The 57,671-nt window shown below is 37.0% G+C and carries 47 protein-coding genes, 1 tRNA gene, 1 pseudogene and 1 other annotated feature (2 of these 50 running past the window's edge); of the genes and pseudogenes, 26 read left to right on the plus strand and 23 right to left on the minus strand.

Going from position 1 to position 57,671, the window contains the following annotated elements; translation table 11 throughout:
- The 10 genes from dxs to ACYIAL_RS01785 all read right to left on the minus strand — a co-directional run.
- Positions 1-1,150: the 5' portion of a 1-deoxy-D-xylulose-5-phosphate synthase gene (gene dxs, locus ACYIAL_RS01740; RefSeq protein WP_483750806.1), read on the minus strand. 707 nt of this gene lie to the left of the window's left edge; the window shows 1,150 of its 1,857 coding nt (coding positions 1-1,150); its start codon is at positions 1,148-1,150; its stop codon lies beyond the left edge, outside the window.
- 27 nt (positions 1,151-1,177) lie between these two features.
- Entirely contained in the window at positions 1,178-2,047 is an 870-nt protein-coding gene (gene ispA, locus ACYIAL_RS01745) for a (2E,6E)-farnesyl diphosphate synthase (protein ID WP_483750807.1), read from the minus strand.
- Positions 2,040-2,285: an exodeoxyribonuclease VII small subunit gene (xseB, locus tag ACYIAL_RS01750; RefSeq protein ID WP_085247520.1), complete on the minus strand. Its 246-nt coding sequence runs from the start codon at positions 2,283-2,285 to the stop codon at positions 2,040-2,042. Before xseB ends, ispA begins: the two co-directional genes overlap by 8 nt.
- Before the next feature lie 124 nt (positions 2,286-2,409).
- Positions 2,410-3,732, minus strand: coding sequence for a DNA recombination protein RmuC (gene rmuC, locus ACYIAL_RS01755; protein WP_483750835.1), 1,323 nt, complete (start codon positions 3,730-3,732; stop codon positions 2,410-2,412).
- 41 nt (positions 3,733-3,773) lie between these two features.
- Positions 3,774-4,748 (minus strand): elongation factor P--(R)-beta-lysine ligase, encoded by a 975-nt coding sequence (epmA, locus tag ACYIAL_RS01760; protein WP_483750808.1) that lies wholly within the window; start codon positions 4,746-4,748, stop codon positions 3,774-3,776.
- Between the two features lie 64 nt (positions 4,749-4,812).
- Positions 4,813-7,173: a glucans biosynthesis glucosyltransferase MdoH gene (gene mdoH / locus ACYIAL_RS01765; protein WP_483750809.1), complete on the minus strand. Its 2,361-nt coding sequence runs from the start codon at positions 7,171-7,173 to the stop codon at positions 4,813-4,815.
- Positions 7,174-7,197: 24 nt separating this feature from the next.
- Positions 7,198-8,700, minus strand: a complete 1,503-nt coding sequence (locus tag ACYIAL_RS01770; protein ID WP_483748249.1) for a glucan biosynthesis protein G — start codon at positions 8,698-8,700, stop codon at positions 7,198-7,200.
- A gap of 74 nt (positions 8,701-8,774) precedes the next feature.
- A complete protein-coding gene (locus ACYIAL_RS01775; protein WP_483748250.1) occupies positions 8,775-9,437 on the minus strand; it encodes a hypothetical protein in 663 nt (220 codons plus the stop codon).
- Positions 9,438-9,641: 204 nt separating this feature from the next.
- Positions 9,642-9,881: a YecH family metal-binding protein gene (locus ACYIAL_RS01780; RefSeq protein WP_483748251.1), complete on the minus strand. Its 240-nt coding sequence runs from the start codon at positions 9,879-9,881 to the stop codon at positions 9,642-9,644.
- 201 nt (positions 9,882-10,082) lie between these two features.
- Positions 10,083-12,026 carry an exoribonuclease II gene (locus tag ACYIAL_RS01785; protein ID WP_483750810.1) on the minus strand — a complete coding sequence of 648 codons (1,944 nt, stop codon included), beginning with the start codon at positions 12,024-12,026 and terminating at the stop codon, positions 10,083-10,085.
- Positions 12,027-12,162: 136 nt separating this feature from the next.
- On the opposite strand from ACYIAL_RS01785, the gene ACYIAL_RS01790 reads away from it, so the two are divergent.
- Entirely contained in the window at positions 12,163-12,912 is a 750-nt protein-coding gene (locus ACYIAL_RS01790) for an alpha/beta fold hydrolase (protein ID WP_483750811.1), read from the plus strand.
- Positions 12,913-12,939: 27 nt separating this feature from the next.
- Here the strand turns inward: ACYIAL_RS01790 and ACYIAL_RS01795 are convergent, their stop codons facing one another.
- The 4 genes from ACYIAL_RS01795 to ACYIAL_RS01810 are packed head-to-tail and all read right to left on the minus strand — an operon-like array spanning position 12,940 to position 14,713.
- The gene (locus ACYIAL_RS01795) at positions 12,940-13,263 is read right to left on the minus strand and encodes a prepilin-type N-terminal cleavage/methylation domain-containing protein (RefSeq protein WP_483750812.1); all 324 of its coding nucleotides are present in this window, start codon (positions 13,261-13,263) and stop codon (positions 12,940-12,942) included.
- Entirely contained in the window at positions 13,256-13,696 is a 441-nt protein-coding gene (locus tag ACYIAL_RS01800) for a DUF2509 family protein (RefSeq protein WP_174796174.1), read from the minus strand. Before ACYIAL_RS01800 ends, ACYIAL_RS01795 begins: the two co-directional genes overlap by 8 nt.
- A complete protein-coding gene (locus ACYIAL_RS01805) occupies positions 13,680-14,243 on the minus strand; it encodes a prepilin peptidase-dependent protein (protein ID WP_483750813.1) in 564 nt (187 codons plus the stop codon). Before ACYIAL_RS01805 ends, ACYIAL_RS01800 begins: the two co-directional genes overlap by 17 nt.
- Positions 14,237-14,713 carry a prepilin-type N-terminal cleavage/methylation domain-containing protein gene (locus ACYIAL_RS01810; protein ID WP_174796176.1) on the minus strand — a complete coding sequence of 159 codons (477 nt, stop codon included), beginning with the start codon at positions 14,711-14,713 and terminating at the stop codon, positions 14,237-14,239. The genes ACYIAL_RS01805 and ACYIAL_RS01810 overlap by 7 nt, the downstream gene beginning before the upstream one ends.
- Before the next feature lie 359 nt (positions 14,714-15,072).
- On the opposite strand from ACYIAL_RS01810, the gene dapD reads away from it, so the two are divergent.
- From dapD to yqfB, 8 genes are all read left to right on the plus strand, one after another.
- Complete coding sequence (dapD, locus tag ACYIAL_RS01815; protein WP_174796177.1) at positions 15,073-15,897, plus strand: 2,3,4,5-tetrahydropyridine-2,6-dicarboxylate N-succinyltransferase; 825 nt, start codon at positions 15,073-15,075, stop codon at positions 15,895-15,897.
- Positions 15,898-16,010: 113 nt separating this feature from the next.
- On the plus strand, positions 16,011-16,502 hold the full coding sequence (locus ACYIAL_RS01820) for a YajQ family cyclic di-GMP-binding protein (RefSeq protein ID WP_483748257.1): 492 nt from the start codon (positions 16,011-16,013) through the stop codon (positions 16,500-16,502).
- Positions 16,503-16,703: 201 nt separating this feature from the next.
- Positions 16,704-19,052, plus strand: a complete 2,349-nt coding sequence (gene bglX / locus ACYIAL_RS01825) for a beta-glucosidase BglX (RefSeq protein WP_483750814.1) — start codon at positions 16,704-16,706, stop codon at positions 19,050-19,052.
- A 53-nt stretch (positions 19,053-19,105) separates the two neighbouring features.
- Entirely contained in the window at positions 19,106-20,806 is a 1,701-nt protein-coding gene (locus tag ACYIAL_RS01830; protein WP_174796180.1) for a sensor histidine kinase, read from the plus strand.
- Entirely contained in the window at positions 20,800-21,519 is a 720-nt protein-coding gene (gene btsR, locus ACYIAL_RS01835; protein WP_174796181.1) for a two-component system response regulator BtsR, read from the plus strand. Before ACYIAL_RS01830 ends, btsR begins: the two co-directional genes overlap by 7 nt.
- 314 nt (positions 21,520-21,833) lie before the next feature.
- Positions 21,834-23,981: a carbon starvation CstA family protein gene (locus ACYIAL_RS01840; protein WP_483750815.1), complete on the plus strand. Its 2,148-nt coding sequence runs from the start codon at positions 21,834-21,836 to the stop codon at positions 23,979-23,981.
- A 261-nt stretch (positions 23,982-24,242) separates the two neighbouring features.
- Positions 24,243-25,910: a bifunctional metallophosphatase/5'-nucleotidase gene (locus ACYIAL_RS01845; RefSeq protein ID WP_483750816.1), complete on the plus strand. Its 1,668-nt coding sequence runs from the start codon at positions 24,243-24,245 to the stop codon at positions 25,908-25,910.
- A gap of 77 nt (positions 25,911-25,987) precedes the next feature.
- Positions 25,988-26,299 (plus strand): N(4)-acetylcytidine aminohydrolase, encoded by a 312-nt coding sequence (gene yqfB / locus ACYIAL_RS01850; protein ID WP_483750836.1) that lies wholly within the window; start codon positions 25,988-25,990, stop codon positions 26,297-26,299.
- Positions 26,300-26,371: 72 nt separating this feature from the next.
- Here the strand turns inward: yqfB and ACYIAL_RS01855 are convergent, their stop codons facing one another.
- Together ACYIAL_RS01855 and ACYIAL_RS01860 are read right to left on the minus strand one after the other, a co-directional pair.
- Positions 26,372-26,836 carry an NfeD family protein gene (locus ACYIAL_RS01855; RefSeq protein WP_483750817.1) on the minus strand — a complete coding sequence of 155 codons (465 nt, stop codon included), beginning with the start codon at positions 26,834-26,836 and terminating at the stop codon, positions 26,372-26,374.
- Between the two features lie 107 nt (positions 26,837-26,943).
- A complete protein-coding gene (locus ACYIAL_RS01860) occupies positions 26,944-27,852 on the minus strand; it encodes an SPFH domain-containing protein (protein ID WP_065638123.1) in 909 nt (302 codons plus the stop codon).
- 371 nt (positions 27,853-28,223) lie between these two features.
- On the opposite strand from ACYIAL_RS01860, the gene ACYIAL_RS01865 reads away from it, so the two are divergent.
- The 12 genes from ACYIAL_RS01865 to truB all read left to right on the plus strand — a co-directional run bounded on the left by ACYIAL_RS01865 (position 28,224) and on the right by truB (position 42,624).
- The gene (locus tag ACYIAL_RS01865; protein WP_174796185.1) at positions 28,224-29,159 is read left to right on the plus strand and encodes a hypothetical protein; all 936 of its coding nucleotides are present in this window, start codon (positions 28,224-28,226) and stop codon (positions 29,157-29,159) included.
- A 209-nt stretch (positions 29,160-29,368) separates the two neighbouring features.
- Positions 29,369-29,455 (plus strand) — a sequence feature (Trp leader region).
- 57 nt (positions 29,456-29,512) lie between these two features.
- Complete coding sequence (locus tag ACYIAL_RS01870) at positions 29,513-31,075, plus strand: anthranilate synthase component 1 (RefSeq protein WP_483750818.1); 1,563 nt, start codon at positions 29,513-29,515, stop codon at positions 31,073-31,075.
- A complete protein-coding gene (gene trpD, locus ACYIAL_RS01875) occupies positions 31,075-32,706 on the plus strand; it encodes a bifunctional anthranilate synthase glutamate amidotransferase component TrpG/anthranilate phosphoribosyltransferase TrpD (protein WP_483750819.1) in 1,632 nt (543 codons plus the stop codon). The genes ACYIAL_RS01870 and trpD overlap by 1 nt, the downstream gene beginning before the upstream one ends.
- Positions 32,707-32,721: 15 nt before the next feature.
- Positions 32,722-34,104 carry a bifunctional indole-3-glycerol-phosphate synthase TrpC/phosphoribosylanthranilate isomerase TrpF gene (trpCF, locus tag ACYIAL_RS01880; RefSeq protein WP_483750820.1) on the plus strand — a complete coding sequence of 461 codons (1,383 nt, stop codon included), beginning with the start codon at positions 32,722-32,724 and terminating at the stop codon, positions 34,102-34,104.
- A 27-nt stretch (positions 34,105-34,131) separates the two neighbouring features.
- Positions 34,132-35,325, plus strand: coding sequence for a tryptophan synthase subunit beta (gene trpB / locus ACYIAL_RS01885; protein ID WP_085247493.1), 1,194 nt, complete (start codon positions 34,132-34,134; stop codon positions 35,323-35,325).
- On the plus strand, positions 35,322-36,128 hold the full coding sequence (gene trpA, locus ACYIAL_RS01890; protein ID WP_483748265.1) for a tryptophan synthase subunit alpha: 807 nt from the start codon (positions 35,322-35,324) through the stop codon (positions 36,126-36,128). Before trpB ends, trpA begins: the two co-directional genes overlap by 4 nt.
- A 207-nt stretch (positions 36,129-36,335) precedes the next feature.
- Positions 36,336-36,412 (plus strand) — tRNA-Met (locus ACYIAL_RS01895).
- Positions 36,413-36,603: 191 nt separating this feature from the next.
- A complete protein-coding gene (gene rimP / locus ACYIAL_RS01900; RefSeq protein ID WP_174796190.1) occupies positions 36,604-37,065 on the plus strand; it encodes a ribosome maturation factor RimP in 462 nt (153 codons plus the stop codon).
- Between the two features lie 16 nt (positions 37,066-37,081).
- Positions 37,082-38,557 carry a transcription termination factor NusA gene (gene nusA, locus ACYIAL_RS01905; RefSeq protein WP_174796191.1) on the plus strand — a complete coding sequence of 492 codons (1,476 nt, stop codon included), beginning with the start codon at positions 37,082-37,084 and terminating at the stop codon, positions 38,555-38,557.
- Between the two features lie 17 nt (positions 38,558-38,574).
- Positions 38,575-41,211, plus strand: coding sequence for a translation initiation factor IF-2 (gene infB, locus ACYIAL_RS01910; RefSeq protein WP_483750821.1), 2,637 nt, complete (start codon positions 38,575-38,577; stop codon positions 41,209-41,211).
- 65 nt (positions 41,212-41,276) lie between these two features.
- Complete coding sequence (gene rbfA / locus ACYIAL_RS01915) at positions 41,277-41,654, plus strand: 30S ribosome-binding factor RbfA (protein WP_065586528.1); 378 nt, start codon at positions 41,277-41,279, stop codon at positions 41,652-41,654.
- A gap of 67 nt (positions 41,655-41,721) precedes the next feature.
- A complete protein-coding gene (gene truB / locus ACYIAL_RS01920) occupies positions 41,722-42,624 on the plus strand; it encodes a tRNA pseudouridine(55) synthase TruB (RefSeq protein ID WP_483750822.1) in 903 nt (300 codons plus the stop codon).
- Positions 42,625-43,686: 1,062 nt separating this feature from the next.
- Here truB and ACYIAL_RS01925 read toward each other — a convergent pair.
- The 5 genes from ACYIAL_RS01925 to glmU form a co-directional block, all read right to left on the minus strand.
- Positions 43,687-44,238, minus strand: a complete 552-nt coding sequence (locus ACYIAL_RS01925; RefSeq protein WP_483750823.1) for an MltR family transcriptional regulator — start codon at positions 44,236-44,238, stop codon at positions 43,687-43,689.
- A 6-nt stretch (positions 44,239-44,244) separates the two neighbouring features.
- Positions 44,245-45,408: a mannitol-1-phosphate 5-dehydrogenase gene (locus ACYIAL_RS01930; protein WP_174796195.1), complete on the minus strand. Its 1,164-nt coding sequence runs from the start codon at positions 45,406-45,408 to the stop codon at positions 44,245-44,247.
- 74 nt (positions 45,409-45,482) lie between these two features.
- Complete coding sequence (locus ACYIAL_RS01935) at positions 45,483-47,360, minus strand: PTS mannitol transporter subunit IICBA (protein ID WP_483750837.1); 1,878 nt, start codon at positions 47,358-47,360, stop codon at positions 45,483-45,485.
- A gap of 395 nt (positions 47,361-47,755) precedes the next feature.
- Positions 47,756-49,588 carry a glutamine--fructose-6-phosphate transaminase (isomerizing) gene (gene glmS / locus ACYIAL_RS01940; RefSeq protein WP_483750824.1) on the minus strand — a complete coding sequence of 611 codons (1,833 nt, stop codon included), beginning with the start codon at positions 49,586-49,588 and terminating at the stop codon, positions 47,756-47,758.
- Between the two features lie 3 nt (positions 49,589-49,591).
- Positions 49,592-50,977: a bifunctional UDP-N-acetylglucosamine diphosphorylase/glucosamine-1-phosphate N-acetyltransferase GlmU gene (glmU, locus tag ACYIAL_RS01945; RefSeq protein ID WP_174796197.1), complete on the minus strand. Its 1,386-nt coding sequence runs from the start codon at positions 50,975-50,977 to the stop codon at positions 49,592-49,594.
- Positions 50,978-51,129: 152 nt separating this feature from the next.
- Here glmU and hemG point away from each other — a divergent pair, with 152 nt between their 5' ends.
- From hemG to ACYIAL_RS01965, 4 genes are all read left to right on the plus strand, one after another.
- On the plus strand, positions 51,130-51,651 hold the full coding sequence (gene hemG, locus ACYIAL_RS01950; protein WP_483750838.1) for a menaquinone-dependent protoporphyrinogen IX dehydrogenase: 522 nt from the start codon (positions 51,130-51,132) through the stop codon (positions 51,649-51,651).
- A gap of 165 nt (positions 51,652-51,816) precedes the next feature.
- Positions 51,817-53,643, plus strand: a complete 1,827-nt coding sequence (typA, locus tag ACYIAL_RS01955) for a ribosome-dependent GTPase TypA (RefSeq protein ID WP_174796198.1) — start codon at positions 51,817-51,819, stop codon at positions 53,641-53,643.
- Positions 53,644-53,948: 305 nt separating this feature from the next.
- Positions 53,949-54,203, plus strand: a complete 255-nt coding sequence (locus tag ACYIAL_RS01960) for a type II toxin-antitoxin system prevent-host-death family antitoxin (RefSeq protein WP_174796199.1) — start codon at positions 53,949-53,951, stop codon at positions 54,201-54,203.
- Positions 54,196-54,450 carry a Txe/YoeB family addiction module toxin gene (locus ACYIAL_RS01965; RefSeq protein WP_174796200.1) on the plus strand — a complete coding sequence of 85 codons (255 nt, stop codon included), beginning with the start codon at positions 54,196-54,198 and terminating at the stop codon, positions 54,448-54,450. Before ACYIAL_RS01960 ends, ACYIAL_RS01965 begins: the two co-directional genes overlap by 8 nt.
- Before the next feature lie 45 nt (positions 54,451-54,495).
- Here ACYIAL_RS01965 and ACYIAL_RS01970 read toward each other — a convergent pair.
- Positions 54,496-54,885, minus strand: a pseudogene (locus ACYIAL_RS01970) (RnfABCDGE type electron transport complex subunit B); the annotation flags it as partial.
- A 26-nt stretch (positions 54,886-54,911) separates the two neighbouring features.
- Positions 54,912-56,624: a formate--tetrahydrofolate ligase gene (locus tag ACYIAL_RS01975; protein ID WP_483750825.1), complete on the minus strand. Its 1,713-nt coding sequence runs from the start codon at positions 56,622-56,624 to the stop codon at positions 54,912-54,914.
- A gap of 140 nt (positions 56,625-56,764) precedes the next feature.
- Here ACYIAL_RS01975 and sohB point away from each other — a divergent pair, with 140 nt between their 5' ends.
- Positions 56,765-57,671, plus strand: partial view of a protease SohB gene (gene sohB / locus ACYIAL_RS01980; RefSeq protein WP_483750826.1) — the 5' portion only. 203 nt of this gene lie beyond the right edge of the window; only the first 907 of its 1,110 coding nucleotides appear in the window; the start codon lies at positions 56,765-56,767; the stop codon falls past the right edge of the window.

Here is a 57,671-nt window from a genome sequence, read left to right on the forward strand (position 1 = left end):
TTAAGTCACTAATTGCAAACCCAGCGGCTAGGGTAACAGCATGTTGTTCGGCTATTGCAACATCAAAAAATTGGTCAGGATAACAATTGGCAAATTTTGTCATGCCCGAACCTTCACTCATTGCTGGTGTTATTGCCATTAAACGTTTATCATTTTGCGCCATTTCGCATAGCCAATCGCCAAAAACTTGCGAATATGTTGGGATTGCTTTTGTGGCGATAGGTAAGATGCCTTCATTAGGATTAAATTTTGGTACGCCGTGCCATAAAGTCGGATCTTTTTCAGCTGGCGCATAACCTTTGCCTTTTTGTGTAATCACATGGAGCAGTTGTGGGCCTTTTAGTTGGCGAACTTTTTGTAAAGTTGTCACTAGACCATCAACATCATGCCCGTCAACAGGACCTATATAATTAAAACCTAGTTCTTCAAATAAGACGGCTGGTGTGATTAATCCTTTTAAGTGTTCTTCCGTCTTTTTAATCAGTTCTTTTAATGGCGGAATATTTGCTAATACACGTTTGCCACTTTCCCGAAAAGAGGTATAGGCTCTACTTGATAAGATTTGAGTAAGATGTTGGTTTAGTGCGCCAGTATTTGCTGAAATCGACATATCATTGTCGTTAACAATCACTAGCATATCAGGCTTAACATGACCAGCATGATTCATCGCTTCAAATGCCATACCTGCTGTTAAAGCGCCATCGCCAATAATGGCAGCCACTTTTTTACCCGATTGTTTTTTTTGTTCGCTAATTGCAATTCCAAGCGCCGCACTAATCGAGGTCGAAGAATGTCCAGTGGTTAGTACATCATATTCGCTCTCATTACGATGAGGAAATGGATGAAGTCCACCTTTTTGGCGTATAGTAAGCATTTGGTCTCGGCGACCAGTCAAAATTTTGTGAGGATAAGCTTGATGACCAACATCCCAAATAATTTTATCAAAAGGTGTATGATAGACATAATGCAGTGCTGTGGTTAATTCAACCACACCTAGCCCCGATGCTAAATGACCACTCGATTGACTAACACATGCTAGTAAATATTGCCTAAGCTCGCGACAAATCGCCGATAACTGTGACTGAGGAAAACCTCTTAGATCCTCGGGCGAATCTATCTGTTTTAACAATGGGTAATTATCTAAATTCATTATGTAATGCTATATTTTAGTTAGTTGTTAACTATTACGATTAATAATAAAACCAGCAAGATCCTGCAATGGCTGGCTATTATAAGGTATTGGCTTTAGACTATCGATAGCTTGCTGATAAAGTTGCTCAGTGAGTTTTATTGCGTTATCAAGTCCAATTAATGCAGGGTATGTGCTTTTTTCATGAGCCAGATCTGAACCTTGCGGTTTACCCATAATAGATTGCTCACCAATGATGTCTAAAATATCATCTTGAATTTGAAACGCCAGTCCAATTGCTTCGGCATAGTGATCGAGTGTTATAAGGTATGGTTTTGCTATATCATCACAAGCAAAAGCACCTAAACGAATAGCTGCTTTGATTAAAGCGCCAGTTTTATAACAGTGGATTTTTTGCAAATGTTCAAGGTTAATTGACTGATGTGTGGCTTGTAAATCGAGCGATTGACCAAGGCACATACCGGTAACACCACTGGCATGGGCAAGCTCAGCTATCATTTTGATTTTAGCATCTGCATCGATTAACTCACTGCCTGCTAATAATGAAAAAGCTAAGCTTTGCAAGGCATCACCAGCCAATATTGCTTGTGCTTCACCAAATTGGATATGGCAGGTTGGTTTGCCTCGGCGTAAATCGTCATTATCCATGGCGGGTAGGTCGTCATGAATCAATGAATAGGTATGAATTAATTCAATGGCGGCAGCCGCTTCGTCTAATTTAGAAAGCGGGCAATTGAACAGTTGGCCTGTTAAATAGACTAAAATAGGTCGAATCCGTTTGCCACCAGCCAGCAAGCTGTAACGCATTGCTTGTTGAAGTGTGGATGGCTCAATTTGTGAAATACAGGTAGTTAAAAACGAGTCAATTCGTTCTTGTAATGGTTTTAAACTATTCATTATTATCATTTGAGAACTCTGACAGTTCGGCATCACTATTTTCAGATAATAAAATCTGAATGCGTTGCTCGGCTTGCTGTAACTGTTTTTGTCCTGCTTTTGCTAATTTAATTCCTTTTTCGAACTCAGTTAGCGCTTCATCTAATGGTAAATCGCCGTTTTCTAGTTGAGATACAATGGTTTCGAGCTGTTTAAGTGTCTGTTCGAAACTTACTTCTTTGTCTTGTTTTTTTGCCATTTTCAATTCCTCTTTACGTGTGATGAGTATACACTTATTTCAAATAATCGTGAATCACGGCGTTTGCTTATTTATCACAGCGCAAGCGATATTAATGCTTGTTAACCTTTGATTTAACGATTAGCTAATTTGTTGATTTGCTCTCATCTTCGTAATTCGATTCTTCCATTGCTAATAAGGTAATATTTGGATTAATCGGTTTTTTAACTTCAATACCCATTTCACGGAATCGTTCAATTTGCCCAATTACGTTTCCACGACCTTTTGATAATTTGTTCATGGAATTTTGATAAGTCTGTTGTGCTTTGTCTAAACAACTGCCTAGGTTTTCCATATCTTCAACAAAGCCGCGCATTTTGTCGTACAGTTTACTTGCTCTATCAGCAATCAGCTCTGCATTACGATTCTGATATTCAAATCGCCATAAATTATGAATAGTTCGTAACGCCACTAACAATGTGGTTGGGCTGACTATCATAATATTATTTTTTAAAGCATCATTGATTAATGCAGGATCATTATCAATTGCGCTTAAAAATGCGGGCTCGACAGGGATAAACATCAAAATATAATCTAATGAATTAATGCCAATGAGTTTATGATAATCTTTTTGGCTCAGTTGCTTTAAGTGGTTACGAACAGCTGCTAAATGTTCGGTCATCGCTTTCGCTTTAATTGTTTCGTCATCACTATTAAAATGACGCTCATAGGCAACTAATGTTACTTTTGAATCAATAACCACGTCCCCGCCTTGCGGTAAGTGAACAATAACATCGGGTTGTAATCGTTGATTACTGTCGTTAGTTAAATTGACTTGAGTTTCATATTCATAACCTGAACGTAATCCTGAATTATCCAGAATTTGGCTTAGGATAAATTCGCCCCAGTTCCCTTGGGTTTTGTTATTGCCCTTTAGCGCATTGGTTAAGTTGGTTGCTTCTTTGCTCATTTGCTGATTTAGTTGTTGCAAGCTACGAATTTCATGCGTGAGTGTATGGCGTTCTTTAGCCTCTTGACCAAAACTATCTTGTACTTGTTTTTTGAAACCTTCTAGCTGTTCTTTGAGCGGCGAAAGTAAAAAATCAAGGCTTTGTTTATTTTGTTGCTCAATCTTTTTGCCACTTTGTTCAAAAATACGATTGGCAAGGTTTTCAAATTGAGTCGTGAGCCGTTGTTCACTTTGTTCTAATATCGTTTGTCGTTCTTGGGTGGCACTTAATGTTTCTTCTAAACGCGTTTTGAGTTCACTAATTTTGACATTTTGCGCTAGATTTTGTTGTCGATACTGATCTAATTGATGCTCCAGCTGTCTTACTTGAATTGTTAAAGATTGGTTTTCTTCCTTTTTTTGGATTAGTTGCAGATCAAATAGTTGATGTAAATTGTTAATTGTTAGTTGAGATTTTATCGTTAACACTAATAAAATGACAGCGACGATACCCATCATAATGGCAATCCATGCCGTTGATCCTAAAGCATTGAACATAATTAAGCCCTTTCAAAAGTAAATGACATCACGTCATCCAAACTATCGCAGCTTAAGGCAAGCATAATTAAACGATCTAACCCTATAGCAACCCCCGCACAGTCTGGAAGACCCGCTTCCATGGCGGCGAGTAACTCAATGTCAATATTTTGTGCAGGTAAGTTTTGATTTGTGCGATCTAAATTATTTTGCTCAAAACGCATACGTTGTTCATGTGGATTAGTCAGTTCTTTAAAACCATTCGCAAGCTCAACGCCTTTGTAATAGAACTCAAAACGGCTCGCTACCCGATGATCTTCTGGACTAATAGCTGCTAATGCGGCTTGTGATGCTGGAAAGTTGAATACTGCAATAGGTTTATCTTGCCCAATATGCGGTTCAACACCAAAAGTGAACAAGCATTGGAGTAATCCATCTTTATCATAATTGTCACTATTAAGCCCAATATCAAGTTGGTTTGCGGCATTAACTAAGGTTGCGTGATCAGCTTCTAAAGGGTCAATATTAAGATGACGTTGAAATACCTTTTGATAAGAGATACGTTCAGCTGGTTCACAATCTAAAATAGTTTGCAATAAGTCATCGACTTCATTGATCATTTGCATCATATCAAATTGGATGCGATACCATTCGAGCATGGTAAATTCAGGGTTATGATAACGACTAACTTCTTCATGATTACGAAAACATTTGCACATTTGATAAATTGGACCACTACCAGCGGCTAGTAAGCGCTTCATGTGATATTCAGGGCTCGTAATTAATGACATTTGTCGCCCTTGTTGCCCTTCAAGCTCCCCTGGTTTTAAGAATTTAGTGTGAAAAGAGCTTAAATGCACGTCTGTTACTGCATATTGGCTTAAGGTCGGTGTTTCAACCTCTAAAATACAGCGATCAGCAAAAAATTGGCGTACTTGAGAAACAATTTTTGCGCGCTTAAGTAAATTATTGATAGATGCAGAAGGTTGCCAAGTCATAAAAATATCCATGGGTTTTTGATTAGTTACTAAAAGAAGTGAAGTAGGGCAAAAGCCCTATTTCTTATTGTTGGCGTTCATTTTGCCATAATGAGAACAAATTGTCGTATTTTTCTTGTTGCTGCCAAATATGACGATGTAATGCGGAAAGAATAATAGGATCTTCTAAAATTGCTAACTGTTTTTCTTTACTCATTTTTTCTAAATCTATGTGTTGATACTGCGCAATAAGCTCACGGCGTTTTTGTTGGTTTTTATTATTAAATCGATGTCGTGACGTCGATAAAGCGCAAGCTAGCGCATTATAGATAGGATCGACCAACGCCATAACAAAGCCATTTTCAATAAATGCCGCTTCAGTTTTAACTAAATATTCACCTGTAAGTGTGATTGCTTTTGCAGGGTGGGTTTCTTCTGGTGTTAAAAATAACCCTGCTTTTTTTGCTTTCATACCAATGCTAGAAAGTCCCGATACCCTAATTACTAAAGGCGAAATGGTTAAAGGTATTAATATTGCGATATACCAATAAGTAAATTGTGGATTCAGCCAGATTATTATCCCTAGCCATACAATGCCTAATAGCGACAGTGGCCAACAAAAATAAAATGATTCACCCCATGTTAACGCATCGTCACTTCGGGAAGGTGATTTCCATTGAATTTTGCTACCCATCCATGCTCTAAGTACAAATTTACTATGGAAGATCATGCGTATTGGCGCAAGGATCATCGACCAAACCATTTCAATTAGTATTGATAAGGTTAATTTAAATATACCGCCAACATCTTTTGCACCTGTTCTGGTTATAATTATACCATAGCTGAAGAATTTAGGGGCAAACAGCAAAAACATTGTGGTTGATAATAGCTGAATTGCTAATTGCTCATCCCACCTTGGCCAAGTTGGATAAAATTGGTTAGGTTGGAAGAAGTATTGGGGTTCAGAAATATTAAACACCAATAATAATAGTGTTGAAAATATTAAAAACACCAGCCACAATAATGAAGAGATATAAGCCATACCACTAGTTGCAAACATGATGCGGTGTGTTAATTTAATACCGCTTTTGAAAATTAACCTTAGGTTAATTAAGTTGCCCATACACCAGCGATTGTCACGTTTTAGATCTTCTATCATATTACCGGGTAGCTCTTCATAACTGCCGTTCATATTATAAGCAATCCAAACACCATAGCCGGCACGACGCATAAGTGTTGCTTCAACCAGATCATGCGATAAGATATGAATTGGTCCTTTACGTTTTTGAAGTGGCGATAATATGCAATGTTCTATAAAAGGTTTTAAGCGAATCATGGCATTGTGTCCCCAATATTGTGCTTCGCTTAGTTGCCAAAAATGTGTGCCAGAACAGAAGATATCGCTATAAATTTGGTTAGCAAATTGTTGAATACGTCCGTAAAGCGTAGTCATTCTGACGGATTTTGGCGGGGATTGTAAAATGCCTGCTTTAGGGGTCATTTCCATCATGGCGATCATTTTTAAAATACAGTCACCAGTCATAATGCTGTCGGCATCAAGGATCATCATGTATTCGTATTGGTTGCCCCAACGACGGCAAAAATCGTCAATGTTACCGCTTTTACGTTTTACTCGACGTTTGCGGTGGCGATAAAAAATATTGCAGCCATTATTTTGTTTTACTGCATTAAATTCAGCCCAAGCTTTAAGTTCGTTAACATATAGATCGGGATCGTTAGTATCACTTAAGATAAAAAAATCACAGCAAGCTGCATGACCTGTTTCAACTAAGGATTGATAAGTTGCTTGTAACCCAGCAAATACACGAGCGACATCTTCATTACAAATTGGCATAACAAGTGCAGTTCGATGTTTAACGCCAATATGTGATGCTGGATCATTAGGAATAGCAATAGTGTAACGGTCTTTACCCATCACTGCTAATATTAGCCCCATGATGCTGGTCCAAAAACCAATTGAGATCCAACAAAACAAAATGGCGAACAAAGTAATAATCGCACCTTGAACAATATAAGGTATTATACTGTAAATGGCTAATTCGGGGTTGATATCCCAATTAGCCATAAAATTAATTTTTTGCCAACTTTGATAAGGCAGTAAAGACGATAGGTAAGTCGTTCCGTAATATGTTTGCACAGCAATGAGCGCAAACATAATAAAGCGACGAATAATGGCAAGGATATTAATGCCATGTTTTGACTTGGCAGTAAAGCGTTGATTCCATATTTGAGGTTGAATTGAAACGCGATCAACTTTAGGATAACTCGGCTGTTGCCTTCGGTCATCAATAAAAGAAGATGTATCACCAACTTGATTTAAACGATATTTTAAAAACTCGACATCGTCAGGTGGCATTGCATTGTTTTCACGTTTCTGACGCCAAACTTCAGCGTCAGAAAGATGGGCAAAGTAATCTTTTTTCATATTTTTATCATAATAATATAACAATTATTGTGCGGGATATTGCCCACTCCAAGTTTCGGAAATCACTTCATTAGTTGCTTGCGAAGCGAGTTGTATGCGAATATCAGTTGCTCTTTTACTGTCTTCAACATTGAATCGGACAATTACTCGCCAACCTTTAATTACTGGATTGTATTGCGTGTCACAACTTACGATAGAACCATTAGTAATACTTGAAATCACATTGACTGGCTCATTTTCTGATAATCCTGAACCAGCAAAGTCAATCACATATGCATTAGAACCATCAAGTTTACGAATTAAATTAGCTTGTTTTATATCACCTAATGATAAGCGTGTGCTAACTGCTCTTGCAACATTATTAGGATAACGTTGCTTTTCGTTTAACGAATAATGTAATCGATATTTGATATCAAGTGCATCTCCCGCTTTGTATTGTTTTTCGGGTACCCAAAATGTGACGATATTATCGTTAGTTTCATCAGCTGTTGGAATTTCAACTAATTCAACTCGACCTTTTTGCCACTCATTTAGCACTTCGACCCAAACACTTGGGCGTTTTTCATAGTGATCGTCAAGATCTTGATAATCATCAAAACCTTTATCACGCTGAATTAAACCGAACGCTTTTGGGTTTTCTAAGCTATAAGATGAAAACGATAAACGCTTAGGGTTATTTAATGGGCGCCAGATCCACTCGTTATTATTCGCTAAAATCGACAGACCATTAGAATCATGCATTGCGGGTCGGTAATTTAGCAATGGTGATGGTTGATTAGGTCCAAATAAAAACATACTGGTTAATGGCGCTATGCCTAATTTTTTTACAGAATTGCGGAAAAAGATTTTCGCTTGTACTGTGATGGTGGTATCAACACTTGGTACTAGTGTAATTTTATAAGCACCAGTTACACTTGGAGAATCGAGTAATGCATAGATAACTAAATGCTTTTGGTTTGGTTCAGGCCTTTCAATCCAATACTCTTTAAAACGTGGAAACTCTTCACCCGACATTTCTCCAGTATCAATAGCAAGCCCTCTAGCTGAAAGACCATATCGCTGATCTTTACCTACTGCGCGAAAATAACTTCCACCAAGTGCTGAAAATATTTCGTCGTCGGTTTTTGTTGGCGTATTAATTGGATAATGGACTTTAAAGCCAGCAAAACCTAAAGCTTTAGTGTCTAGTTTATCAAGATTAATTTGGCTTAAATCAAAATAACTAGGATCATATTGGATTGGGTTAACTTGATTATCAGCAATTTCATTGATTTTTATTGGAACGTCAAAGTACATTCCTTCATGATAAAACTCAAGTTTGAAACGGCTTTTTCGATCACCCCAATAGGCCTTTTGATGATTAAAGAGAATTTTTTGATAATCAGCAAATTGTAAAGACGCTAATTCATTTGGTATATTTTTAGATGGCTGAACATAAGCTTTTTTGGATGATTTTTCGGCTTTTGCAACCACATCATCAAACGAAAAAGCCCACGAAGAAAAGCTAATGCAAGAAACGCAAGCCATGCAAAGCACCTTGCTAATTAGTGTTTGACTAAAAGGATTATTGGGTAAAAAATTGTACATAAAGGCTCGCATTATTATCTAAAAATATTGAAGTAGTTGATAATATTATCTTTTGGGGCACTTAAGCATTTTTCGACATAATCTACTTTCATTTCTTGAAGGATGCTCGGATTTTCATCGATCAGGAAGTGAGAATAGTTATCTTTAGCAATCTTTGCTTTTAAGGATAATATATCTTGTTCAGACATTCTAAATTGTGGTTGAAAATATTGGGTTATTTTAGTGGTATCTTTTGTATAAATTGCAGCAACAAAATCGGCTGAATCCTGACAATAATTTTTAATATTGGTGTCAGTTGCTTTTATTTTGCTTAATTCAATATCATGTTCAGCTTGGCTCTCTTCAACTACTTTTTTGAGTTGCATACTATACTTTAATTTATAATTTTCGTTCAGATAAAAATTCAACACACATGATGACTGGTTACTATCACCTCTGCAATTTAAAATGCCATGTTTGGTAACATAGTTGTCGAAGTTTTTATCACCAACAATCTGAATTAATTGATTTTTAGCATCAACGACATAAGGATCGTTGGTTTCAGTTTGTTGTTTTAATAGAGATAGCTGATCAGCTTGTGAAATCGTTTCTTTATTTTTTGTTGGTGAAACTTTTTGGGCACAACTTGCGACAAGAATAGAGACAATGGCGCATATAAGGATGTTACTTACTTTCATTTATCAAATTCCATGAATATATTCTTGAGTATAATTACAAAGTGAGCAAATTTGCTACTCATTTAATCCTGTTATTAGTAACAACCGTTACTGATAACGATTATTATTGTAGCGCAAAATTATATACTCTTATTGTTTTAAAAACACTAGCAGATTAAATTAAATTTAGAAAAAACGTGCTATATAGCGATATGGCCGTTTTTTCTAATGTTTGCATATTTTTTTATTATCGACTGTAAACTCAGATTCATGAACAACAGAAGGTTTAAATTTACCTTTTGATTTGAAAAAAGCGATAAGTTGCTCGGCATTCATATCAAATTGAGAACAAGTATGAAACTTTGCATTTGTGCCAAACTTGTCTTTGATGGCATTAAGTAAGGAAGATTCTGTGTAGTTATTCCCATCCATCATATGCAAAACTTTATGTCCGTGAATTGACATTATAGCCCCCCCAAGTTGTTGTTCATTTAAGTCATGAAACTCAACGTTTCGAGCAATGAAAGATAGCAGATATTACTAGTAAAAAAAAGAGGTTAAATATTAAAAATATCATAAATTTCTTTCGCTGATTTCCCCTGATGTATATCAGGGGAAAAGCAAGAGCGACGGCGGCAAAACATTGAATAAAGTGTAACGTTATTTTTATTCTTTATTCATGGATAATTTGGCAATGATTGCTTGATTTTCGCTTTTAACTTGGTGAATAACAACCGAGATAGTGTCAGCCAGTTTATAGCAAGCTTCATCTTTAATTTTGATGATACCTTCATCGGGTAATGGAATAATTTCTTCCTTGACTGGGTGAATCATAGACAGAGGTACAAAAGCAAATGCACCGATATCGCATAAACGAATTCGAGCGCCACCACGATTAATATCAATAATTTCAGCTGAGTAATTTTCGCCGATTTTATCTGATAAATATTGAGCATAAAGGTTTTCAGCCATATCGCGTTCAGCAAAGCGTAATATTTTGCGTCTTTCATTCATACTTTTTAATTGCTCTTTATCTGGCGGGGTTAATTCTTGTGAACGGATATACGCTTTGATTAATCGATGGTTTACCATATCTCCATATTTGCGTATTGGTGAAGTCCATGTTGCATAGGCTTCAAATCCTAAACCAAAATGCGGTTGAGGCTCAGTTGAAAAATCTGCAGGACTTTGGAACTTGCGGAGCTTTGTGGTCAAAAATGGATTATTGTCGATTATACGCCGTAACTTTACATATCCATCGAAAGATAAGAGTGATTCTTTATCAAACTCTGTAATCCCGTTATCATTTAAAAAATTTACCACTTGTTCAATATATTTATTATCAAAGCCCGAATGAATATTAAAAATCCCAAAGCCAATTTTATGTTGTAATTGTAATGTTAAAGCTTGGTTGGCAAGAACCATGACTTCTTCAACAATATGATTAGCAATCCGACGAGTTTCTTTAATTATGGATTGAACTTGGCGGTTTTCATTAAGTTCAAAACGATAATCACCCTTATCTTTAAATACTAGTGCATGGGTTTGTCGCCAGATTATGCGGATTTTGGCTAAGTCAGATAACCAATTAAGTTGCTGTTTTATACTAAAATCATCAGTTGCTAATTCGTCATTATTTTCTAAAAAATTAGAGACATTGTTATAAGCTAGTTTAGCCTTTGATTCAATCCAAGCTGGAATAAAAGTAATATCATCGGTAATAATATTGCCCGCTTCATCAATATTCATTTTACAGATCATTGCAGGGCGTTTTTGATTCGCTTTTAATGAGCATAGCTCATTGGCAAGATCTTTGGGAAGCATAGGGATATTAAAATCTGGTAGATAAGTTGTGAAATTTCTAATTTTAGCAATATTATCGAGTTCGCTATTTTGTAATACATAAGCGGTGGGGTCAGCAATGGCAACCATCAGTTGATAATGCCCCAGTTCATTTTTAGAAACCGCAATGGCATCATCCATATCTTCAGTATCTTCACTATCGATGGTAAAAAAGTGAACATTAGTTAAATCTTGACGGTTATCAAGTTCAGTCTCGCTAATTGTCAATGTTTCGGTTTGTGGGGCGTGCGTTTCTAAATCGTAACGGGCTAACGTTTTTAGCCAAAGTTGATAAGGTGAACCGCTTTCTGCAACAAAACGAATAACTTCAGCAAGGAAATGGTTATTTTCTTCTTGCAAAGGATGAGAAATAAGTGTTGCAACCACCCAATCTCCTTCTTTTAGTTTTTCGTTAACTTGATTGTTTATTTTACAGCGAATGGCAAAATTAGTCGGCATATTTTCAGGGTATATCACCATCGCACGATCTTGAAAACCAATTTTGCCGATAAATTGTTGCAATGCACCTTCAATTAATGATTCGGGTTCGAAAGACTCTTTATCGTTATGACTTATTACTGTTCCTGAAACTTTATCGCCATTACAGACTGTTTTCATCTTAGCGACAGGGATGAAATAACTTTTTTTATTATCTACATCTAAAAAACCAAATCCTTTTTCATGAGCTCTAACAATACCTTCAACGCGAGGCGTTTGTTCATGGAGTGCTTGTTTTAATTGTGCAAGTAGAGGGTTATTTTGAAACATATGGCTTAACACTAGTTAAAAAGTTAGTGTTAAATTCTATCATATTTATGTCAATTGTGGTTATTGAATTAATCGGTGATGACGTTGAAAATAGACGTATAATAATGCCACTTAAAATTATTGGTCGAATTAAAGTATGAAATTAAATTATAAATTGCAGGGTGACGGACAGCCGATTGTATTTTTGCATGGCGTATTTGGTAGTTTAGATAATTTAAATATGCTTGCAAAAGATTTTGCAAAGCATTATCAAACGGTTCAAGTTGATTTGCGTAACCATGGGCATTCACCATGGTCTGATAAGATGAACTATCAAGTCATGGCCGAAGATGTGGCTGAACTTTGTTATGATTTACAACTAAAAAATATCATATTAATTGGTCACTCAATGGGTGGGAAGGTTGCTTTACAATTGTCACAGATGCTATCAGATACTATCCAAAAAATGGTTGCTATTGATATTGCCCCCATAAAATATCACCGCTCAGGCAATGCCACTATTTTGAGAGTATTAATGTATTGCCTGACTAATCAAATTACCGATAAAAAACAGATCACCAATTTAATGGAACAAGCTGGTATTAATGCTCCAACCATTCTTTTTTTATTAAAATCGTTTAAAAACGAAAAGTGGTTATTTAATATTCAAGCGATTAATTCGCAGTATGGTCATATTTGTGATTGGGAAAATATTTCACCTTGCTTAAAACCAACATTATTTATTCGTGGTGGCAACTCGTCTTATATTACTAATGACGCATATGATGCTATTTTTGCGCAATTTCCGAATGCAAAAATCGAAGTGGTTGAAGGAGCAGGGCACAATGTTCATGCTGAAAAAACGCAGCAAGTTTTGCAATTATTACATCACTGGTTAGATAGCTAAATAATATTTAATCAGTAAATATTAAAATTAATTACAAAAAAGGCGTTGCTGCTTAGCGACTTGGTTGTTGGGGGCATTAACTGTTATAACCACCATTTTACACTGGGCATTATATGTTTTATTAGTGATCTTATAGTGCCAACCAGAAGGGATAATTTCATTGGGGGTATAAGGGTAGCTATCAAGTAGTTGAAAAGCAATTTTATTGGCGCGCAAATAGTTTGCAAAGTAATGGTGTTTATTGAACAACGCTTGTTGGTAGTTAATCAAACCCAGCATAATAATTGAAAATAGTAGCGTTGCTATTATAACTTCAATCAAACTAAAGCCAGCTATATCTTTATTATTCACAATAAATAGCCTTTTTTTCTGGGCAATAATCGAGCCAATGACCTTTTTCAACGATTAATCTGTTATTATCAAAATGTGCAAGTGTATATAAATAAATATCTTCATCTTTGGATTCGCCACGGACTAATACATATTCATCGATTTTTAATAAAGACTGTTTTATGCAGGCTTTTAGTTGATAAGTTGGCTCGGTCATACAATGCCAATGGGTCTTAGGTGCTTGCCAATTTTGGCTAATTGCCCACGTTAACGATGAGCTTGCCTGATTAAATCGCTGATAGTATTGGCATTCCATTAATATCGCTTTCTGCCATGAGGCAATAAGCAAATTAAAGCTGATTAATATAACCAAACCCACACCCATTAAAATAATCACCATTAAAATAGTGCTAAAACCATGCGACACATAATGTTGTTTAAAATCGGTTCTCATTTTTGATGATTTCAGTTATATGATATTTAATCTGTTTGTTTTTTCTTAATTCAGCAGTGACTGATAGACTTATGGCATTGGGGAGCTGTTTTATTGTAAAGTCGGTTACTTTAATTTCGTTTGAATCGAACAAGTTTTCCCATTTGTTGCCAATACAATCTATTGATCCTGTTCTATAGGCTATGTTGTTTTCTTTATAGCGATAAGTAAAAATATCAGACGCCATGGGGTTAAATCTGTCCCAGACCCAAGAATTGCGAATTTCACTATCATACCGAACAATAATGCATTGGGACTGTTTATCGATTTCAATTGCTTTAGCGGTCATTTTGCTTGGATTATTAGCAATAAAACCTGCTCGTTTGATGTCTTTCTTCATGCCGGCTAATCCAACTTCGATTGCTTGTTGCAAACGTGTTTTTTGATAATATTGTATGATGCTTGCTTGTAATTGAATGTAAAAAGAGGTCATTCCCAGCACAATTAGGCTTGATAATATCATGCCAATAAGCATTTCAAACAGGGAATATCCAGACGCTTTTAACATGGTGGTAAACCTGTTATATAACTGTTTTCTGCACAGAAACGGATGCGTCCAATTAAAGAAACTAAAACTCTGCTAGTACCTATCTTATTTTTTAATTGAAAAGACATTGTTTGCGCCATATTGCGACGTCCTAAGATAAAAGCACTTTTATTGTTTGATAATTCACTAATTTCAACGGAATTATCAGGTTTCATAAAATACAGCACGCCTTCACTGCACGAGCAGGGTTTTTCATCGTGAGTAATGGTAATGCACCAAGGTGATGTAAATTGGTGAATAATGTAATTCTCATTTTTACTGGACGCTTTTATTTGAACTTCATATAAAAAATAAGCCAGCTGCTTAGTTGTATAAGCTAATTCATCACGCAACTGTTGCTCATGCCAATGCCTAATGCCTATGATAGCAAAAATGGCACTAATGCAGATGGCTATTAACAATTCGAGTAATGAAAATCCCCGATCTTGCATAATATTGTCTTTTTTAATATTGTGATAGATCTAGTGTAGCTTTGAATAAAATAACGGATTACTTAGTGATCTTAATTTGTGACTTACTCTCCAAATAAATTGTATTTTTTTATTTTCAATTAAAAATTTGATAAAAAGTTAATCCAAAATCATTCAGTTAGAAAATTGTTTTTATTTGATTTCTTATTTGGTGTTTTTTGTTTTTTCGTAAGCGCTAATCATCATAATAATAAAGAACAGTGGGGAATGTGTAGATTTAGATGATCTTATTAAACCACTTAAAAAGCAAAGCGGATTATATTATACTGTTTATCCATTTATTATTTGCTAACGGATTTATAAGTTAAAGGAAACTTGAGATGCAACAATTACAAACTATTATTGAAGCAGCATTTGAACGTCGTGCTGAAATTACACCATCAAATGTGGATACGGTTACACGTGATGCGATTAACCAATGCATTGCCTTATTAGATAGCGGTAAAATGCGTGTCGCTGAAAAAATCAATGGGGACTGGGTGACTCATCAATGGTTAAAAAAGGCTGTTCTGCTCTCTTTCCGTATTAACGAAAACCAACTGATCAATGGGGGGCCGACTAATTATTATGACAAAGTGCCATTAAAATTTGCTGAATATGATGAAGCAAGATTCCAACAAGAAGGTTTCCGTGTTGTTCCGTCTGCTATTGCGCGTAAAGGTGCTTATGTTGCTCGTAATACCGTATTAATGCCATCTTATGTCAATATTGGTGCTTATGTTGATGAGGGGACTATGGTTGATACATGGGTAACTGTTGGTTCTTGTGCGCAAATTGGTAAAAATGTCCATCTATCAGGGGGGGTTGGTATTGGTGGTGTTTTAGAGCCATTACAAGCTAATCCAACTATCATTGAAGATAACTGTTTTATCGGTGCTCGCAGTGAAATTGTTGAGGGTGTGATTGTTGAAGAAGGCAGCGTCATTTCAATGGGCGTATTTATTGGTCAAAGCACTAAAATTTACGATAGAGCGACAGGCGAAGTGCATTATGGTCGTGTGCCTGCTGGTTCAGTTGTCGTTTCTGGTAATTTACCAACTAAAGATGGTAAATATAGTTTGTATTGTGCAGTCATTGTTAAAAAAGTTGATGCCAAAACTTTAGGTAAAGTGGGTATTAACGAATTACTTCGAACGATTGATTAATTGCAATCCATAAGTATAAAGTTAAATGCTGCCTAAATTATTAGGTAGCAAATGCATCTCACTTGTTTTAGTAAATTTATTTATGTTTTATAACCGTTAGAAGAGGAAAATTTATGCCTTCTTTTGATATCGTGTCAGAAATCCAAATGCCTGAAGTTAAAAATGGTGTTGAAAATGCAACTCGAGAGCTAACAACCCGTTGGGATTTTAAAAATGTTGAAGCATCGTTTGAATTAAATGAAAAAAATGAAACGATTAAAGCAACCAGCCAATCTGATTTCCAAGTGCAACAATTACTTGATATCCTACGCGACAAGTTAGCCAAACGAGGTATTGATGGTGGTGCACTTGAGATCCCTGAAGAAATGGAGCATAGCGGTAAACTTTATAGTGTTACGGTTAAACTCAAGCAGGGTATTGATAAAGAGTTAGCTAAAAAAATTGTAAAGAGCATCAAAGACAGCAAAATTAAAGTGCAAGCTCAAGTACAAGGCGAACAAGTTCGAGTTACAGGTAAATCACGCGATGATTTACAAGCGACTATGGCGTTAGTTAAAAATGGCGAATTTGGTCAACCGTTTCAGTTTACTAATTTTAGAGACTAATTTGTTATGTTAATATTGCCGATAAATGTCGGCAATATTATCCTTTAACAATTATCATTTATCTTTTGGGTATGGGTGTTTATCCAACAACTGCTATGCTGCCTTAAACGTAAATGTAAGTAGCGTAAAGAATGAGATTTTTTTTTATGAATACGTTATGCTATTTACTTGTCTATCCTCTTAATTATAACAATATTTATTATGATAAAAAAATTAGCGCTATTTTTATTTTTTCTTGTTTTTTCTGGATACTTATTTGCACAAAATCCTAATATCGAAATAAAAAAAGAAAAGGAAGTTCAAAACGTTCACGACATTAAGGATGTCAAAGATGCTAAAAACGTAAAGGATGAAAAGAAAACCTTTATTGATAATCTATTATCAAAAATGACGCTCCAAGAAAAAGCGGGACAATTACGTTTGATTAGCGTTGGTGGTGATCTAACATTAGATAAAGTGCTTGATCAAATCGAAGCTGGTGAAATTGGTGGTATTTTTAATACTGTTGTCGAACCTGACCTTTTTCGAATGCAAGAACGTGCTTTAAAATCTCCCAATAAAATCCCACTGTTTTTTGGCTTTGATATTATTCATGGTCATCGAACTGTGTTTCCGATTAATTTAGGTATTGCATCAACTTGGGATCGTGGCGCGATAGCAAAAGCGGCTGAAGTTTCAGCCGAGGAAGCGACATCGGACGGATTAAATATTACTTGGGCTCCTATGGTTGATATTACACGTGATCCAAGATGGGGGCGAGTGTCAGAAGGATTTGGTGAAGATCCTTATTTAACATCAGAAGCTGGGCGCATTTTTGTTCAAAAGATGCAAAAGCAATCGCTTGCCGATAAAAAATCACTGGTTACTGCTGTAAAACATTTTGCGCTTTATGGTGCAGTTGAAGGTGGGCGTGAATATAACAGCACCGATATGAGTGAACGTAAAATGTTTCAAGAATATCTAGTGCCTTATAAAGTGGCAATTGATGCTGGAAGTCGTGCAGTCATGGTTTCACTTGTGAGCGTTAATGGTATTCCTGCAACTGCTAATCATTGGTTATTAACCGAGGTGTTACGCAATCAGTGGCATTTTAATGGCGTTGTAGTCAGTGATCATGGTGCTATTCGTGAGCTGATTAATCATGGAGTGGCAAGTGATCCAAAAGATGCTGTTCGAGTTGCCATTAAAGCTGGCATTGATATGAGTATGAATGATGAATATTTCTTACAATTTTTGCCTGAATTGGTTAAAGAAGGCGCTATTACAGAAGATGAAGTCAATCAAGCATGTCGCCGTATTCTGGAGCTTAAATATGATATGGGGTTATTTAGTGATCCTAATCGTAATTTAGACCCAAAATTAGATATTGATACAATGTTTGCTGATAATCGATTGCATCGTGAAGAAGCCCGTGATGTGGCGCGTCGTAGTATTGTGTTATTAAAAAATGAAAATGAGATTTTACCTCTAGCTAAAAATAAGAAAATTGCGGTGGTTGGTCCATTGGCTGATTCCAAACGTGATATTTTGGGCAGTTGGGCGGGTGCTGGACGCGCTAATTTGGCGGTAACGCCATTAGAAGGAATTAAAAGCGCAGTTAAGAATTCAAAATCAGTTAATTACGCCTTTGGTGCCAACCTTTCTGATGATGCAAATTTATATCGATTTTTAAATTTATATGGTGAAACAGCTAAGTTTGATAATAGACCGGCGGATAAAATGATTGCTGAAGCGGTTAAAATAGCCCAAAAATCTGATGTTATCATTGCCTTTGTTGGCGAGGCCGAAGGTATGGCGCATGAATCATCAAGCCGAACGGATCTTTCTTTACCTGCAAGTCAAAAACGCTTGCTTAAAGCGCTCAAAGCAACAGGTAAGCCTTTAGTTATTGCATTAATGAATGGTCGTCCATTAACGTTGTCTGAAGAATATACTCAAGCCGATGCTATGCTTGAAACTTGGTTTTTAGGCACTGAAGGTGGTAATGCTATTGCCGATGTGTTATTTGGTGATTATAACCCCTCTGGTAAGTTGCCAATGTCTTTTCCTGATAATGTCGGTCAAATCCCTGTTTATTACAGCCATTTAAACACAGGGCGTCCACGCGGTACTGAAAATATGGGTAAATATACGACCTCGTATCTTGATAGTCCAAACGAACCATTATTCCCATTCGGTTTTGGTTTAAGTTATACCAACTTTGCGATGGACTTTTCTTTATCTAGTACTGAAATGAACAAAGAGGGTGAAATTGTTGTTACAGTTAATGTCGAAAATATTGGTAAGAAAGAAGGCATGCAAACTGTTCAGCTCTATTTGCAAGATGTTACAGCGTCAGTTAGTCGTCCTGTTAAAGAATTGATTGGTTTTGAAAATATTATCTTAAAACCGCAATCAAAAGGCGAAGTAAAATTTGTTATTAAATATGATATGTTAAAATTCTGGAATGACAAAATGCAATATGTTGCAGAACCTGGCAAATTTAATGTGTTTATAGGTTCCGATTCAACAACACAAGATAAGAAAACTTTCACTTTGCTTGATAAATAAATTTTTAATTTTCCGTCGGCATTGGTCGACGGTTTTATTGTGTGATCAGTATTATGTTTGAATTTGATCTTGTCCTACAGCTTCTTCAACAAATGTGTGTTTATTTAGTGATTGCTTATTTACTAAGTAAAACGCCGATCGTTATTCCCCTTATGCAAGTGACAGTACATTTGCCTCATAAATTAGTTTGTTATTGCATCTTTTCGTTATTTTGTATTATGGGCAGTTATTTTGGTTTGCATATTGAAGATACCATCGCCAATACGCGAGCCATTGGCGCTATCTTAGGTGGTTTACTTGGCGGACCAGTAGTAGGGCTTTTAGTGGGTGTCACCGGTGGGCTGCATCGATATACTTTAGGCGGTATCACCGCTGATAGTTGTATGTTATCCACTATTTTAATTGGGTTGATTAGTGGATTACTGCATTATTTGCTGATGAAAAGGGGGAGAGTCGATCTTATCTATAACCCGCTTTTAGTCGGTATACTAGGTTTGTTGGTTGAATCACTCGAAATGATTTTAGTATTAATAATTTCGCGGCCTTTTGATGTGGTATTGCATGCCGTCAGAAGTATTGCAGCGCCAATGATTGTTGCAAATAGCATTGGTGCTGCGATGTTTATGCGGATTTTGCTTGATAGACGGGCGATTTTTGAGCGTTATACTTCGGCCTTTTCAGCCAAAGCATTAAAAATCGCAGTCAGTACTGAAGGTTTATTGCGTGATGGTTTTAATCAACAAAATAGTACTAAAGTGGCCGAAATTATTTATCAAGAACTCGATATTGGCGCTGTTGCCATTACCGATAGGGAAAAGATATTGGCTTTTATAGGTGTTGGTGATGATCATCATTTACCAGGAACACTAATCACATCTAATAGTACCTTAGAAGCGATTGAAAAAAATGAAGTACAATACCTAGATGGGGTTCATGAGCCTTATCAATGCTCAATAAATAAAAGTTGTCGTTTAGGTTCAACACTCGTTATTCCGCTGAGAGGAGAAAACAATACGGTTGTAGGTACAATTAAGCTTTATGAGGCAAAAAATACGTTGTTTAGTTCCATCAATCGAACCCTTGGTGAAGGTATTGCCAGTTTATTATCTGCACAGATTTTAGCTGGGCAAAATGAGCACTATAAGCAACTGTTATCTAAAACTGAAATTAAACTGTTGCATGCGCAAGTTAATCCCCACTTTTTATTTAATGCCTTAAATACGTTACTGGCTGTTATTCGTCGAGATAAAACACAAGCATCGCAACTCGTGCAAAACTTATCTACTTTTTTCCGAAAAAATTTAAAGCGAACCGAAGAAATCGTCACTCTAAAAGATGAAATAGAACACGTTAATGCTTACCTACAAATCGAAAAAATGCGGTTTATGGATCAGTTAACGATTAATATCGATATCCCCTCTGAATTAGAATATATAAAACTACCTGCTTTTACGTTACAACCTATTGTTGAAAACGCTATTAAACATGGTACATCCCAGTTGCTTGATAGCGGCAATGTAACAATTTTTGCGTATAAGCAGGATCAATTGTTAGTTTTAGAAGTGATTGATAATGCAGGTCATTACCGCGAACATAAAAAAGACACTAAAGGTTTAGGGCTTAATTTAGTCGATAAGCGAATTAAGATTCGTTATGGCGAAAAATATGGTATAAAGATCGCGTGTAAACCCGATGAGTATACTAAAGTAATGCTAATATTACCTTTGCAAGAGGATATAAGTATACAATGTTAAACGTTATTATTGTTGATGATGAATTACCAGCCCGCGAAAATCTACGCTGCTTGCTAGAAACTGATCCCCAAATTTGTATTGTTGCTGAATGTAATAATGCCATGGAAGCGATTCGTGAGATTCATCGACTTCAACCAGATGTCGTATTTTTAGATATCCAAATGCCCAAAATAAACGGTATTGAAATGCTATCGATGCTTGATCCTGAAACTATGCCAAGAATTGTATTTTTAACTGCTTATGGCGAATTTGCGATTAAAGCTTTTGAAGAACAAGCATTTGATTATTTACTTAAACCCATAGAGCAAGAAAGGTTAAATAAAACATTGTATCGTCTGCATAATCATTGTTTTTCGGGAAATATTAATCAATTAGACGGTGTCAATCAAAAGCTAAAATATATTCCATGTGTTGGACATAACCGAATTTATTTATTAAATCTTGAGGATGTCTTTTATATTGCCTCGAAAATAAGTGGTATTTATGTATTTAATCAAACAAATAATGAGTATTTAACAGAATTAACTTTAAAAACACTTGAAGATAAAACAAGCCTTGTTCGGTGTCATCGTCAATATCTAATTAATCTAAAAAAACTTAAAGAAATTCGTTTTAATCAAGCTGGTGGTGTTGATGTTATTCTTATTAATGATGTTTCTGTACCAGTTAGTCGTCGTTACTTAAAATCACTTAAAGAGATATTAGGATTGTAATAATTCAGATAGTTATTTGCTTTATAGCTAATTTCTTTTACCGCTAACTCGCTAATTTTAACCACTTATCTCCTAAATCTAACCTATAACCTAAATACTATTATCATTCTTAAAAGTAAAAATTTACTATAGGCTTGAACATAAAAGACCTTTAGCAGGTACTTAATGCCTTAAAGCTATATAAAAATGAACCATCTATTGATAATGATAACATGCTAGTTTTTAATTTATCGTAAGCCACTAGGTTTGTAGCAATATGCGTTATGGCATTAAGTATCAAACTAATTAATCTATAAATCACAAAGAGAATCATTATGAATAATAAAGTATGTAAACATATTCCATGGTTTATCTTAGCTTTAGTTGGTGCATGCTGCTTAGCAGTTATAGCACTACGGCGAGGTGAACACATTAGTGCACTTTGGATTGTTGCGGCGGCGGTTTCAATTTATCTGGTCGCATATCGATATTATAGCCTGTATATTGCTAATCGAGTGATGCAATTAGATCCGACTCGTGCAACCCCTGCAGTCATTAATAATGATGGTTTAAATTATGTCCCAACAAATAAATATGTATTATTTGGACATCATTTTGCGGCAATTGCAGGTGCTGGTCCTTTAGTCGGTCCAGTACTTGCGGCACAAGTTGGTTATTTACCTGGTACACTTTGGCTACTTGCTGGTGTGGTTTTTGCCGGTGCGGTGCAAGACTTTATGGTGCTTTTTTTATCTTCCCGCCGTAATGGTTCATCTTTAGGTGAAATGATCAAAGGAGAAATGGGACTAATACCGGGGACCATTGCACTATTTGGTTGCTTCTTAATTATGTTGATTATTTTAGCTGTATTAGCGCTGATCGTTGTTAAAGCTTTGGCTGAAAGTCCATGGGGCGTCTTTACTGTTTGTTCAACCGTGCCGATTGCTCTATTTATGGGGATCTATATGCGATTTATTCGGCCAGGTCGAGTAGCAGAAGTATCGATCATCGGCATTGTGCTACTTGTTTTATCTATCTGGTTTGGTGGGGTTATTGCACATGATGCTTATTGGGGACCGGCTTTAACCTTCAAAGCAACGACCATCACTTATGTATTGGTTGGTTATGCATTAGTTTCTGCAATGTTACCTGTATGGTTAATTTTAGCTCCACGTGATTATTTAGCCACATTTCTAAAAATTGGGGTGATTGTAGGTTTAGCTATTGGTATTGTTATTTTAAACCCTGATTTAAAAATGCCAGCAATTACACAATATGTTGATGGTACAGGACCAGTTTGGAAAGGTGCATTATTCCCATTCTTATTTATTACCATCGCTTGTGGCGCAGTTTCTGGTTTCCACGCATTAATTTCATCAGGTACAACGCCGAAATTACTAGCCAATGAAAACGATGCGCGTTTTATTGGTTATGGTGCAATGTTGATGGAATCATTTGTTGCAATGATGGCTTTAGTTGCCGCCTCAATTATTGAGCCTGGCCTTTATTTTGCAATGAATACGCCACCTGCGGCGTTAGGCGTTACTATGCCAGATCTACATCGACTTGGTACTGAAGATGCGCCAATGATTATGGCTCAATTACAAGAGGTAACAGCCCATGCTGCGGCAACAGTAAGTACTTGGGGATTTGTTATTTCGCCTGAGCAAATTATCCAAACCGCAAAAGACATTGGTGAACCATCAGTCTTAAACCGTGCTGGCGGAGCACCAACATTAGCGGTCGGTATTGCGCACGTGTTCCACCAAATTTTACCCGGTGCAAATATGGGGTTTTGGTACCATTTTGGTATTTTATTTGAAGCGCTATTTATTTTAACTGCCCTTGATGCAGGGACTCGATCTGGTCGCTTTATGCTACAAGATTTATTGGGTAATTTTGTGCCATTTTTGAAAAAAACAGATTCACTTGTTGCCGGCTTTATTGGCACAATTGGTTGTGTTGGTTTATGGGGCTACTTACTTTATCAAGGTGTTGTCGACCCACTAGGCGGGGTTAAGAGCTTATGGCCACTATTTGGTATCTCTAATCAAATGCTAGCGGCGGTTGCGTTAGTTTTAGCAACAGTTGTATTAATCAAAATGAAACGTGCTCAATATGTTTGGGTAACGATCATTCCAGCTATATGGCTTTTAATTTGTACAACGTGGGCATTAGCATTGAAGTTATTTAGTCAAGATCCTCAATTAGAAGGCTTCTTTTATTTAGCGAATGAATATAATCGTCGCATTGCAGAAGGAAGCGATTTAACCGTGCAACAAATCGATAATATGCACCACATTGTTATTAATAACTATACCAATGCTGGCTTAAGTATCTTATTCCTATTGGTTGTTTACGGTATTATTTTCTTTGGTATTAAAACGGCACTAAAAGTACGTAATAATAAACACAGAACAGATAAAGAAACGGCTTATGTGCCAATTCCTGAGGGCGGTGTAAAAACATCGATGTCGCACTAGGTTTTAAGTAATAGGGTGCTGAGTTAGTCCAGCATCTTATTATCTTTATCAACTTTTAATCAAATTATCGCTTGCCCAACAATATTAATATTGTTGGGCAATTTTATAAACAATACTTTGTTTTAACAGTAAATATCTCACAATTATCTTTATAATGTAACTTAACCAAAAGGTGAATATTAAAAATGTGAAAAAAATCGCATTATTATTTTTGCTTATTTATTAAAATAAAAAATCGTGTCATTTTTATAGGAGATAAAGATGCCCATTACCAAAAAATTATTTTTATTTTGTAACATTTTAGTGTTAAGTTGTTCATTTCAAGCTCTGGCTAAAGAAATTAATATATCCATTTTAGCTACATCCGATGTTCACGGTCGAATGGTACCTTGGAATTATGGTACAGATAAAACTGATACTTCGGGTTCTTATGCACAAATCTCATCTTTTATTAAAGAGTATCGCAATGCCCATTCTAATGTTATTTTGGTTGATGCGGGGGATATTATTCAAGATAACCAAATCGAACGTTTTTACGATGTTAAAAAACACCCTGCCATGATGGCTCTAAATGCAATGAACTATGACATTATGGTCTTAGGTAATCATGAATTTAATTTTGGGATGCCAGTTGTTGATAAAATTATTTCGCAGTTCAATGGTAAAACGCTAGCCGCCAATATTTTTTACAAAAATTCAGGAAAGCCTTACCTTCCGGCGTCAACGATTATTGAAAAAGAGGGCGTTAAAATTGGGTTTATTGGTGCCACTACGCCATTCGTACCTGAATATGAAAATAAAACAGGTTATGTTGAACAGATGGAATTTACAATGCCTATTCCAGAAATTAAAAAGCAGGTTGACCAACTAAAACAACAATCTGTTGATGCAATTGTTCTAATTGCTCACATGGGATTAGAGAATGAAAATAATAAACCCGGTACTGGTGTTGCCGATATAGCAAAACAAGTGCCGGATATCGATGTAATTATTGCAGGGCATAATCACCAAAATATTAGTGAAGAAGTAATTAATAATGTTGTAATTACTGAACCTCATCGTTATGGGACAGTGGTGTCGGTTGTGGATCTAACTTTTGATATTCAAGCAGATAGAAAAACGCTAGAGCATAAAAAATCAGAAACTTTGCCGGTTAAAACCTACCCTGCCGATCCCGTAATTGAAGAAATATATGCACCGTATCACCAACAGCTAAGAGAAATTTCGAATCAAGTTATTGGTGAAACTGATCGTGATTTAGTTCCACAACAATTAATTCACGGCATTCCAGCAATTTATTTAGAAGAATCAGGATTAACGAATTTGTTGAACTCAGTGCAACTTTATTATAGCGGTGCAGATGTGACATCGGTGTTAGTTGATAATAAAAAAGCTATGCTCAATAAGGGTAAAATAGCGCGTAAAGATATTGCCAATAATTATCAATACACAGCTGGCGAAACGAGTATTTTTGAAGTTACCGGCAGAGATCTAAAAGATTATATGGAATGGTCTGCTGCTTATTTTTCTCAAGTAAAACCGATGGATAATAATTACCAGTATGATCCTATTCGCGGCGCATCAAAATATATGACTTATGATATGTTTGGTGGTGTAAAGTATATCATTGATCTAGGACAATCTGTTGGTCAAAGAATTAAAGATTTAACATTACTTAATGGTAAACCTGTTACTGATGATATGAAAATTAAACTTGGCATGAATGCTTACCGCTATGAAATGCTGGTTAAAAAAGGGGGACCATTAGAAGGACGCAGAGTTGAATCAATTTGGAACTCTCGTACTGCTTTTGGTGATGAAGACGGTACTATACGTAATATGACAATAAAATATATAATCGAAGTGAAAAAAGGAAAAATTACTGATGAGTCTAATCATAATTGGAAAGTCATCGGCATTGAACCTTAATACTCATTATTCGTTAATTTATAATTATAAGTAATCAACCAATAAGTAAATTGGTTGATTACTTATGCAGGATAATTATTATGCAAAATGATATTACTTTTTATCAACGTTTTAAGTCCGATATTTTAGCTGGTTTAAAAATTATTACTATCCGCGATAATAAAGAGTCACATTTTAAAGCAGGCGATAAGCTTCGTGTTGGTACTTTTGAAACTGACGAGTATTTTTGCACTATAAAAATAATCAGTGTTACACCAGTTACTCTTGAACAGTTAACGGAAGAACACGCAAAACAAGAAAACATGACATTAAGCGATTTGAAAAAGGTGATTTCTGATATTTATCCGCATGAAGATCATTTTTTTGTGATTCGTTTTTTGCTTTTGTAGTCATAAAAAATACGTGTTTTGAACACGTATTTTTATTCTTGATAAGAGTACAATAACATTAATTCAATGTCATTAGCTATTCAAGGGCTGTACGTTTAAGATTAAACCGTCAACAGAGATAACTTCAACACGTTGACCGACATTAAGATCTTGATCGCATCTTGCTGACCATGTTCCGTCTTTGATTTTTACACGGCCAGAACCATTAACAATAGCATCAGTGACAACCGTTTTAATACCAATCAAATCTTGTTGTGGTTGATTAATTTCGCCTTTAGGTGATTTATCTTTTCCTTGTTTTTTAAGCCAGAGCCACCAAAGGTAAGCAGATGCAAGGGTTAGTATTGCAAATAAAATCCATAAAATTGGCCAAGAAAGCGATAAAACGCAAGCAATTAAACCTACAATAATGGCTGCAATCCCACTCCAAAGTCCGTATCCACCAGTGCCTAGTAGTTCAGCAATTAGCAAAATTCCACCTAAAGCGATAAACACCCAATGAGGGGAGCTATAAAAAGTCATAAAAAAATCAGTCATCATCAATTACCTTTAAAATCCATTCAGTAAAAATCTTAAACATAGCGTTTATAGATTTTGTCAAAAAGTTTCAGGAAACACTATGTTTAAGTATAAAATTTGATTTTTTATTTCGTGTTTTTAATTAATTCAGCAATACCGCCAATGCTACCCATTAAACTTGACGCATCAAGTGGCATCATAATCACTTTACTATTATCAGATGAGCCAATTTGTTGTAGCGCTTCAGTATATTTTTGCGCAACAAAGTAGTTAATCGCATTAATATTACCCGCAGCAATAGCATCAGATACCATTTGAGTTGCTCTTGCTTCTGCTTCGGCAGCACGTTCGCGCGCTTCGGCTTGTAAAAATGCAGCTTGTTTTTCACCTTCAGCTTTTAATATTTCAGATTGTTTTTCACCTTCTGAACGTAAAATTGCTGCTTGGCGAACACCTTCCGCCTCAAGAATTTCAGCACGTTTATTACGTTCAGCTTTCATTTGCGCGTTCATTGCAGCAATTAATTCTGCTGGTGGGCGAACGTCTCGAATTTCAATGCGGGTAATTTTGATTCCCCATGGGCTTGTTGCGTCATCGACAATATTTAGCAACTTTGAGTTAATATGATCACGTTGTGATAACATTTCATCCAATTCCATGCTACCTAAAACCGTACGGATATTAGTCATCATTAAATTAATCACAGCGCGTTCTAGTTGATTTACTTGATATGCCGCTCTTGCTGCTTCTTGTACTTGAATAAAACACACCGCATCAATTTGCACGTTGGCATTATCTTTTGAAATAACTTCTTGTGATGGAATATCAAGTACCTGTTCCATCATATTAATCTTACGACCAACACCATCCATAAATGGAATAATAATATTTAAACCAGGTTCAAGCGTATGCGTATATTTACCAAAACGCTCAATGGTATATTGGTAACCTTGAGGAACAATCGTAATACCTTTTAAGACAGTAATTAAAGCAAGTAAAACAATAACACCAATGACGATATAAAATACAGGCATAGTTCAAAAATCCTTATAATTTTTTATAATAAAAATGTTTAGTTATTCTAAGCATAATTTCAATATTTGACTAGTTATAACTGATTTTTATAATAAAATTTATTATTTATCTATTTCATTGGTTTTTTGTACCATAATGCTAATACTCTTTTATAAGTTCTTACACATACAATAGGGTATGTTTTGTAATTATATAAATTTATGTTGTATATAATTATAAAATTATTAGAATTATCATGCTCTAATTTTGTTCATTAATTATCAGATCATTTACTGAAAAAATTAGATTCTTCGCCTAATATCTACTAATAATGACTAGAATATTATTTAACTTTATGGAAAATTTTAATTTTATTTAAATAGGAGAGAAAATGAAAGCTTTAAAGGCTGTTGTATTCGTATTAACAACCACCTTAATTTTAGTTGGTTGTGATAAAAAAAATGAAGAGTACTTTTTAAATAACATAGATGCAGCTAATAAAAAAATGGAACAATGTAATAAGGATTTTAAAAAAGCATTTATGGCAAATGATGAAAAAGGTATCAAAAAAGTAGAAGAAGATACAGAATGCCGTGCTGCGGAGACTGCAATTAAAAAAGATAAAAAATTAAAATACGAATTAGAAAAGAAACGAAAAGAAGAAGAAAAAAAACAAGCAATAGAATCAGAGATGTCCACTATTAATAAACAACTTATGGGTTTGTCATGGAATGATTCTGTTAATGAATATTTGAAGGTTGAAGAATGTCAGAATAGATTAACATTCACGCAAAGAGAAAACCCTAAATGTGAAGCGTGGAAAACGATTTATAATGAAAAAGTAGATGAGGGTATAAAAGAGTTAAAACAACTATCTTTTGATGAACTAAAGCTAAAAATGCAGTCTCTTTGTAAATTAGATAAAAGAACAAATTCTAATTGTAGTATTGCTCAAAAAGCATTAGAAGAAAAAGCCGCTGATGAATTAACTAATGCTGATATTCAGACAATTGAAGCAAAAAAATCTCTATATTGTGCAGACGATATAGCTCAATTATCCGTTTGTAGAAGTAGTTGGGAAAAGGCTTGGAAAAATGAAAGCGACAAATTTGTAAAGTTATATATAGAAAATAATGCAGAATTTATTAATACTTATAATTCATGTGTTAATAAGCTACAAGAAATTAAATCTCAAGAGTTGGATTGGCAGGAAAAAAATAAATTAGAACTTTCAATTAAAGATGGCTATCCTTGCAGTCAAGTTAAAGAGGCTTACTTGAAAAGAGGAATGGGATATTCTAGGTTCGATAAAAAAATTGAAGAATAGCTGATTCTATATTCTTTTTCAGTTTAATTTTTAAGAGAATCACGAATTATTGCTTTTTAAATGCGTGAATGCAAATTTGATAATTATTTATACAATATTTCCTTGACAATAAATCAATGAACTAGTTTAATAGTACATAATTTGTGTTAAGCATATAAAAAATAATGAAACGACAATACTTTCTAACTTACATTCGTCAAACCACTGTTTTTGGTTGGTGGCACATTACTTTTGGCGGGTGATGTGATGACGTATTGTCTTTTCTTATAAAACCCGCTTAGTGCGGGTTTTTTGTTTCTAGCAGGTCAAAGAATCGGTATGAATAAAAATTAAATATAGATAGAGAGCCAACAATGAACAAGCCAACATTAACACAGCTAACCAAAACCATCGGGTATTATCAAGATCCGACTCAGGTGTTTTATCAATTATGTGATAGCAAACCGGCAACTTTGTTGCTTGAATCAGCCGAAATTGATAATAAGCAAGGAATTAAAAGTGTCATGATTGTCGATAGTGCATTACGTATTTCGGCAATAAATAATGAAGTGACTTTTAAGGCATTGACCACAAATGGTGAAAAGCTATTGCCTTTATTACAACAGGCTTTTACAGACAAGTTAGATATTGTACAAGTGGATGAACAAACACTTAAATTGGTTTTTCCGACTATTGATAGTCTGCAAGATGAAGATTCGCGATTAAAGTCACTCTCAGTCTTTGATGCATTACGTACATTGTTAACTATTGTGAATATTCCTAAGCAATGCGGTCAAGATGCAGTTTTTGTTGGTGGGCTATTTTGTTATGACCTTGTCGCTAGCTTTGAAAATCTACCTATTTTATCTTCCGATCAGCGGTGCCAAGATTTCTGTTTTTATTTGGCTGAAACTTTATTAGAGATAAATCATAAAGATCATGTATCCATTTTAAAAGCAACAGCGTTTACATCAGACGAGCTAGAAATAGAACGCTTAACATTAACATTAGCCGAGTTAGAAGCAACTTTAAATCAACCAATAAAAGCCATCCAAACGCAGTCGCTAGTAAATATCAAGGTCACTTGTGATAGAAGTGATGATGATTTCAATACGATTGTCAAAAAAATGCAAGATGCGATTCAACAGGGGGAAATTTTCCAAGCGGTACCGTCAAGGCGTTTTTCGTTACCTTGTCCTAATCCATTATCGGCTTATCAGGTATTAAAAAACAATAATCCAAGTCCTTATATGTTTTATATGCAAGATAGTGATTTTGTGTTATTTGGCGCATCGCCTGAAAGCGCACTTAAATACACTAAAGCAACTAATCAAGTTGAAATCTACCCTATTGCGGGCACCCGTCCACGAGGCTTAACCGCCAAGGGTGAAATTGATTATGACTTAGATAGCCGATTAGAGCTTGAAATGCGTACTGATAAAAAAGAGTTGGCTGAACACTTAATGTTAGTGGATTTAGCACGTAACGATTTAGCTCGTATTTGTAAATCAGGTACTCGTTACACCAAAGAGTTATTAAAAGTCGATCGTTACTCGTTTGTGATGCATTTGGTTTCGCGTGTGGTGGGGCAGTTGCGTAGTGATTTAGATGCGCTGCATGCTTATCAAGCTACCATGAATATGGGCACATTAACTGGTGCACCCAAAGTTCGCGCTATGCAATTAATTGCCGAATCGGAAAAAGTTAAACGGGGTAGTTATGGTGGCGCTGTTGGTTATTTTACCGCGAATGGTGATTTGGATACTTGTATTGTAATTCGTAGTGCGTACGTAGAAGAGGGGGTTGCAACAGTACAAGCTGGTGCTGGTGTGGTTTTCGATTCAGAACCACAATCTGAATCTGATGAATCGCGTAATAAAGCGCGAGCTGTCATCCACGCGATTATGGCGGCACATCATGTAGAAGGTGAATTCTAATGGCTAATATCTTATTTATCGATAATATTGATTCCTTTACTTACAATTTGGTTGATCAATTACGTAATAGCAAGCATTGTGTGACTATTTATCGAAATACCATTCCTGCCGATGTGATTATTGAAAAACTGTCACAAATGCAAAATCCTATTTTAATGTTATCACCTGGTTCTGGCGCACCAAGCGAAGCTGGCTGCATGCCTGAATTGCTCAAACGCTTAAAAGGTAAATTACCTATTATTGGTATTTGCCTTGGTCATCAAGCAATTGTTGAATCCTATGGTGGAACAATTGTGCCAGCCGGCGATATTTTGCATGGTAAAGCCTCGCTAATTGAACATGATCAGCAAGCGATGTTTAAAGGATTACCTAATCCGCTACCGGTTGCGCGTTATCACTCTTTAAAAGGCGAAAACATCCCGAAAACACTCACTATTAGTGCGCTTTGCAATAATATTGTCATGGCAGTGCGTAATGATGAAGATCGCGTTTGTGGGTTTCAGTTTCACCCTGAATCAATTCTAACCATTCAAGGGGTAAAACTGTTAGAGCAAACAATTGCGTGGGCACTTAATCCACCAGACAAAAAAGAACAAACAAAACAAGATGCTATTGTTGACAAGCAAGAATACAATATTCAGCCGATTCTTAATAAATTATATTTAGGGCAAGTGCTCACACAAGCAGAAAGTAACATACTATTTAATTTAATCATTCAAGGTAAAATTGAACCAACAGTATTAGCAACCGCGATTATTAGTATGAAAGTTCGAGGTGAAAAACCAGATGAAATTGCTGGTGCTGCTCAAGCTTTACTTGAAAATGCTGACGCTTTTGATATCCCCGATTATGATTTTACCGATATTGTCGGAACTGGCGGGGATGGCACTAATAGTATTAATATCTCAACTGCCAGCGCCTTTGTGGCTGCTGCATTGGGTTATAAAGTGGCCAAACATGGTAATCGTGGTGTATCAAGTAAATCAGGTTCTTCGGATGTACTTTCTGCGTTAGGCATTAAATTAAATATGCCGGCACAAGCTTCCCGCCAAGCATTAGATGAACTTGGCGTGTGTTTTTTGTTTGCTCAGCAATATCATTCAGGTTTTCGCCATGCGGCGTCGGTTCGTCAGCAGTTAAAAACACGCACTATCTTTAATGTTCTTGGACCGTTGATCAATCCATCTCGACCTAAACGTATTTTATTAGGTGTGTATCATCCTGATTTAATTAAACCGATTGCCGAAACATTAAACATGCTGAATTATACCCATGCTTATGTGGTGCATGGTGCAGGAATGGACGAAGTTGCCATTCATGGCGAAACCCGCGTTGCGGAAGTGAAAAATGGCGAAATCCGTTACTTTACTCTTACACCGGACGATTTTGGCTTACCAACATATAGCTTAAAAGATATTGAAGGCGGTACGCCTGAGCAGAATCGTGATATGTTAATTGCCATTTTACAAGGTCACGGTAAACCAGCACACGAATCAGCAATTGCCGCTAATGTGGCAATGTTGATGAGCCTGTTTGGCGAGTCAAATTTAAAACAAAATGTACAGCGAGCAATAGCCATGATGCGCAGTGGCAAAGCTTATGCGCTATTACAACAATTAGCAGCAAGATAACAAATGGAGAACAACATGGCAATTGCAGCCTTAGCAAAAAATGTTGAAATGGCAACAGTATTAAAAAAGATCATTGAAGATAAACAAATTTGGTTAACTGAGCAGCAGACAGCAAAGCCACTTGCAATGTTCAAATCAGCAGTAATACCCAGTGATCGCAATTTTTATCAAGCACTAACTCAACCCCAAAAAGTATTTATTTTAGAGTGTAAAAAAGCATCACCATCAAAGGGATTGATTCGAGATGATTTTGATCCAGCGCGTATTGCTAGCGTTTATAAAGATTATGCTTCGGCAATTTCGGTGCTGACTGACGAAAAATATTTCCAAGGTAGCTTTCAATTTTTACCAATAGTTCGCAATGAAGTGACACAACCAGTGCTTTGTAAGGATTTTATTATCGATGAATATCAGATCTATTTAGCGCGCTATTATCAAGCCGATGCGATACTATTAATGTTATCTGTATTGAACGATGATGAATATTGTCATTTAAGTAAAATTGCTCATCAACTTAATATGGGCATACTGACTGAAGCTAGCACCGAAAACGAGGTTGAACGAGCTATCCAACTCGGAGCAAAAGTAATCGGTATTAATAATCGTAATTTAAGGGATCTGACGGTTGATCTAAATCGGGTAAAAGTTTTATCTAAGTCAATTCCTAGCGATCGCATTATTATTAGTGAGTCGGGTATTTATACCCATAGTCAGGTTAAAGATCTCAGTCATTACGCTAACGGATTTTTAATTGGCAGTGCGTTAATGTCAGAACCCAATTTGACGTTGGCGATTCGCAAAGTGATGTTAGGGGAAAATAAAGTCTGTGGCTTAACACGTACTGAAGATGCTGTAAATGCTTATCAAGCGGGTGCTGTCTATGGTGGTTTGATTTTTGTGCCAAATTCAGCGCGTTATATACAGCCAATTAAGGCACGAACAGTTATTGCCTCGGCACCACTGAATTGGGTTGGTGTTTTTCGAAATGAAGAGATTGAAACCGTATGCCAAATAGCAAAACAGTTATCCTTATATGCTGTCCAACTGCATGGTGATGAAGATGAAAACTACATCGAGACATTGCGACAAGGATTACCTAAAACTTGCCAAATTTGGAAAGCACTAAGTATTGGAAGCACCATCCCTAAACATGACAATCCATTAGTTTCACGCTATCTATTCGACAATGGGGCTGGTGGCACGGGCGAATGTTTTGATTGGACAATGCTTGCTGATCACAATTTAAATAATGTCATTTTAGCTGGTGGTATTAATCCACAGAATATAAAGGCAGCTTTAGCGACGGGTGTGATAGGAGTTGATCTTAATTCAGGGGTTGAAGTGTCACCAGGTATTAAAGATAAACAGAAAATCCAAGCTGCATTTGAACAAATTTAATTTTTAATTTTAAAAAAAGGAATGGTTATGTCTAAATTAAATCCTTACTTTGGCGAATTTGGTGGGCAATATGTTCCCCAAATATTAATGCCTGTACTTGAGCAACTTGAGGACGCCTTTATTTCGGCAATCAATGATCCTAACTTTCAAAAAGAGTTTAATGATTTATTAGTGAACTATGCAGGCAGACCAACTGCATTAACTTTATGCAAAAATCTAACCGCTGGCACGAAAACCAAGCTTTATTTAAAACGGGAAGATTTGGTACATGGCGGTGCGCACAAAACGAACCAAGTTTTAGGACAAGCGTTGCTTGCTAAAAGAATGGGCAAAACCGAAATTATTGCTGAAACGGGGGCGGGGCAACATGGAGTTGCATCAGCTTTAGCTTGTGCATTACTGGGTTTAAAATGCCGAATTTATATGGGTGCGAAAGATGTTAAACGCCAAGCACCGAATGTGTTTAGAATGCGACTCATGGGGGCAACGGTGATCCCCGTTGAAACAGGATCTGCAACCTTAAAAGATGCCTGTAACGAAGCATTGCGCGATTGGTCTGGAAGTTATGAAAAAGCTCATTATATGCTTGGTACGGCAGCGGGTCCGCATCCTTTTCCAACCATTGTGCGTGAATTTCAGCAAATGATCAGCCGTGAAGCAAAACAACAAATTCTTGAAAAAGAAGGGCGTTTGCCAGATGCGGTGATTGCTTGTGTTGGCGGTGGCTCAAATGCTATTGGTATGTTTGCTAATTTCATTGATGATAAATCGGTCAGATTAATAGGTGTTGAGCCCGGTGGTCATGGTATCGAATCTGGTGAACATGGAGCTTCGCTTAAACATGGTAAATTGGGAATTTATTTTGGTATGAAATCGCCAATGATGCAAACAGATGAAGGGCAAATTGAAGAATCATATTCGATATCAGCAGGACTTGACTTCCCATCGGTTGGACCACAGCATGCGTATTTAGATAGTATTGGTCGCGCTGATTATGTGTCCATTACCGATGATGAAGCGCTTGATGCCTTTAAGGCCTTATCGCGACATGAGGGCATTATCCCGGCGCTAGAATCATCACATGCACTCGCCTATGCTATGAAAATGATTAAAGAAAACCCCACTAAAGAACAGCTATTAATCGTTAATCTATCAGGCCGTGGCGATAAAGATATCTTCACCGTTTATGATATTTTAAAAGCAAAAGGAGAAGTTGAATGAACCGTTATCAAAAACTGTTTGCCACATTAACAGCCGAAAAACGTGGCGCTTTTGTTCCTTTTGTACCGGTTGGCGATCCAACGCCAGAACAGTCGTTTAAAATCATCCAAACTTTGATTGAGTCTGGCGCCGATGCGTTAGAATTAGGTATTCCATTTTCAGACCCGATGGCCGATGGTCCAACCATTCAAAATGCTAATATTCGTGCATTCAAAGGTGGAATAACCGTTGAAAAGTGTTTTGAGATTCTAACTAATGTGAGAGCGCAATATGCTAATATCCCAATAGGGTTACTTATTTATGCTAATTTAGTTTTCAAAAAAGGTATCGACAATTTTTATGCCAAGTGCGCCAAAGCGGGAGTTGATTCGGTGTTGATTGCCGATTTACCTGTTGAATATGCAAAAGAATTTACAGGGGCAGCAGAAAAATACAATATAGCGCCAATTTTTATTTGTCCACCTAATGCTGATGATGAAGTCATTAAGAATATTGCTAAGCATGGTAAAGGTTATACCTATTTGGTCTCACGTGCAGGTGTTACTGGTGCTGAAAATCGCGCGAATAAACCACTTACTCATTTGTTAAAAAAATTAATTGAGTTTGGTGCGCCTCCGGCTTTACAAGGATTTGGTATTTCCGAGCCAACTCAAGTTAGCGAAGCGATTAAATCAGGTGCGGCTGGGGCAATTAGTGGATCAGCAACGGTTAAAATTATTGAGAAAAATCTTGTTAATCCACAGCAAATGCTTAGTGAATTGGCAAATTTTGTCCAAACAATGAAAAAGGCAACTGGCAAGTAATTTATAGCACAATGTAATAGGCGCAATAATCGACTTGAAAAACGAATTATTGTGCCAATATTAGTTAATCAATTATGCTTAATTTATTTGGTGTGTACATTAAAATCAACGCGTGATATTTTTTTATAACTTTAAGCTTAATGATAAAACAAGCGTGATTTGCAGTTGCATTTTATTGAAAATGCCGTATAATTCTCATCCATCTATCGCGGGGTGGAGCAGCTTGGTAGCTCGTCGGGCTCATAACCCGAAGGTCGTTGGTTCAAATCCAGCCCCCGCAACCACTTAAATTTTCATTCATAAATCAATTTATCCTGTTATTGTTTGAAAGTTCGAATGAAGTGGCTTCATTATAGTTAGTTTTTGAATGTAAGCCTCGCATGTCGAGGTTTTTTTTCGTGTTATTATTTAAGCGTAAGTTTAAAAGAAATGTTGGGCTATATGCCCTTTTTTATTTTCTGCAGTGGAGGTTTGTTTGGCTAATATAGAACAGCAATTGACCGATATCATTCAAGAGCCAGTGAATGCACTTGGTTTTGAGTTAGTTGGCGTTGAATACATTCGTGGCCGTTATCCTGTGTTACGAGTTTATATTGATAGTGAAAATGGTATAACTGTTGATGATTGTGCTGATGTTAGTCGACAAATTAGCTCGGTGCTTGATGTTGAAGACCCTATCAAAGATGCATACAATCTTGAAGTTTCATCGCCTGGCATGGATAGGCCTTTGTTTACGCTTGAACACTATCAACGTTTTATTGGTGAAGAAGTCGCAATTAGTTTACGTATTCCTGTTGCTAACCGACGCAAGTGGAAAGGGCGAATTAAGTCTATCGATAGTGAGATGATTACATTAACTGTGGATGATAGTGATGAAGTGTTTGCTTTTAGTAATATCCAAAAAGCGAACATAGTACCTAATTTTAACCTTAAATAGAGTACGGGTGTAAAGGATGAATAAAGAAATTTTAGCTGTTGTTGAAGCGGTATCAAACGAAAAAGCGCTTACGCGCGACAAAATTTTCGAAGCACTAGAAACCGCATTAGCAACGGCCACTAAAAAGAAGCATGCTGTTGATATTGATGTTATAGTAAAAATCGACCATAAAACAGGCGATTATGACACTTTCCGCCGTTGGCAAGTAGTTAATGAAGTGACCCAACCAACGAAAGAAATAACGTTAGATGCAGCACAATATGAAGACTCATCAGTACAACTTGGCGATTATATTGAAGAACAAATTGAATCTGTTGCTTTTGACCGTATTACTACGCAAACAGCCAAACAAGTAATTGTGCAAAAAGTGCGCGAAGCTGAACGTGCCATGGTGATTGACATGTTTAGAAATCGTATTGGTGATATTGTGACAGGTATTGTCAAAAAAACCAATCGTGACAGCGTGATTCTTGACTTAGGTAACAATGCTGATGCCATGATGTCTCGTCATGATATGTTACCGCGCGAAAACTTCCGAATTGGCGATCGCGTTCGTGGTATTTTATATTTAGTTGAACAAAACAATAAACCTGCACAACTTTGTATTAGCCGTTCAAATCCTGAAATGATGGAAGAACTATTTCGCATTGAAGTTCCCGAAATTGGCGAAGAGATGATCGACATCAAAGGTGTGGCTCGTGATCCTGGTTCGCGCGCTAAAATTGCAGTTAGCAGTAATGATCGTCGTATTGATCCTGTTGGTGCATGTGTTGGCATGCGAGGTGCACGTGTACAAGCTGTATCTAATGAATTTGGTGGTGAGCGTATTGATATTGTTTTATGGGATGATAATCCTGCTCAATATGTGATTAATGCCATGGCGCCAGCCGATGTTGTTTCCATCGTTGTTGATGAAGATAAACATACCATGGATGTGGCAGTCAATGCTGACACATTGCCACAGGCAATAGGTCGTAATGGTCAAAATATTCGTTTAGCATCACAACTTACTGGTTGGACATTAAATGTGATGAGTACCGAAGATTTGCAAGAAAAACACCATGCAGAATCTTTTGCGGCAATCAATAATCTAATTAAACATCTTGATATTGATGAAGGACTTGCACAGTTGTTAGTTGAAGAAGGCTTTACCTCACTTGAGGAACTTGCCTATGTGCCAGTTGACGAATTACTTGAAATTGAAGAACTGGATGAAGATTTAGTTCAAGCTTTAAGAAGTCGAGCAAAAGATGCATTAACTACAATGGCACTAGCAAATAGTGGCGATAAACAACCTGCTCAAGATTTACTTAATCTGCCAGGTATGACACAAGAGTTAGCCTATCAATTTGTGCAACATGACATCATTACTTTGGAAGATTTAGCTGAACAAGGTACCGAGGATCTAAACGATATTGAAGGCTTAACAAGCGAACAAGCTGGCGATTTTATTATGGCTGCACGTAATATTTGTTGGTTTGCAGATGAATAATTGAGGAAAAGTAATACATGACCAAAGTATCAATCGAAACACTGGCTCAAGAGATAAACACTCCAGTGCAAACACTTTTGCAACAGTTTGCCGATGCAGGTATGAAGAAAACCGCATCTGATACTGTTACACAAAAGGAAAAAGAAGCTTTGCTTGCTCACTTAAAACCTCAGCAAGGACCAACAAAGCTAACATTGCAACGTAAAACGCACTCAACCTTGAATGTGTCAAGCGGTGGTGGCAAAAGCAAAGAAATTAAAGTAGAAGTTCGTAAAAAACGAACTTTTGTTAAACGTGATCCAGCTGAAATTGCCGCTGAACAAGAAAAGGCACGCCTTGAAGCAGAGCAAAAAGCGAAAGAAGAAGCCGAATTAAAAGCGCGCAAAGAAGCTGAAGAACAAGAAAAGAAAGAGGCGCAAGAAGCCAAAAAACGTGCTCAAGAAGAAAAAGCGAAAGCAGCGCAAGAACATTCAGTAGATCCTAAAGTGAAAAAAGCTCAAGAGGAAAAAGCACGGTTAGAAGCTGAAGCGAACGAAATTAAACGTAAAGCTGAAGAAGAAAGTCGCCGAAAATTAGAGGAAGATGCTAAACGTATGGCTGAGGAAGCGCGTAAACTCGCTGAACAATATAATGAGGCTGATGATAGTGATCATACCGAAGATGAAGATTATCATGTGACAACCTCGAAATATGCGAGAGCCGCAGAAGACGATACCGATCGTGAAGTTGAAAGTGCTCGAGGGCGAGGTCGTAGTGGTAAACAGACTAAGCAGAAAAAAGGCAGCAAACTATCGGAAGGCAAAGCAGAACGAGAAGAAGCTCGGGCTGCGACACGTGGTGGTCATAAAAAGAAAGGTAAAAGTACCTTACAGCAGGGCTTTAATAAACCTGTACAAGCAGTTAACCGCGATGTGGTTATTGGAGAGACTATTACTGTTGCCGAATTGGCTAATAAAATGGCCGTAAAAGGTTCTGAAGTCATCAAAACCATGATGAAAATGGGCGCAATGGCAACTATTAATCAGGTTATCGATCAAGAAACGGCGCAACTTGTTGCTGAAGAAATGGGGCATAAAGTGGTGCTTCGCCGTGAAAATGAGCTAGAAGAATCACTCATGAGCGACCGTGATACTGGTGCAGAAAAAGTTGCACGCGCGCCAGTTGTCACCATTATGGGGCACGTTGACCATGGTAAAACTTCATTACTTGATTATATTCGTAAAGCGAAAGTGGCATCAGGTGAAGCGGGTGGTATTACTCAGCACATTGGTGCTTACCATGTGAAAACAGCAAATGGTGAAATTACATTTTTAGATACTCCGGGGCATGCGGCATTTACTTCAATGCGTGCTCGTGGTGCTAAAGCAACGGACATTGTGGTACTTGTTGTTGCCGCTGATGATGGCGTGATGCCACAAACCATTGAAGCGATTCAGCATGCTAAAGCGGCAAACGTGGCAATTGTGGTTGCGGTGAACAAAATTGATAAACCGGAAGCCGATCCTGAGCGCGTAAAAGGTGAACTTGCGCAATATGGTGTAATGTCAGAAGATTGGGGTGGTGATACCCAGTTTGTTCATGTTTCAGCAAAAGCAGGAACCGGTATTGATCAACTACTTGAAGCTATTTTATTACAAGCAGAAGTCCTTGAATTAACCGCATACGAAACCGGTATGGCAAGTGGTGTAGTAATTGAATCATTCCTTGATAAAGGTCGTGGTTCGGTTGCGACAGTGCTAGTGCAATCAGGTACGTTACGTAAAGGCGATATCGTTCTTTGTGGATTTGAATATGGACGAATTCGGGCAATGCGTAATGAACTAGGCAAAGAAGTGACAGAAGCGGGTCCTTCAATACCAGTTGAGATCCTTGGTTTATCGGGTGTGCCATCGGCAGGTGATGAAGCAACTGTTGTGCGTGATGAAAAGAAAGCGCGTGAGGTTGCTCTTTATCGACAAGGTAAATTCCGTGATGTGAAACTTGCTCGCCAGCAAAAAGCGAAACTTGAAAACATGTTTACTAATATGACAGAAGGCGATGTTTCTGAGCTTAATATCGTATTAAAAGCGGATGTTCAAGGTTCGGCTGAAGCGATCTCAGATTCATTACTTAAACTGTCAACAGACGAAGTTAAAGTTAAAATTATTGGATCAGGCGTGGGTGGTATCACTGAAACTGACGCATCACTGGCAGCTGCATCAAATGCGATTATTTTAGGCTTTAATGTTCGTGCCGATGCCTCTGCACGTAAAGTAATTGAATCAGAAAACTTAGATCTTCGTTACTATTCAGTAATTTATGATCTGATTGACGAAGTTAAACAAGCCATGAGCGGTATGCTTGCACCAGAGTACAAACAAGAGATTATTGGTCTTGCTGAAGTGCGTGATGTATTTAAATCGCCTAAATTTGGTGCAATTGCCGGTTGTATGGTAACCGAAGGTGTGGTTAAACGTCACAATCCAATTCGTGTTCTACGTGATAACGTGGTTATCTATGAAGGTGAACTTGAATCATTACGTCGCTTTAAAGATGATGTTAACGAAGTGCGTAATGGAACTGAATGTGGTATTGGTGTGCGCAACTACAACGATGTTCGTGTTGGCGATACGATTGAAGTCTTTGAAACTATTGAAATCAAACGTACGATCTAATGACAACGTATTAATGTTATAAGCAAGGTTCAGCCTTGCTTATTCATTTTTTAAGGAAAATAGATATGGCAAAAGCATTTAATCGTTCATCTCGAGTTGGGCATGAATTACAAAAAGAAATTGCAATTATCTTACAACGAGAAATCAAAGATCCTCGTCTTGGCATGGTCACTGTTTCGGGCGTTGATATCTCGCGCGATCTTGCCTATGCTAAAGTGTTTGTCACTTTTTTAAATGATGATGATCCGCAAGTGATTGAACAAGGTTTAGCGGTACTTAATGACGCTAAAGGCTATATTCGCACGTTAATTGGCAAAGCGATGCGTTTGCGGATCATTCCTGAGATCAAATTCTTTTACGATGAGTCGCTTGTTAAAGGAATGCAAATGTCGAGTTTGGTGGCGGATGTTATCAAGCATGATAACGAGCGTCATAAAGATTAATATTAAAAAAATAGTCCTGAATTTTGTCAAAAAGTTTCAGGTAACTATACGTTTCAGTATAAAATAAATGATGAATATAAAAAGAACTCGCCGTGATCTTCACGGCGTTTTGTTACTAGACAAACCACAAGGCATGACATCCAACGATGCTCTGCAAAAAGTGAAATGGCTATTTAATGCTAAAAAAGCGGGGCACACAGGGGCACTTGATCCATTAGCGACAGGTATGCTACCTATCTGTTTTGGTGAAGCGACCAAATTTTCACAGTATTTATTAGATTCAGACAAACGTTATCGAGTGATCGCCAAACTTGGTGAACGTACAGATACCTCAGATGCGGATGGCCAGATTATTTGTACCAAACTTGTTAAAGTGAACGAATCGCAAATTAACCAAGCTTTAATGCATTTTCGAGGTGATATTTTACAAGTACCGACCATGTTTTCGGCTTTAAAATATCAAGGTAAACCACTTTACGAATATGCCCGCCAAGGTATTGTCATTGAACGTGAAGCTAGACCTATTACCGTTTACGAAAATCAATTTATCCAATTTGATGCTATAAAAAACGAATTAACGCTAGAAATACACTGCTCTAAAGGCACCTATATTCGAACTATTATTGATGATTTAGGCGAATTACTGGGTTGTGGGGCACATGTTATTTATTTAAGGCGTTTGCAAGTATCTAATTATCCGATTGATAAAATGATCAGTTTAGATGCATTACAAAATAGGACTGAAAAGGATGAACTGTTAATGCCTGTTGATAGTCCGTTACAAGATCGTCCAAAAATCACGCTGACTGATGCACAAGGTAAAGATATATTGTTAGGGCGAACCGTTGAATTTGAAAGCGCTACACAAGTTGAAACCTTGGTGCGAATTTATCAAGGCAAGCAATTTATTGGCGCCGGCGTGATGCAAAGTAACAAATTATCGCCAAAGCGATTAATATCAACCTTGTAATGAATTGGTTATTTTTATTTAAATGCTAAATTTAATTTTCAACAGTAATTAAAAAGCTAACGATAAATTAAATTTAGCGACAGAAAAATACCGAGTTGTTTATAATTCAAGATTAAAATGATTTTCTAAAAACGCATAAGGTATTTTCAATATAATTATGTCATGCGGTTTAACCTAATTATAAAAGTGAACAAACTGCTTAATCTTTTACTTTTTATCTTTGAATCCTCGAATATTTAATTTATTGGAATTACTCGCCTTGTTTAAAATAATTTGAAAAACTACAGTAGTAAATATACATAAAAAACAAAACTGACGCCTTTTTAGATTAATATTTTTTGTAAAAAATATTCAGGATTCTATGCCGTTTGGTAATTAATTGAGGGTTTACAGTATTTTATTTGTTAAAAGGTGTAATAATCATCGTATCAATCAAAATTCACAAAACCAGGCTGCCAACAGACCAACGTAGTGAATTCATTAAGTGTACCGCATTTGCTTTAAATTGCGATCGAACAGAAATGTTAGATTTATCTCTGTTTAACAATCTAGCGTAAGTAAGGAGGATAACCGAACAATGGCTAACCATTTATCACACCGGCAGACTTCACAAGGTATTAAATAGCCTGATACTTATTGAATATAAAACATTAAAATAGGCAACATGATTTTCTATGTCAGTTTTATACTCACAATTGGATATATACATAATTTTACCCAATTTATTTATAATAACGGTATAGAATCCTGAATATTTTTAACAAGAAATAATCAAAGGTAAAAAGTGTGTTACGGAAAATATCATAGAATGAATAATTAAGGCAAAGAGAGTTACAATTGACTGATGCATAAAGAAAAAATGAAGCATCCTGATAATAAATAGTATAAGGGCCGAATCTAAGGCGAAAGAAGCGCTTGAAAAGCAAAAAAATAAAAAGGTCTTAACCAAAGATCAGTAACAAAAAACTATATGTGTTTTGTATATCGGATGAAGGAATAGCTATTTTTAGTTTCATTTATTTTGAGTTGAAATAAATGAACATTTAGCAAACGAATTGGCCATTATGGAAAGTAGTTGATATGTTCTTTATTTATGATGCGTAACGTCAGTTCGGTAATAGCAATAATTAACGCTGAGCGAATCATTTGTTGATAGCGGTTTTGGTACATGGAAGATTTTAACGTATCGACGATGCCAGATTGTTTGGCTTTTTCGTGTTGCGATTCCCAGCTTGGTGGTAACACCATATCATGTAATAAACTAATAGGTCCCAAAATTTCATCATCTAAATAAGTATATTGCCTGTCGTCTTGTTCTAGCTCGTCCAAAATAGCAATCAGCAGTTCTATATCTTCGTAATCTTCACGAGAAATAATTCCCAACACATAAAGCAGTTTTAAGCAAACAGAAGTATCATTGAGTGGTCCATTTTTACCAACTAATGAAGGGATGACAAATTTAATGGCATGAGGTTCTTTTCGAAAGACTTTAAGAATTAATTTGTTGACATTATCATTGATTAATTTTATGGCAACAGTTAGCAAGCTGTGAATATCAGCTTGCTGGTTGAGTTTTTCTAATATCGCATCTTCTTGTAATATCGATTCTGGCATTAGGTGTTATGTAAATTGACGATTTTGCATTGTAGTATAAATTTCTTCAATTTGCTTAACAATAGAATTGTTAACATCAATCCCAGCGATTTGACAAAAAGCGTGTTTAACTCCTTTTTCAGTAATGAGTTTTGCCAGTTCAACTGCTTGCTCATCATCACTATTACGATAGTTGAGAGCGGCTGCGATACCGATTAGTAAGTTAGTATTTTTAACTTGATACTCAAAAGTACCGAGCAATGGCTTAATTAAACGATCGCCAGCGCCTAATTTACGCATTGGTTGCCGACCAACACGTGAAGTATCATCATGTAAATACGGGTTTTCAAAGCGGTTTAAGATTTTTTCGATATAAGCCATGTGTTTTTGTTCATCAAAATTGTAACGTTTGATAAGTACTAAGCCGCTTTCTTCCATTGCTCCACGAACAATTAACCGAATTTTTTCGTTTAAAATTGCATCGCGAATGGTGCCAATACCATGATAGAAACCTAAATAAGCCGTAATCGCATGACCTGTATTTAAGGTAAATAGTTTTCGCTCAACAAAAGCCATTAAATTGTCAACAGGCTGCATACCTGTAATGGTTGGAATCGTCCCCACAAACTGCGTTTCATCAACAATCCATTCAGAAAAAGTCTCTACAGTGACTTCTAAAATATCGCCTGTTTTTGATGTTGCAGGTGGTACAATGCGATCCACCGCAGAATCGACAAAACCGATATGGGCATTTGTCCATTGATGAAGCTCTTTTGGTAGTGATTTGAAGATTTCTTGTTTAAATTGGCTAGTACCACGAACCATATTTTCACAAGCAATAATATTCAGTGGCTTGGTATTGCCTTGTTGATGTCTTGCTATAATCCCTTGCGCAACACTTGAAGCAATGCGCGCTAAAATTTGCGGACCCACGGCGGTGGTGATTAAATCAACTTTGGTAATATAATCGATCACTTCATTAGAGGTGCTGTTAATTCCATCGACATTTTTGACTATTTCAGTGGTGGATTGTTCGCCAACAACATTGACGGGGTACTCACGGCGCTTAGCGATTGCAGTGATGATTTGTTCATTGATATCGGCAAATGTGACCTGTATGCCAGCATCTGATAGTAATTTTCCAATAAAACCTCGCCCAATGTTACCTGCGCCAAAATGTAATGCTTGCATTATAATAATCCTTAATTAAATTTAAAAAGTGGTAATGGTTTCCCACTTGTTAAGTGGGAACGATAGTTGTGATATTAACTTAAAATAGCAAGTACCTCTTCAATACTTGTTGTGTTAACCAGTTTGGTAATAATGGCTTGATCATCAAGAGCATTAGTGAGTTTTGCAATGACATCAAGGTGTTCATTATTACGTGCAGCAATACCTATTATAATTTTCGCTTTGTCGTTGTCTTCTTCGCCAAATTGAACACCAGCTGGATATTGGCAAAATACGATGCCGGTTTTAATAACGTCGTTTTTTGATTCAATAGTACCATGTGGAACAGCTATTGATTCTCCTAAATAAGTGGACGTTAATTTTTCACGCGCTAACATTGCTTCAATGTAGGCAGGGGTAACATAACCATTATCGACCAATTTTTGCCCGGCAAAACGAATGGCTTCTTCTTTGTTTTTAGCGTTTAGCCCTAAAAAAATGTTTTGTTCTGATAATTTAAATAGGGGTGCATTATCAGTGGATTGGTTGCTGCTAGGTATCGTTTCACTTGCTAAACTACTCGCTTGTGAACTTAAAAGATCCGCAACCAATTGGCTATATAATTGACTGTCTAAAAAGTTGGTTAATGATATGTGATGTGCGTTTGGAGCGTGTTGTTTGGCTTGATCGGTTAAGTCTTTATGCGTGATAACTATGTCAACATCATTAGGAAGGTTATTGATTGCTAAATTAGTGACAAAAATATCGAGATTGGCATCTTGTACTTTTTTGCGTAACACACCTGCTCCCATAGCACTAGAGCCCATTCCTGCATCACAAGCCACAATGATTTTTTTCACTTTAGCTAAGTCAAGTATTCCATTTGTAATACCTTTTGATTCGTTTTTCATTGCAGAAACATTCGATTTTGCATCTTCAAGACTTTTGTCTGTCTCTTTGGTTGTTTTTAATAAAATCGCAGAAACGATAAAAGTAACCGTAGTTGCAGCAATGACAGAAAAAATTACGCCAAGCATAGATGATTTTGGTGTGACGGCAAGAACGGCAATGATTGAACCTGGTGATGCAGGTGAGCTTAACCCCGCTCCAAATAATGTTAAAGTAAATACGCCTGTCATTCCACCTAAAATAACCGCAATAATAAGACGTGGATTCATTAATACATAGGGGAAGTAAATTTCATGGATCCCGCCAAAGAAGTGAATGATTGCTGCGCCACTGGCTGAACTTTTTGCTGATCCTTTACCAAAAAACATATAAGCGAGTAGTAAACCTAAGCCAGGGCCAGGGTTGGCTTCGATTAAAAAGAAAATAGATTGAGAATGTTCAGCCGCTTGTTGAATACCTAATGGTGAGAATATACCGTGGTTAATGGCATTATTTAAGAAAAGGATCTTAGCGGGTTCAATAATGATCGACGTTAAAGGTAATAAATTATGCTCAACTAAGAAATTAACGGCAATAGTTAATTTACCAGATGCAATAACGACAGCAGGACCAATTGCGAAAAAAGCAAGCAACGCAAGTAGCATACCGATAATACCCGCTGAGAAATTATTGACTAACATTTCAAAACCGCTTTTGATTTTACCGTCTACGGCTTTATCAAATTGCTTTATTACCCAGCCAGCAAGTGGGCCGACTATCATTGCTCCTAAGAACATGGGAATATCTGAACCAACAATGACGCCCATTGTTGTGATTGCACCAACCACTGCACCTCGTTCACCGTGAACTAATTTACCACCAGTATAACCAATCAATAGTGGTAATAGGTAGGTAATCATAGGTCCAACTAGTTTGGCAATCGTTTCATTTGGATACCAGCCTGTTGGAATAAAAATAGCGGTAATAAATCCCCAAGCAATAAACGCACCGATATTTGGCATTACCATATTACTTAAGAATCGCCCAAAATTTTGGACTTTCAATTTGATGTTTGAGGTTGTCATAATATTCATCTTTCCTTATTGATTGGTATAATCTTTATGCAGTTATTGTAGAGGGATTTTGTTATTCGATTCATCAAAAAAAATTGATAAGTGTGATGAATATCACATTGTTAAAACCATTCGATTTTTTATTTTTGTGATTAAGATCACATTTACTTGGTATAAAAAGCAAAGTTTTAAGTCCAATAGACTAAAACGTATGTTTTCCTGAAACCTTTTTACAAAATAAGTGAACTTTGCCAAACTCGTTAACAAAGCCTTGCGCAATGATAAAAAATCACAGGAAAACTTATTACAGTAAAAATTTTAGTATCCGTTGATGTTATGTGAGAACTTTAGTTTTGATTACGATCTCAAAACCATACCGTCAGTCCCCACATTTAATCTAGCGGGCTTTACTCCACGGTAACCGATTTTGCTAAATTACGAGGCTGATCAACATCAGTGCCTTTGAGCAAAGCAACATGATACGCCAGTAGTTGGGTGGGCACGGTGTAGTAGATTGGTGCGGTAAGTTCTTCAATATGGGGTAGATTGATGATGTGCATGGTGTCATCACTGACAAAACCCGCATCTTGCTCGGCAAAGACATACAGTTGACCGCCACGCGCTCGCACTTCTTCGATATTGGATTTTAGTTTTTCTAGCATTTCGTTGGTTGGTGCCATCACAATCACTGGCATATCCGCATCAATTAATGCAAGAGGGCCATGTTTGAGTTCACCTGCAGCATAAGCTTCGGCGTGGATGTAAGAGATTTCTTTGAGTTTTAACGAAGCTTCCATAGCAATTGGATATTCATCGCCCCTCCCTAAGAATAACGCATGATGTTTATCAACAAATTGCTCTGCTAATTTTTTAATTTGTGGTTCAGACATAAGCACTTGTTCAATGCGGTTTGGCAAGGTTTGTAAGGCGTGGACAATTGCTTGCTCGGTGCTTTGTGCCATATTATTTAAACGTCCTAATTTTGCAACTAGTAGCAATAAAACCGTTAATTGTGTGGTAAAGGCTTTAGTTGATGCAACACCAATTTCAACCCCTGCTTTGGTTAATAAAACGAAATCGGCTTCACGCACGAGTGTGGATGCCGCTACATTACAGATGGCAAGGGTACTTAAGTAATGGTTTTCTTTCGCCAATCGCAAGGCAGCGAGTGTATCTGCGGTTTCGCCTGATTGTGAAAGAGTAATAAATAGACTGTTTTTGCGACGAGCGGGTTTGCGGTAACGAAATTCTGAGGCAATTTCGACATCGCATGGTATACCTGCTAAGGCTTCAAACCAGTAGCGCGCCACCATACCGGCATTATAAGCGGTGCCACAGGCAACAATTTGCACATGCTCAACCTGCTTTAGTATATTTTTTGCATTATCGCCCAGTTCTGATAAATCCACTTTACCATGCGCCATACGACCTTCAAGGGTATTTTTAATCGCATTAGGCTGTTCGTAGATCTCTTTTTGCATATAGTGACTATAGCCTGCTTTGCTACCCGCATCATATTTTGCATCAGATTCTATACATGGCCTTGTTACTTCATGATGATTCTTGTCTAAGATTGTCACTGTGCGGTGTGTGATAAGTGCGGTATCACCTTCTTCCAAATAGATAAATTGGCGGGTGACAGGTAATAGCGCTAATTGATCTGATGCGATAAAGTTCTCGCCTATGCCACAACCAATAACTAAAGGACTGCCGGAGCGCGTTGCAACTAGTATATCTGGGTTGTGCGTGTCCATAATGACTGTGCCATAAGCGCCTCGTAGTTGCGGGATAGCTTTTTGCACGGCGTCAAATAAGGAACAATCTTCGGTTGATATAATGTCATGAATTAAGTGGGCAATAACCTCGGTATCGGTTTCTGAACGGAATTGGTAGCCTTTGGCGATCAGCTTTTCACGCAATGGTTCAAAATTTTCAATAATTCCATTGTGCACGACAGCAATAAAGCCAGATACATGTGGGTGGGCGTTATGTTCAACTGGTTCACCATGGGTTGCCCATCGAGTATGCGCAATTCCGGTAGCTCCTTGTAGTGAATGTTTTGCAATGGCATCTTTTAGTGCTTGCACTTTGCCAACACGGCGAACGCGTTGCAGTTCGCCGTCTGGTGAAATAATTGCCAGTCCTGCTGAGTCATAACCACGATATTCTAATCGTTTTAGACCTTCTAATAATATTTCAGCAACATCACGTTTGGCGATAGCTCCCACGATTCCACACATAGTTTATTCCTCGTTAGTTAACTTTGTAGGTCGTTTCCAACCAGCAAGTTGTTTTTGTTTAACTCGACTTACAACCAATTCGTTATCATTTACATTATTGGTAACGGTTGTGCCTGCTGCAATAGTTGCACCTTTACCCACTTTTACCGGTGCAATCAATTGTGTGTCAGAACCGACAAACACATCATCTTCAATAATAGTTCTAAATTTATTGGCGCCATCATAATTACAAGTGATAGTGCCTGCACCAATGTTGACATTACTGCCGATTTCGCTGTCGCCAAGGTAGCTTAAGTGCCCAGCTTTGGTGGCTTTGCCCAGATGCGCTTTTTTTAATTCAACAAAATTGCCGACATGGGCTTGTTCGTCAAGTTGTGAGCCAGGTCGTAGGCGAGCAAAGGGGCCGATAGTACACTGTTTAGCGATAGTTGAATCTTCAATAATGCTATACGGACTGATATTTGAGTTATCATCAATCGTGCAATTTTTTAAGATACAACCTGCACCAATAAATACGTTATTACCTAATGTGACATTGCCTTCAATAACCACGTTACAATCAATGGTGACATCTTTACCGTGCGAGAGTGTGCCACGTAAGTCAAAGCGATTTGGATCAAGCAGTGTCACACCAGCGAGTAATAAGTGTTGAGCTTGCTGATGTTGATATCGTCGTTCTAATGTTGCCAATTGCAGGCGATTATTGACACCTTCAACTTCAAATGGTTGTACTGGGTGCGAGGTTAATATGTCATAACCATCTTGGTGCGCAAAAGCAATAATGTCGGTTAAGTAAAACTCTTGTTGCGCATTATTGTTGGTTAAACGAGATAACCAATTTTTCAATAATTTGCCAGTAACGAGCATGATACCGGTGTTAATTTCATTGATTTTTTGTTGCTCAGGGGTGGCATCTTTTTGTTCCACAATGGCAACGACTTTACCGTTGTGGCGTTCAATGCGTCCATATCCAGTTGGATTATCGAGTATTACCGTCAATAATGCGATGCCTTGTTTGGGTTTGCTAGCAATTAAAGTTTGTAGCGTTTGAACCGATATAAGAGGTGTGTCGCCATATAAAATTAAGATATCTTCATCATCTTGAATATAAGGGATAGCTTGTTGAACAGCATGGCCAGTGCCGAGTTGTTCAGCTTGATAAATCAGCTGCACATGTTGATTTTTAAGTACATCTTCAAGCTGTGCTTTGCCATGTCCATAAACAATATTAATGCGGTTGGTATTTAGTTGTTGAACTGTATCAATAACATGTTGTAACATCGGTTTTTCGCCGATTTTATGTAAAACTTTAGGTAGGTTGGAATACATCCGTGTGCCTTTTCCTGCCGCCAAAATAATAGCACTCAGTTTTGGAGGTGAAATTGCCATAATCAGTTCCAGTCTGGTTAAATTAGCCTAATACTATAATCAAAGTTTTTAATGAAATCATCCACAATCTTTTAATTTTTATCATAAAAAAAGTAATATTGATATTTACCAATGGGTTTAACAAAAAAGGAGGTCATGTTATGAATTCCGTGATGAAAGTTTTATTACTCTATACCACACACGAAAAACAAACACTTAAGATTATGCAACGTATAAAATCGCGTCTTTATGGTAAATGTGAGTGCGACATTATTGAACTGCTACCCGATACTAAAATCGATCTAACTCAATACCAAGCAGCTTTATTGGGTTGTTCGATTCGTTATGGGTTTTATGGCAAAGTGATGAAAGTGTTTATTGATAAGCATTATCAGCAATTAAATAAGATGAAGTCTGGATTTTTTGGGGTAAATTTGGTGGCAAGAAAACCCAATAAAAATACGCCAGAAACGAATTTATACACCAAAAAATTCTTAGCTAAAATAGCATGGAAGCCAACCATTACTGCAGTTTTTGCTGGCGCGCTGTATTATCCACAATATAATTGGTTTGATCGCAATATGATCCGTTTGATTATGTGGTTAGGAAAGGGTGATACTGATGTGACAAAACCAATGATTGAATATACTGATTGGACAAAGGTAGATGAGTTTGCCGATCAATTTTATACTTAAATGCATAGTTTCCTGAAACTTTTTCACAAACAAATCGATATTTTTCTAAACTTATCAACTTTTCAAGTTCTTTTAAATAAACTTTGTGATATAGATCAACATTTCGGCTAAAAAGGTGTACAATACCGCGCCTATAGAATGTGTCTCCTAATTGGAATTTTAATTGTGATTGAAAATTTAAGAAATATTGCCATTATTGCCCACGTTGACCATGGTAAAACGACTTTGGTTGACAAGTTATTAAAACAGTCAGGTACGTTAGATAATCTACGTGGTGACGATAACGAACGTATCATGGACTCTAATGCGCTTGAAAAAGAACGTGGTATTACCATTTTAGCTAAAAATACCGCTATTGATTGGAATGGTTACCGAATTAATATCGTTGACACCCCAGGACATGCTGATTTTGGTGGTGAAGTTGAACGTGTTATGTCGATGGTTGATTCTGTACTATTGCTTGTTGATGCAATGGATGGACCAATGCCACAAACGCGTTTTGTAACGCAAAAAGCATTTGCTTATGGTTTAAAACCGATTGTAGTTATCAATAAAGTTGATCGTCCCGGTGCACGTCCTGATTGGGTTGTTGATCAAGTGTTCGATCTGTTTGTTAATTTAGGGGCTACTGATGAACAGTTAGATTTCCCTATCGTTTATGCTTCAGCATTAATGGGGATCGCAGGTTTAGATCATGAAAATATGGCTGAAGATATGACGCCATTATTTGAAGCGATTGTTAAATATGTTGAGCCTCCAAAAGTAGATTTAGACGGACCATTCCAAATGCAAATTTCTCAACTTGATTATAATAATTATGTTGGTGTTATTGGTATTGGTCGTATTAAACGTGGTCGCGTTAAACCAAATCAACAAGTAACTATCGTTGATAGTGAAGGTAATAAACGGACCGGCAAAGTAGGGCAAGTTCTTGGCCATTTAGGACTACAACGTTATGAAGCTGAAGTTGCCGAAGCTGGCGATATTATTGCATTAACGGGTCTTGGTGAACTCGGTATCTCCGATACAATTTGTGATAATAGCTGCGTTGAAGCATTACCTGCGTTAACTGTTGATGAACCAACTGTAACTATGTTCTTTAATGTCAATAGCTCACCATTTGCTGGTAAAGAGGGTAAATATGTCACTTCTCGTCAAATTCTTGAGCGTTTAAATAAAGAGCTTGTCCATAATGTTGCTCTTCGTGTCGAAGAAACGCCAGATCCCGATGCCTTTAGAGTCTCTGGTCGTGGTGAATTGCATTTGTCAGTACTCATCGAAAATATGCGCCGCGAAGGTTATGAGCTAGGGGTTTCTCGTCCTAAAGTTATCTTTAGAGAAATTGATGGTAAAAAACAAGAACCATTCGAACAAGTTACGCTTGATATTGAAGAACAACATCAAGGTTCAGTGATGGAAGCACTTGGTTTACGTAAAGGTGACCTAACAAATATGCTACCAGATGGTAAAGGTCGCGTACGTTTAGATTATGTCATTCCAAGCCGTGGGCTTATTGGTTTTAGAACTGAATTTATGACCATGACCTCAGGTACCGGTTTGCTTTATTCGACCTTTAGTCATTACGATGATGTTCGTCCAGGCGAAATTGGTCAACGTAATAATGGCGTAATGATTTCAAACGGTACCGGTAAAGCATTGGCTTATGCGCTATATGGCTTACAAGACCGTGGTAAATTATTCTTAGGTCATGGTGCTGAAGTTTATGAAGGTCAAATTATTGGTATTCATACTCGCTCAAACGATTTGACGGTTAACTGTCTAACCGGTAAAAAATTAACCAACATGCGAGCATCAGGTACCGATGAAGCAACAACACTTTCACCACCAATCAAAATGTCATTAGAACAAGCATTAGAGTTTATTGATGATGACGAATTAGTGGAGGTTACACCATTATCGATCCGTTTACGTAAACGTCATTTAACTGAAAATGATCGTAAACGTGCGTATAGAAGTGGTAATAAAGACTAGTGTAGTATTAATGCTACCGTAATACGAAAACCTCGCTGCTTAGCGAGGTCGACTTAATAACAAACCTCGATACAATTCGGGGTTTATTTTTTTTGCAAAAAATAAGCTTTTTAATTTTCGTCTATTTTGATAATAAACGATATTGTTTTCAATGTGCTCAATGAGAACGCTAAAAGCTATTTTTTCCCTGCGACTGGTCTATTCTTTTTATCATTTTTTATAATTTAAGGAAAATAACCGTTGATGTTGTACAAGTATTTTGTACAATGTTTGCGGATTAATTAAGTTTTCAATGAGGAAATATTATGAGGCATATTAGTTATTCAGCAGCGAGAGCAAATTTATCAGCAAAAATGGATGAAGTTGTAAATGACAGAATGCCAACTATTATTACACGTCAGAATGGAGATAATTGTGTCTTAATGTCATATGAAGAATATTCATCTTTAGAAGAAACAGCACGCTTATATCGTTCGCCTGCAAATACAGCTCATTTGTTGCGTTCATTAGAACAAATTAATAGTGGAAAATTGCAAGAGCATGAGTTGAACGATGAATAAATTATTTTCTGATGAGTCTTGGAGTGATTATCTATATTGGCAGAAAACTGATAAAAAAATGATTAAACGCATCAATGAACTTCTTAAAGATATTAGCAGAACACCATTTTCTGACCTAGGTAAGCCCGAAAGCCTAAAGTTTAATTTATCTGGCTATTGGTCAAGAAGGATTGATAGTGAACATAGATTAGTTTATAAAATTGAAAATAATTGCATTATTATTCTATCGTGTCGTTATCATTATTGAAACTAGAAAGTAGCCAACAAAGTTGGCTCAGATTGTTGAACCCCGCTATTTAGCGAGGTTTTTTTTGGCTTTTACTCTGGCAATGGCGTCAGCTATTGACTGTTTACGATCAGTGGGGGTGCTGATCTTGTTTGTCGTCGGCATAGTGCCTGGAAACAAAATGGTTGGTGGAACTAACTGATTATGGCCTAATCGCTGTTGCTTTTTCTGAGTTAGCGCTAACTCTTCTGATTCATTCAATACGCGGCCTAACGTACTTAATGTAATACAGTCTGTTGGGCAAGTATTGATACAATTACTACACGAAGTACATAACTGTGGCAGTATTGTGTGCAATACTTGTTTGCTACCGACAATAGCATCAGTTGGGCAAACACGGATGCATTTGCCACAGCCAATACAGTTTTCTTCGTCAATAAATGCTTTATATTGTTGTTGGGTTTGCATAATCACTTCTTGCATTAACTTAAACCTACAATATTACCATCTTTGTCAATATCAATTTGTCTATAAGCAGGATTAGTGCCTAGTCCTGGCATGGTCATTACATTACCAGCATAAACACGAATAAAACCAGCACCAGCAGATATCGCTAAGTGACTAATATCAACATCAAAATCTGTAGGGACATTTTTTAGATTGGCATCAGCACTAATTGACATGGGGGTTTTAGCAATACAAAGAGGCAAATGATCGAGTTTTAATGCTTCGATCTCTTTGATATTTTCCAGTGCTTGTGCTGATAAATTAGCTTTGTTGGCACCGTATTTTTTTACCATAGTTTGGATTTTATCAGCAAGTGACATGTTGTCAGGATAAGGTAATTTGATCTCACTTGGCATATCACATGCTTTGATAATATGCTCAGCCAGTTTTTCTGCGCCTTTACCGCCTTGAGTGAAAACTTCACTCACTTCACAAGCAAACGCCCCATGCTCAATTGCATATTTTTGTAAAAAGGCTAGTTCTTCTTCACTGTCGTGTGGAAAGCGGTTAATAGCAACAATCACTTGTAGCCCATAACTTTTAGCATTGTTGATATGCCATGCTAAATTAGCCGCACCAATTTCAAGCAGCTCCACATTAGATTCTGAGATTTCTTTTGGAATCGCTTGCCCTGGTTTGATATTATATTTACCGCTGTTAGATTTTAAGCTACGAACCGTTGCAACAAGTACCACACATGAGGCTTTTATTCCTGCTTGGCGATATTTAATATTAAAGAATTTTTCCATGCCCATATCTGAGCCAAAACCAGCTTCGGTTACGACATAATCGGCAAGTTGTAAAGCAATGCGATCGGCAATGACTGATGAGTTGCCATGGGCAATATTAGCAAAAGGTCCTGCATGAATCAGTACCGGCGTATTTTCAACTGTTTGCATCAGGTTTGGATTAATCGCATTTTTAAGTAACACTGTCATAGCGCCCGCAACTTCAAGTTGTTCCGCGGTAATCGCTTCGCCTTGAGTATTATAAGCTAAAATAATACGCCCAATACGCGCTCGCATATCGTGTAAATCTGAGGCTAATGCTAAAATTGCCATAAGTTCTGACGCTGCGGTTATCTCAAAGCCATCTTGACGTGTAATGCCATTAACACCACCACCAACACCAACGGTAATCTTACGAAGTGCACGATCATTATGATCCATCACACGTTTCCACACAATACGATTTACATCGATATTGAGACGCGGCAAGCCCGTTTGTGCGGTAAATTCATCGCCCAAGCGCTCTTCATGATAAAGGCGCGAATCTAATGCGGCTGATGCCAAATCATGAGCGGCGGTAATAGCGTGAATATCACCAGTTAAATGTAGATTTAACGTTTCCATTGGTAATACTTCGGCTTGACCACCGCCAGCAGCACCACCTTTTACACCAAATACAGGGCCTAAACTTGGTTGACGGATACAAGCAATGGCTTTTTTTCCAATATAATTTAAGCCTTCACTTAGCCCGATAGTATTCACCGTTTTTCCCTCACCAAGTGGAGTTGGCGTGATAGCGGTAACTAACACCAATTTGCCGTTAGGTTTGCTTTGGTTGGCTTTAAGAATGGATAAATCGATTTTTGCCACGTGTTTGCCATAAGGCAGGATAAATTCTTCTGGAATGTTGCATTGTTTAGCGATTTCAGTAATTGGGCGTAAAGGCATATTAGTTCTCATCTAACAATAAATTGGACTATCAGTATAAATAATTTAAATAGCCGAATAAAGCGACAATTTTATCTTTATTGATTTTCGGCACAAGTCGCAATTATCTTGTTATAATAACTTAATACATTCAATAAAAGGAAAATAGTTAAATGAATTGGTTTTCTGAGTATTCACTTTTTTTAGCTGAAACAGCAACAGTTGTTATTGCAATTTTAGCGGTACTTATTTTTATATTAAGCCAACGCCGTAAGTCAGCAACGGTGGCAGGGCGTTTATCGGTCAAAGACATTAGTCAAGAATATGAGCAAGTTAAAGATGATATGTTAATGTCAAGTATGGACGAACTAGAAGCTAAGCTGTTTATGAAAGATCTTAAAAAACAGAAAAAACTTGAAAAGAAACAGGCAAAATTAGCGGCTAAACAAAAAAAGAAACAAGTTAACAAGCAAAAAAACTCTGAAGAACAGTCAACGCTAGATAATACAACGCAGCTAGCAGAAAGTAATACCGATCAGCAAGCAAAACCAAAATTGTTTGTATTGTCTTTCAACGGTAGTATGGATGCGCATGAAGTTGAAGAATTACGTCAAGAAATTACCGCTGTATTGGCTGTTATTAAATCAGAGGATAAAGTTGTGGTTAAGCTTGAAAGCCCAGGCGGGGTAGTCCATGGCTATGGGCTTGCAGCATCACAGCTATTACGGTTTAGACAGCGTGATATTCCTTTTACCGCAGTTGTTGATAAAGTTGCGGCAAGTGGTGGGTACATGATGGCATGTACCGCTAACAAAATTGTGGCAGCACCATTTGCCATTGTGGGTTCTATTGGTGTGGTTGCACAAATTCCTAACTTTAATCGCTTACTTAAAAAACATGATGTGGATATTGAGTTACAAACAGCAGGTGCATATAAACGTACGTTAACCATGTTTGGCGAAAACACCGAAGAAGGTCGCCAAAAATTCAAACAGGAATTAGAAGAAACTCATCTTTTATTTAAAGATTTTGTTAAAGAGTATCGTCCAAACGTGGATATCGAACAAGTTGCCACTGGCG

It is taken from the genome of Gilliamella sp. X-57, from assembly GCF_057063565.1.

Bases quoted from the DNA above. Each gene is read 5' to 3' on its own strand.
- ispA (WP_483750807.1), bottom strand. From the start codon at position 2,047: ATGAATAGTTTAAAACCATTACAAGAACGAATTGACTCGTTTTTAACT.
- xseB (WP_085247520.1), bottom strand. From the start codon at position 2,285: ATGGCAAAAAAACAAGACAAAGAAGTAAGTTTCGAACAGACACTTAAA.
- rmuC (WP_483750835.1), bottom strand. From the start codon at position 3,732: ATGATGGGTATCGTCGCTGTCATTTTATTAGTGTTAACGATAAAATCT.
- epmA (WP_483750808.1), bottom strand. From the start codon at position 4,748: ATGACTTGGCAACCTTCTGCATCTATCAATAATTTACTTAAGCGCGCA.
- mdoH (WP_483750809.1), bottom strand. From the start codon at position 7,173: ATGAAAAAAGATTACTTTGCCCATCTTTCTGACGCTGAAGTTTGGCGT.
- ACYIAL_RS01770 (WP_483748249.1), bottom strand. From the start codon at position 8,700: ATGGCTTGCGTTTCTTGCATTAGCTTTTCTTCGTGGGCTTTTTCGTTT.
- ACYIAL_RS01775 (WP_483748250.1), bottom strand. From the start codon at position 9,437: ATGAAAGTAAGTAACATCCTTATATGCGCCATTGTCTCTATTCTTGTC.
- ACYIAL_RS01780 (WP_483748251.1), bottom strand. From the start codon at position 9,881: ATGTCAATTCACGGACATAAAGTTTTGCATATGATGGATGGGAATAAC.
- ACYIAL_RS01785 (WP_483750810.1), bottom strand. From the start codon at position 12,026: ATGTTTCAAAATAACCCTCTACTTGCACAATTAAAACAAGCACTCCAT.
- ACYIAL_RS01790 (WP_483750811.1), top strand. From the start codon at position 12,163: ATGAAATTAAATTATAAATTGCAGGGTGACGGACAGCCGATTGTATTT.
- ACYIAL_RS01800 (WP_174796174.1), bottom strand. From the start codon at position 13,696: ATGAGAACCGATTTTAAACAACATTATGTGTCGCATGGTTTTAGCACT.
- ACYIAL_RS01805 (WP_483750813.1), bottom strand. From the start codon at position 14,243: ATGTTAAAAGCGTCTGGATATTCCCTGTTTGAAATGCTTATTGGCATG.
- ACYIAL_RS01810 (WP_174796176.1), bottom strand. From the start codon at position 14,713: ATGCAAGATCGGGGATTTTCATTACTCGAATTGTTAATAGCCATCTGC.
- dapD (WP_174796177.1), top strand. From the start codon at position 15,073: ATGCAACAATTACAAACTATTATTGAAGCAGCATTTGAACGTCGTGCT.
- ACYIAL_RS01820 (WP_483748257.1), top strand. From the start codon at position 16,011: ATGCCTTCTTTTGATATCGTGTCAGAAATCCAAATGCCTGAAGTTAAA.
- bglX (WP_483750814.1), top strand. From the start codon at position 16,704: ATGATAAAAAAATTAGCGCTATTTTTATTTTTTCTTGTTTTTTCTGGA.
- ACYIAL_RS01830 (WP_174796180.1), top strand. From the start codon at position 19,106: ATGTTTGAATTTGATCTTGTCCTACAGCTTCTTCAACAAATGTGTGTT.
- btsR (WP_174796181.1), top strand. From the start codon at position 20,800: ATGTTAAACGTTATTATTGTTGATGATGAATTACCAGCCCGCGAAAAT.
- ACYIAL_RS01840 (WP_483750815.1), top strand. From the start codon at position 21,834: ATGAATAATAAAGTATGTAAACATATTCCATGGTTTATCTTAGCTTTA.
- ACYIAL_RS01845 (WP_483750816.1), top strand. From the start codon at position 24,243: ATGCCCATTACCAAAAAATTATTTTTATTTTGTAACATTTTAGTGTTA.
- ACYIAL_RS01855 (WP_483750817.1), bottom strand. From the start codon at position 26,836: ATGACTGATTTTTTTATGACTTTTTATAGCTCCCCTCATTGGGTGTTT.
- ACYIAL_RS01860 (WP_065638123.1), bottom strand. From the start codon at position 27,852: ATGCCTGTATTTTATATCGTCATTGGTGTTATTGTTTTACTTGCTTTA.
- ACYIAL_RS01865 (WP_174796185.1), top strand. From the start codon at position 28,224: ATGAAAGCTTTAAAGGCTGTTGTATTCGTATTAACAACCACCTTAATT.
- ACYIAL_RS01870 (WP_483750818.1), top strand. From the start codon at position 29,513: ATGAACAAGCCAACATTAACACAGCTAACCAAAACCATCGGGTATTAT.
- trpD (WP_483750819.1), top strand. From the start codon at position 31,075: ATGGCTAATATCTTATTTATCGATAATATTGATTCCTTTACTTACAAT.
- trpCF (WP_483750820.1), top strand. From the start codon at position 32,722: ATGGCAATTGCAGCCTTAGCAAAAAATGTTGAAATGGCAACAGTATTA.
- trpB (WP_085247493.1), top strand. From the start codon at position 34,132: ATGTCTAAATTAAATCCTTACTTTGGCGAATTTGGTGGGCAATATGTT.
- trpA (WP_483748265.1), top strand. From the start codon at position 35,322: ATGAACCGTTATCAAAAACTGTTTGCCACATTAACAGCCGAAAAACGT.
- nusA (WP_174796191.1), top strand. From the start codon at position 37,082: ATGAATAAAGAAATTTTAGCTGTTGTTGAAGCGGTATCAAACGAAAAA.
- infB (WP_483750821.1), top strand. From the start codon at position 38,575: ATGACCAAAGTATCAATCGAAACACTGGCTCAAGAGATAAACACTCCA.
- rbfA (WP_065586528.1), top strand. From the start codon at position 41,277: ATGGCAAAAGCATTTAATCGTTCATCTCGAGTTGGGCATGAATTACAA.
- truB (WP_483750822.1), top strand. From the start codon at position 41,722: ATGATGAATATAAAAAGAACTCGCCGTGATCTTCACGGCGTTTTGTTA.
- ACYIAL_RS01925 (WP_483750823.1), bottom strand. From the start codon at position 44,238: ATGCCAGAATCGATATTACAAGAAGATGCGATATTAGAAAAACTCAAC.
- ACYIAL_RS01930 (WP_174796195.1), bottom strand. From the start codon at position 45,408: ATGCAAGCATTACATTTTGGCGCAGGTAACATTGGGCGAGGTTTTATT.
- ACYIAL_RS01935 (WP_483750837.1), bottom strand. From the start codon at position 47,360: ATGACAACCTCAAACATCAAATTGAAAGTCCAAAATTTTGGGCGATTC.
- glmS (WP_483750824.1), bottom strand. From the start codon at position 49,588: ATGTGTGGAATCGTGGGAGCTATCGCCAAACGTGATGTTGCTGAAATA.
- glmU (WP_174796197.1), bottom strand. From the start codon at position 50,977: ATGGCAATTTCACCTCCAAAACTGAGTGCTATTATTTTGGCGGCAGGA.
- hemG (WP_483750838.1), top strand. From the start codon at position 51,130: ATGAAAGTTTTATTACTCTATACCACACACGAAAAACAAACACTTAAG.
- ACYIAL_RS01960 (WP_174796199.1), top strand. From the start codon at position 53,949: ATGAGGCATATTAGTTATTCAGCAGCGAGAGCAAATTTATCAGCAAAA.
- ACYIAL_RS01965 (WP_174796200.1), top strand. From the start codon at position 54,196: ATGAATAAATTATTTTCTGATGAGTCTTGGAGTGATTATCTATATTGG.
- ACYIAL_RS01975 (WP_483750825.1), bottom strand. From the start codon at position 56,624: ATGAGAACTAATATGCCTTTACGCCCAATTACTGAAATCGCTAAACAA.